Raw genomic sequence first — 54,252 nt, 5'->3', positions numbered from 1 at the left:
GCCGGCGTCACCGCCTTCGGGCTCGGCGCTCTCGCCGCACTCGCCTTCGCGCCCATCCACGCGCTGCCGGTTCTGCTGCTCGCCCTCCCGGGCCTCCTGCTGCTCGTCGAGCGGCGCCGGTCCTGGCGCGCCGCGGCAATCGGCTGGGGCTGGGGCCTCGGGCACCACGTCGTCGGCCTCTACTGGATCAGCCACGCGCTGCTGACGGAGGCCGAGCGTTTCGCCTGGCTCGTGCCGATCGCGGTGCCGGCGATCGCTGCCCTCCTCGCGGTGTTCATCGCCATCCCGGCCGGGCTTGCCGTGCGGTTCCCGGCGGGCTGGCCCCGCGTCCTGGGCTTCGCAGGGCTCTGGACACTGGGCGAGCTCGCGCGCGGCATCGTGCTCACGGGGTTTCCGTGGAACCTGCTCGGCTCCGCCTGGGCGTTCGGCTCGCTGCCGGTCCAGGGGGCGGCGTGGATCGGCACGCACGGGCTCTCGCTTGCCACCGTCATCCTCGCGCTACTGCCCCTCGTCTGGTCGGCGCGCACGGCAGCGATCGGCGCGGCGACGCTCGCTGGGTTCCTCGCCGTCGGCCTCGCCCGCCTTTGGCCAGAGGAGGCGCCGCCGGAGCCGGTCGCACTCCGTATCGTGCAGGGCAACATCGCGCAGGGGCACAAATGGCGTGACGATCTGCGCGCCGCGCATTTCCGGCACTATCTCGGGCTCACCAACGCCGTGCCGCCGCCAAGCCCGGAGGCGGGGGAAGGCCAGGTGGTGGTGATCTGGCCGGAAACGGCCTCGCCCTACCTGCTGGCGTCCGACGAGGTGGCGCGCGAGTTCGCCGCTCGCGCCTTGCCGCAGGGTGCCATCATGCTCGCCGGCACGCCGCGGCTCGAGCGCCAGCCCGAGGGCACGATGCCGCCGGTGCGGATCTGGAACAGCATGATCGGGCTCGACGGCGCGGGCAGCGTCATCGCCGTCTATGACAAGCACCACCTGGTGCCGTTCGGCGAGTATGTGCCGCTGCGCGGCGTGCTGCCGATCGAGACGATCGTTCCCGGCAATCTCGACTTCTCGCGCGGCCCCGGGCCACGGACGGTGACGCTTGCCGGCGCGCTGGCCGCCCGCGTGCCCGCCTTCTCGGCGCTGATCTGCTACGAGGTGATCTTCCCCGGCAACGTGACCGCCCCTGGAGAGCGCCCAAGCTGGATGCTCAACCTCACCAACGATGCGTGGTTCGGCGTCTCGTCCGGCCCCTACCAGCACCTCGCCGCCGCCAGGCTGCGCGCGGTGGAGGAGGGACTGCCGCTTGTGCGCGCGGCAAACACCGGAATCTCGGCCGTGTTCGACGCGCGCGGCCGCACGGTTGGCGCGATCGGGCTGGGCCAGACGGGTGTGCTCGCCGCGCCGCTGCCCGCTGCGCGCGCGCCGACGCCGTTCTCCTGGGGTGGGTTGTGGATCCCCCTTGGGTTGGCCATGCTGTCGCTGCTGGGCGGGATCGTTCTGCGCATACGGTTGCGCGATCAGAGAGGCGCCGTCTAAAAAGTTGCAGAACGTTCTCTTCACCAATTACGTCTATCGTCGCTTGGATCAGTCTTGACGCGCAGTGGTTGTATCGTTTACTCATTCTTCAGGGGTGCTAGGGGCAAGACCCGCAGCGTCGCCCAGAAGGGGGTGCCGTTCGCATGCATGACGGAAATGCTGGGTCGCTTGGCAGCAAGGGGGTTGCTTCCATGGCGGATGAGACTGTTGAGAAGCCTGATCGCGAGAGCCGGCCGAGCCCGATCGACGTTCATGTCGGGAGCCGCATCAGGCTGCGTCGCACGCTGCTTGGCATGAGCCAGGAGCGCCTTGGGGAGGCGCTTGGGCTCACCTTCCAGCAGGTGCAGAAATATGAGCGTGGCGTGAACCGCGTCGGCGCCTCACGGCTGTTCGACCTGGCACGCGTGCTCGATGTGCCGATCAGCTTCTTCTTCGACGACATGCCAGAGCCGCTGGCCCGCGAGTATGGCGGCAACGCGGTGCGCCGCGCCGTCGGCTTCTCGGAACCGCAGGAAGGCTTCGACGATGACACGCTGCATCGTCGCGAGACGCTCGAACTCGTGCGCGCCTACTACCGCATCACGGATCCTTCCGTACGTAAGCGCGTATTCGACCTGATCAAGTCGCTCGCACCGGTCGACACGCCAAGCGCCTGACTGCCGAGGCTCCGGGCGCCGCTCAGGGCGACGCAGGCGCACGCCACCGCGCCAGCGCCGCCTCGAGCGCGGTGACGAGCTCCGCCTGCTCGTCACGGGTCAGGAACGCGCCGATGGCCAGCGTGCGCCCGTGCGATGCAAGCTGCACATGCGCCGCGGCATCGCCCTCGGCGGGGCGGAGTGCTACGCGCAGCCACGCTGGCTGAAGCCGCCACGCGACGCGCCGCCCGGCGGCATCGACGCGCGTGACGGTCAACGCCTCGTCATCGAGCGTGAGCTCCTCGAGCCCGCGTCCCGCGCGCTGGTGCAGCCACAGCAGCAGCAGCGCGAGCCCGATCTCAACCCCGACGAAGCCCACGACGGGCCACGCGCCGAGCGCGAGGAACACCGCGCATGAGAGCGCGGCGAACGCGACCAGCACACCCGCCGCCCACGCGAAGCCACGCACGCCAAGGCTGCGCTGCGCCGTCAGCACCGCGTGGAACAGGGGCGCCTGGGTTCCCGCTTCTGCCATCATGACGACGATATGGCGCGGCCGCCCGCCTCGCCAAGCGCACAGCGTGTGGCCTTGCGCCCCCGCCAACGCCCGCGCATGTACGCGGCATGAGCGAGACGACGAAGAAACCCCGCACCCGCCCCACCAAGAGACCAGTGCGTCCGACCGCGCGCCGGATGGCAGCCGCCGACGTCGCCCCATTCATCGCGGCACTGGCCACCGCCAACCCGGCGCCGGAGACCGAGCTGGTCTACGCCGATGCGTTCCAGCTTCTCGTCGCCGTGGTTCTCTCGGCGCAGACGACGGATGCGGCGGTGAACAAGGCAACGCCCGCGCTGTTCAAGGCAGCCCCCACGCCGGCTGCCATGGCCGCCCTCGGCGAGGCCGGCATCGCGCCCTTCATCCGCTCCATCGGGCTCTGGCAGGCGAAGGCGAAGAATGTCGCGGCGCTGGCGGCACGCCTCGTCGCCGACCACGGCGGGGCAGTGCCTTCTGATCGCGCGGCGCTGGAAGCGCTACCGGGTGTCGGGCGGAAGACCGCGAACGTGGTGCTGAACGTCGCCTTCGGCGAGGCGACGATGGCGGTCGACACGCACATCTTCCGCCTCGGCAACCGCACCGGCCTCGCCCCGGGGCGGACGACGCGCGCGGTGGAGGATGGGCTCGTCGCGCGCATCCCGCCCCGGTACCTCCGCGACGCGCATCACTGGCTGATCCTGCACGGCCGCTACGTGTGCAAGGCGCGCACGCCGGAGTGCTGGCGCTGCGTGGCGCGGGAGTGGTGCCGCTACATCCGGAAAACTCCCGCGCCCGCCGAGAAGCCTCAGCCCCGCAACGGCAGGTAGACCGCGGTCAACCATTCCGGTGGCGGAAGTGTCTTGGGGTCGTTCAGGTAGTCCTCGAAGCAGGGGAAGTCGGCCGGCTCCTCGCCGCTCGCCGGCAGCCAGGTGCCGTAGAGCCAGCGATAGGCGCCTTCGAGTTCGGCATACGGCCCCTTGAAGGTGAACATCGCCGCCCGCGTGGCGGGGATGTCGAGCAGCGTGATGGGGCGCTCGACCGCCGTTCCCGCCGGGATGGTGAGGGCTGCGTCGGACCTCAGCTTCGACAGGGGAACGGCATCGGGCTCGTCGTGATAGACGCCGATGAACCGCGTCGCCTCCCCGATCAGCCCGCGCGCGCCGGCCCAGGCGGCGAGCCTGTCGAACACCGGGCCCATGTCCTGGTAGGCGCCGATGTGGCGCAGCGCAGCGCAATGCGCGCCGGGAAACCGGATGATGGAGACATCGTGCATCGTTCCGTCCTCGTTCGGTGTCACGTGGACCGGGGGGACGCCGATGCCGCCCGCGCGCCGATACGCTGCCGGACTGATCCCGTAGGCCGCCTTGAAGGCGCGGCCGAAGGCGGGAAGGCCAGCGTAGCCCGCCCGCTGCGCGATGCGCGCCAGCGGCAGCGCACCACGCACGAGCTCATGCGCGGCGCGGTGCAGCAGCAGCCGCCGCGTGGTGTCGGCGATGGTCTCGCCCATCGCGGCCGTCCAGATCCGGTGGAAGTGGAATGGCGAGAACGCGGCGACGGATGCGAGCGCCTCGAGGCCGGGTGGCGCATCGAGATTGTCGCCGAGATGGGCGAGCGCGCGCGAGAGACGCTCGGCGTGGCGCGTGGCGGTGGTTGCTGTGGTGACTGTGTCAGGCGGCATCGGTGTCCCTCCGGTGCCGCGCGTTATCGCGCGGGGCTTTGTGCTTGGGTTGCGGATGTGGGGCGAGATTTCTGTTGGCATCCTGCATCGTGTACCCGTGTACTTCGTCCATGGCCGACGATATCCGCAACCGCCCATCCCCATTGACGAGCCTGGACGCGGCCAAACAAGAAGCTGCGCGGGCGGTAATCGCAGCTGCGCCCCGCGAGCCCCATGCCCTCGACTTCGTCCTGAAGGGCGATCGCTTCGTTGTCGCCAAGGGCACCGCCGACGACATCGCCGCGGCGGCTGACCGACAGGTCATCGCCCGGCAGCAGACCGTTCGCGAAAAGCTTCATGACCTTGCGCAGGATATCGGCAACCGGCTGGACAACCAGGATGGTTGGAGGCCGCTACCGCGCCAGCTCCAACGCCTGCGCGAAGCCCTCGACGTTGCGGCAGACCAGCTGCCAGACCGCATTGGGCGCATCTACGACCTGTCGGCAAGCCTCGCGTCGTTCGTCGACCTCGACAACGACCTGACAGCCGATCCACTTGCGACGGAAAACCCGCTTCCACCCGACATCCGCAGAGCATTGCGCGATGCGGTGGCCACCCTCGCTGTCTGGGTGCGCAGCTTCCCCTCGGCCCGCGCGGCGGATGATGAGGCGGGCGCGTTCCTCAACCGGCCTGAGCGGTTCGAGACGGTGCGCGAGAACCTTCCCGCCACCCGCAAGATGATCGAGACGGCGCGGGACATCGGCGCCCTGTCGGATGATGACGCGGCGGATGCGTTGATCCCGGTCGAGACGGCGGAAAGCGCGCCGCGAGGCGGCGTTCAGGCAGAGAAGGCCGGGCACAGGGCGCTGGCGACCGGACGGAGCTTCCTCAAGGCATTCGCCGGTGCGGTGTTCGCCCTCAATCTCGGCGCGCTTGGCTCGGCGCTGGAGAGCCAGGTTCCTCTCTACGACCGCATCGTCGCGTTCGCCCTGCGCGTTCCCGACGAAACGGCGCGGATTGCTCGGACGATGCCGGCCGACCTGCGCGTCGCGGTGGAGGAAGGATTGCGGGGCGCGAGGGAGATTGCGGAGGGGGGCATGCTCCCCGTTCCGCTGACAGGGCCGTTGCCGAGACCGCCAGCAACACAACGCGCCGAACCGCCGCCGGACTTCGACCTCGACGAGGTGAAGCGCCTCATCGTCGCTGGCACGCCGCCGCCGAATGCGTGGGTGCCCTTCATCTTTGAGTTAGGTTTACGACACCCTCCTCTCACTGACCTCGCACCAGTCGCTGGGCTCGTCGCGCTCAGAAGGCTCGACCTTACCGGGAATGAGGTGAGCGACATCACACCGCTGACTCACCTCGCGGGCCTCCAGATACTTGGGCTTGGTGGAACACGGGTACGCGACATCGGAGCGTTAGCTCATCTCTCCGAGCTCCGAGAGCTCTGGCTCAACCAAACTCAGGCTGAAAACATCACGCCTCTAGCCCGGCTCTCTGCGCTAAGGACGCTGGACCTCTCTCTAACACTCGTCAGCGACATTGCGCCGCTCGCCGGACTTTCCGGCCTTCAAGCGCTACTCCTCGGCGGAACCCGGGTCAGCGATATCGCACCGCTCGCTGGCCTCGCCGCTCTTCAGTCGCTCAACCTGAGTGGGACCCAGGTCAGCGACATCGCACCGCTCGCTGGCCTCGCCAATCTCCGATCGCTCTCCCTGAGCGGAACCCAGGTCAGCGACTTTTCACCGCTTGCCAGCCTGAGCAAGCTCCTCAACCTCTTTGTCAGCGAGGTCGACGAGATCGCACTAGCGCCGCTTGCTCACCTGACCGAGCTTGAAATCAAACACATGGCTGAGCCCCCTCACCCACCCCCGATCCGCGCCTCGCGGCCGAGCCGGACGTAGAGCTCGTACTGCGCCTTCATGAACGCGGCCGTCTCGTCGCGGCCGAGCACACGGGGGATGTTGCCGATGCGCGCGTGGCCGGCGTTCCACTCGGCGTCGCCCTTCAATGCCGCGAGCGTCGTGTTCCATTTCGCGACCACATCATCCGGCAGGCCGGGGGGCCCGACCAGCGCGTTCCAGCCGACCAAATTCTCTAGAACCGGCATGCCCGCCTCGGCAGCCGTCTGCACGCCGGCGACACCGGGGAACGGGTCAGGCACCGTCACCATGATTGCGCGCATCGTGCCGGCACTCAGCCCGGGCGCGGCCTCGCTCATGTTGAAGGACGCGAATTGCACCTGGCCCGCGATCACCGCCGTCAACGTCTCGGCGCCGGAACGGAACGGGATCTCGACGGCTGCGTCCACCGGCAGGCCACCCGCCCAGAGGAACATCTTCGAGGCAAGCCCGATGAGCGAGAGAGGGCCCGAGGAGGAGTAGTTGAGGTGCCCCGGCCGCGCACGGATCGCGGCGAACAGGTCAGCCGCCGTCCGCCACGGCGCATCCGCCTTCACGCACACGCAGAGCGCATTCACGTCCGACAGGCCGACGATGCTGAACTCGTCCCACCGGTAGGGCGTGGTGCGCGGCTCGAGGGCGGGGCTGATCACAGCCGGCGCGCCGCGGCTCATCAGCATCGTATAGCCATCGGGCCGTGCGCGGCGGGCGAAATCGGTTCCCACCACGCCCGACCCGCCGACGCGGTTCTCCACCACGATGCTCTGGCCGAGATGCCTCGCCCCATGCGTGGCGAGAAGCCGCGCGCCAAGGTCAGTCGCCCCGCCGGCGCCGAAGCCGACGACGAGCGTGACGGGGCGTGACGGATAGGCCTGCGCATGGGCGCGCCCCGCGACAGGCGCGGCGGCGAGGCCGGCGAGTGCGGCGCGGCGGGTGATGATGGTCATCGTTGGTTCCTCCCGTGTTCGTTGCGGGAAGGATACGCAAGCCGGTCAGACGGGCGCCAGCGCCACGTGAGGGCCTTCCGGCAGCGTCACCGTGACGGCGTCGCCCGCGCGCACCACCCCGCCCGTCCGCACCACCGCCATCACGCCAGCCTTGCGGATGAGCGAGCCATCCGCCGCGCGGTCGAGCGTCGCTTCCATCAGCCCGTCAGCGAAACGGTCGAGCTGGTAACAGGGGTTGCGCAGGCCCGTGAGCTCCACCGTCGCGGCCTCGCCGAGGCGAAGCAGCGTGCCGGTGGGAAGGGCCAGCAGGTCGAGCCCGCGCGTGGTCACGTTCTCGCCGATGTCGCCAGGAGCCAGCGCGAAGCCCCTGGGCGCGAGCTCATCGAACAGCTCGGCGTGGATCAGGTGAACCTGGCGCAGGTTCGGCTGCGTCGGGTCGCGCGCGACGCGCGAGCGGTGCTTCACCGTCTCGCCCGCATGCGCGTCGCCGGCGACGCCCAGGCCAGCGACGAGCGTGATCTCGGTGGTTGGCCGCTTGCTGAAGCCGTGGCCGGGGGCTGCCGAAACCGCGAGGATGGTTCCGCCGCTCACCGCGTCTCGTCGGGCGACAGCACCTTGTACGTCACCCCCGCAAGCACGGCGCCGATCAGCGGGGCCACCCAGAACAGCCAGAGCTGCTGGATCGCCCAGCCGCCGACGAACAGCGCAGGGCCGGTCGAGCGCGCGGGGTTCACCGAGGTCTGCGTCACCGGGATGCTGATGAGGTGGATGAGGGTGAGGCAGAGGCCGATGGCGAGCGGCGCGAAGCCCGCCGGCGCCTTGCCGTGGGTGGCGCCGAGGATGACGAACAGGAAGAAGAACGTCATCACGATCTCGGTCACGAGGCCGGCGGTGAGGCTGTACTTGCCGATGCTGTGCTCGCCGAAGCCGTTGGCGCCGAAGCCGCGCGCGATCTCGAACCCTTCGCGGCCGGAGGCGATGACATAGAGGATGCCGGCCGCGGCGATCGCGCCGGCGACCTGGGCGACGATGTAGCCCGGCGCCTCCGACGCCTTGAACCGCCCGGCCACGACGAGGCCGACCGTGACGGCAGGGTTCAGGTGGCAGCCGGAGATGTGGCCGATCGCATAGGCCATGGTGATGACGGTGAGCCCGAAGGCGATCGAGACGCCGAGCAGCCCGATGCCAACGGTCGCGAACTGTGCGGCGATCACCGCGGAGCCGACGCCGCCGAGCACGAGCCAGAGCGTGCCGAGGAACTCGGCGGTGAGTTTGGCCTGCATGATGATGTCCCCCGTCACGCACCTGATGGGCCAACCCTAGTCCCGCGCGGCAGGGGTGATCAACAGGCCGACCCATGACCGTTCCGGGCGAGCAGGCATGCGTTCGAGGGCAGCGTCCGCGCAGCACCCTCGCCGGTCAGGGCGCGCTCGCCATGCCGCGCCACTCGGGCAGCAGGGTATCCTGGTGGAGGCGGAGCCTGCGGAACTCCAGCGCGGCAAAGACCTCTTCCGGGTCCGGATCGGTGCGTTTCGCGACGGGCAGGCTGGTGCGGACCTCCTCGGCGAAACGAACCCGCAGCGCGTCGTCGTTGCGGTAGGCGTCTGCCCACCAGTCGAGGATGGCGGAGCGTGCGGACGCCAGCGCGGGGGCGGTCACCAGCCTCTCGCGCTTGCTCTTCTGGTTCACAGCACGCGATGTCGGCAGCAGGTTCCAGAGGTCGTTGCACGACCAGGCCGACCAGGGGAGGCAATGGTCGATGTCGAGCGTCCCGGCGCTGAGCGCGCGGCCGCTCCAGACGCAGTGCACCGTGCCGCCCGCAGCAAGCCGCCGCAGCGTGAGGTCGCGGACAAGGCGCGTATCACGCTCCGGCTCGACCCAGCGCAGCGCGGCCATGACCTCGCCGGCGTTGATGCTTCGGCCGGCCTTCTCCGCGTAGCCGAGCGTGAGCCGCACCCATTCGGCGACGAGCATCGGCTCGATCCAGGCACTCATCCGCAGCAGCGCGTGCCAGACGGGAAGCGGCACGCGCGTCACGCCGTAGGTCCAGAGCGGCTCCTCGGTCACGGCAAAGGCAGCGCCACGCGCGGGGACGCCTCCAAATGCCGTCGGGAACACGGGCGTGTCGTTGGCGTAGGTGAGGTGTGTCGCCGGCATCTGGGCGATCGTGCGGGCGGCATCGGCGAGGGCGCGGCGCATCGCATCGCCGGCCTCGCCTGGGAACACGGCACCCGGACGAAGCTCGTACGCAGCAACCGGCCCCAGGGCGCGGAACGGCTCGCGCGCGGACGAGGGCGCGGCACCCGACCGCTCCGGCATCTGTGGCAGCCCTCGTTCCAGCAGCGGCTTGAACATCCTGAGCCAGTAGAGGGCGACGAGGCCGAGCGGCAGTTCGACGCAGTCATCGGCATCGCGCGCGACGTTGGGCGACACGTCGGCGATCCGCGCGATCGCGCGCAGCAACGCGAGCTTGTAGGTGGCCGCCTTCTCCTGCCGCAGGATCACGCCGCGGAGCAGGGGCAATGCGCTGCCTCCATCGTCCGGCAGGTCGAGGATGACGGTCTGCCAGCGCACGCCGGGCCGGCGCTGGAGGTCGTCACGACGCTCGGTCGCGACGCGGAGCGACAGGCCGAATTCGAGGCCGAGCCGTTCGACCTCGTGCGCGTCGACAGGCCACATCGGGCGATCATCCGGCGCTGGGCCGTGGCGCAGCGTGATCACCATGCGGCCGCCCGGCTTCAGCAGCGTCGCGAGCTTGCGCATCGCGCGCTGGCGGTCGTCCGGCGGCACGTGCATCCACACGCCGCTGAGCCAGACCACGTCGAAGGCGAGGCCGAGCCGGTGCACGGCCGACAACGCCGGCAGCCGGTCATCGAACCATCGGATCTGGCCGGAGGGGTGCAGCATCGCGCCGCCCTGCCGCATCGCGCCGGCAGGCTCGACGGCGATCACCTCGGCACCACGCTCGGCGAACCAGGCGGCATCGCGGCCGCTGCCGGCGCCGACGTCGAGAACGAGGCCGGGGCGCTCGGGCAGGAACGGAACGGCATCGGCATGGATCTGCGCGAAGCCGAAGGCCTCGTAGGCCTCGGTGAATTCGCGAAAGCCGCGATTGTAGGGGCCGACCGTATCCACCACAGGCGTGACTATACCCTGCGGCGTCCTTGGATGGTGATGCCCGTTCCTGCGCCTAGCCCATCCCCACCCGCGCCTCGATCGCATCCCAGATGTCGGCTTCGAGGTTCACGCCGTCGAAGCGCGCGATCTCCTGGAGCCCCGTGGGCGAGGTCACGTTGATTTCGGTCAGGTAATCACCGATCACGTCGATGCCGACGAAGATCATCCCGCGCTCCTTCAACGCCGGCCCGATCGCGCGGCAGATCTCGCGCTCGCGGTCGGTCAACGTCGTGGGCTCGGGGCGGCCGCCGACATGCATGTTGCTGCGGCTCTCGCCGGCCGCGGGAACGCGGTTCAGCGCGCCGAGCGCAACACCGTCGACCAGGATGATGCGCTTGTCGCCGGCCCGCACCTCGGGCACGTAGCGCTGGATCACCAGGGGCTCGCGCGATCGTTCCGTGAACAGTTCAAGCAGCGCGTTGAGGTTGGTGTCATCCGGCTTCACGTGGAACACGCCCGCCCCGCCATTGCCGAACAGCGGCTTGAGGATGATGTCGCCATGCTCGCGGCGGAAGGCGCTGATCTGCGCCGGGTCTGCCGTGATGAGGGTGGGGGGCATCAGCTCGGGGAAGTGCGTCACGAACAGCTTCTCGGGCGCGTTGCGCACCGAAGCGGGGTCGTTCACCACCAGCGTTCGCGGGTGGATGTGCTCGAGGATGTGGGTGGCCGTGATGTAGGCCATGTCGAAGGGCGGGTCCTGGCGCATCAGCACCACGTCCATCGTGCCGACGTCGATCTCCTCCCACGCCCCGAAGGTGTAGTGGTTGCCGTGCTCGCGGCGGAGCGTCATCGGCCGGGCGCGGGCGAGAACGCGGCCGCCCGACAGCGCGAGGTGCCGCGGCAGGTAATGCCATATCCGATGCCCGCGCGACTGTGCCTCGAGCCCGAGGACGAAGGAGCTGTCGGCGTCGATGTTGATGCTCTCGATCGGATCCATCTGGATCGCGACGGCGAGTGAACGGGCCATGGCTTCCCCCGGGCTCAATTGCGGCGGCGCGACCTTGGCCGCGCGCGGCGGCCCGCGCAAGCGGGAGGCCTCAGGCGCGAGGCCTCAGGCGGCGAGCAGCGCACCCTGCCGCGCACGCGGCGCGCCGCCGAGCTTGCCGAGCACGCGCGCGGCCGCCGCCTCGCCTGAGGCGATCGCGCCTTCGACGAAGCCGGGGAAGTCGGCCGCGAGGTCGGTGCCGGCAAACACGATGGGGCCGTCGAGCCGCGTCAACGCCGCCTCGGCGCCGGAGGGAGCGCCAGCGGCACGGTGCCCGGAGTAGCCGCCGCCGAGCGTCGGGTGGTCGAGCCAAAGCCGCTCATCGCAGGACAGCAGCGGCGGCGCGGCCACGCCGAACCCCTCGGCCGCCGCCGCGGCGATGCGGGAGATGCGTGCCTCCGCCGGCAGTGCTGCGAGTTCCCGCGCAAGCGGACCGCCGGCGAGCGCGGTGAGGGTCCCGCCTTCGCCGGTCGACGTGTCGCCGAACCAGAGGCCCGGCAGCGCGGCGGAGCGGAGGTTCCCCGCGAACCCGCCATAGCGCCAGAACGGCTCGGCGTAGCGGAGCGCGAGCTTGATCACTGCGCCCTCGCGGAACCCGGCCAGCGCCGCGCGGGCTTCTGCCGGCAGGCTTGGCGGGGCGAGGCGCGCGGCGCGCGCCATCGGCACGGCGAGCACCACTGCGGCGGCGACGAGCGTGCCGCGCGGCGTGTGCACCTGGACCGTGCCGGTCCCTTCGCCGAGGCCGAGCACGGGGGTGCCGAGGCGCGGCGCGCTCCGCAGCGACGCTGCCAGCGCCGCGGCGAGGCCACCGAAGCCTTCGCGGAGGAAGAATTCCACGTCGTCACGGTCGCTGCCGTATCGCGCGTCGCCCTCGGCCGCCCAGGCAGCCGACACGTCCTCCGGGGCAGCGCAGCAGAGTTCCGCGATGGCGGAACGGATGACGGAGCGACCGAGCGGAGAGAGGCGTTCCGCGCCGACGAGATCGGCGAGCGAGGCCGCGTCGTCGACGCGGCCGGCCCCGGCGATCACGGCAGCCTCGAACGCCTCAGCCTCGGCGAGGGCAAGCCGCACCTGCGCGTGGCCGGCCCCGGGGGCGTGCACCGCCGAGCGTCCGCCGACGGGAGCGGCGACGAGGCCGAGCCCGAAGCGCCTGGCCAGCCCAAGCACGCGCCGCATGTCGCCGTTGATGAACTGCGCGCCGGCATCCCAGGCGCTGCCGTCAGCCCCGATGACCGTTTCCGCCCGCCCCCCGGGCCGTTCGAGCGCCTCGAGAAGGGCTGTCCGGCAACCGGCGGCCTCGAGGGCCTGCGTCGCGGCCAGGCCGGCGAAACCGGCACCGACGACCACGACGTCGAGAGGGGCAGACACAGGGATCTCCATCAGGTTGATGTTCGAGAGATGCTATTGAACAACCGCTCAATTGAACATACGCTCAAATTGGGGACCGGGTCAATCGGAGAGGCGATGAGCGTGCGCAAGCCTGCCGGCGACAGGCGGGAGGAGATCCTGGAGGCGGCCTGCGCGGCCATCCTGCAGAACGGGCTGGAGGCCTGGACGACGCGGGACGTCACGACGCGCCTCGGCCTCTCCGTCGGCATCCTGTTTCACTATTTCCCGTCGGCCCGCGCGCTGCGCGCCGCCGCGTTCCTTCGGATCGCCGAGCGTGACCTCGCCTCGGCCTTCGTCATGGATGAGGGGATCGGCGCGGCGGAGACGCTGCGGCGCTTCCTGGCCGATGTGCTGACGGATGCGACCGACGATACCTGGCGCACCTGGTTCGATGCCTGGACGGTGGCGCGTGACGACCCTGCCATCGCCGAGGCGTGCGCGGCGCAGATGCTCGCCTGGCAGACGCGGCTGTCGGCGCTGGTCGCCCGCGGCGTCGCTGCGGGCGAGATGCGCTGCGCCGATCCCGCCGGCGCGGCGCGGCGGCTTTCGGCACTGATCGACGGGCTTGCGGGGCAGATGCTGCCGCCGTTCTCGCGCGTCACACCAGAGGATGCGACGGCCGACCTGTTCGCGCTCGCCGCCGCCGAGGGGCTGCTGCCGGCCGGCTGAGCGCGGCCGCGCCGGGGTGAGGGGCGGTACTGTGCCGCCGGACGCCGCCGCAGAAAAGCGAAGGGCGGCCCGAAGGCCGCCCTTTTCCGGCAGGCTGAAGGCGGATCGCGTCAGGCGCGGCGGCGGCGGGCAGCAGCGCCGAGGCCGAGCAGCCCCATGCCGAGCAGCGCGAGAGACGCAGGCTCGGGAACCGGAACGCCCGTCAGGAACTCGAAGGCTTCCTGGGTGGCGGTGAAGCGGATCGTGTCGAAGGCGGTGTCGCTGGTCAGCGTCACCGCGATGTTGGTCGTCCCGGGAACGACGGGCCCGCCAGGTGCCGCGCCACCGGCGGCCGCGATGATCTGGCTGCCGGTGACCGACTCGCCAAGCACGCTGATCGTGACGCGGTTGTAGGTGGCACCCGTGTCAGCCGAACCCCAGAGCAGGTTGAACGTCGTTACGGCGGTGGGGAGCTTCAGCTCGACATAGCCGCTGTTGGCGCGGGCATTGAAGTACCACTCGTTCGTCGCCGCGCCGCCAGCGCTGCGCAGCGGCGAGCGGGTGACGCCGCCGACATCACCGACATAGATGCCTGAGTTGCCCGTGAACGTCGCCACGACGCCGCTACCGGTGTTGAACGGGCTCGTCGCGCCCGCGACCTTGCCGGCGGTCCCGCCGGAGCCGAGGCTCTCGAGCGTGAAGGGCACGTTCGTGGCAGTCGGGTTCGGCACGATCGACGCGCTGATCGAGATCGCAGCGTTCGCCGCGAAAGAGACCGTCGTCGCGAAGGCGCCGGCCAGCGCAATGGTACGAATGAAGCTCATCAGGTGTCCCCCCAGTCACAATATGTTGGCACTCACCAACTCGTGTGGGCGCTGCACACTCCGTGCCAAACCTCAGTGCGTTGATTCGGCGTCAAATTCTTTGCAGGGGATCGCCGCTGTAAGGAAATCCGACAGGGTGCCACGGGGTTCGGTGGGAAGCAGCCCCGAAGCTGTCAGTGATTCCGACACGTCAGATCCGGACTCAGTTCATCTGGCGCCTGAGCCGCGCCAGGGCCTCGCCGGCTTCGGCACTGCCGAAGCCGCGCAGCCGCTCCCACGCATTGATGGCAGCGCGCTTCTGGCCCGCACGCTCCGCCAGCAGCGCCGCCTCGCGCCAAAGCGGCGCTGAATAGGGCGCCAGCAGCAGCATGTCCTCCGCCGCCGCAAGGGCCGTGTCGAGCGCGCCGGCGGCGACCCGCCGCAAACGGATGTTGTTCTGGAGCCTGAGCAGGACCTGGCGCGCCGTCATCGGCCGCAGATGGTCGGGCCCAAGCCTTGCGGCCGGCCCGGCCACGCGGGCGAGCAGGGCGGCGAGCTCATCCTCCTCCCGGATCGTACCGGAATCGAACACATCGATCACCACGCTTTCCCCATGGCCACTTTCCCCGTGGCCGCCGATGCCGAGGAGGAAGTGCCCGGGGAAGTCGATGCCCCAGGCATCGAAGCCGGCAGCCGCGGCCGTGTGCAGCCAGATGATTCCAAGGGCCACGGGCAGGCCACGGCGACGCTCGACCACGCTGATGAGGTTGGCATTGGCCGGGTCGTCATAGGTGTCGCGGTCGCCGGTATAGCCGTGGCCGCCGCAGACCAGTCCCCTCAGCGCGAGCGCGCGCTCCTCCGCCCCGCGATTGCCGGCGAGCGTTGCCCCAGCGCGGATGAGTTGGGCGAGGTGCGCGCGCACGGGGGCGATGGGTGCGTCGGGCCGGTCGATGATGGCGAAGGCCAGGGCTGCCTCGGCGATGTCGAGCCCATCGTCATCGGCCGTGCCAAGCCTGGCGAGCACGGCACGCGCGTCGTCCTTCGCGGCATCGCTCATCGCAGCGGCGGCAAAGGCTCGGCGGTCACGGCGGCGCCTACGGCCCTTGGCGCCGCGGCGGCGTAGCTGGTGGGCGCATGGCTGGTCGGGCCAGGGGTGGTGGAAGCAGGGGTTGTGGAAGCTGGGGGGAGGGCCGAGGGGGCCACGCTGCGGCGGGCGGCGTGCTTCGGGGGAAGCGGCTCGGTGCGCAGCCTGACGGCGGTGACGACATCGCGCACCCCGCCGGTGCGCTTCACGCGCGACACGACGCGGTCAAGCTCTGCCTGGTCGCGCGCGACGCCGGAAATGAACACCGTGCCGGCGATCGTGTCGAAGGCGTAGTTCACCGCGTTCACGTCGGAGGCGAAGGTGAGCTCCGCCCGCAGCTTCGTGGTGATCCAGCGGTCGGATGCAGCGGTGCCGAGGCCGGGCTCACGGTCGACGCGGATGTGATTGGTCACCGATCGCACGCCCTCGACGCCGGCGGCGATCGTCTCCGCCCGCTTGGCGGTCTCGCGATAGGTGACGCTGCCGGTCAGGACGACCATTCCGTCATGGATGGAGGTGCTCACCTTGCGGAAGATGGCCGGGTCGTCCTTCAGCCAGGCGTCGTTGATGCTGAGTGCGATCGAATTGTCCTCGATCCCGCCACCGAGGCCGCGTTCCTGCATCGCCATCGTCCCGCCCGTGGCGCCTGCGGTGAGTGCCACGCCGAGCGGCGTGATGAGCGGCGCACAGCCTGGGGCGGCGAGCGCGAGCAGCAGGAGCAGGGAGGCGGAACCGGCACGCATGCCGCACAGTCTGCCCAGCCTGGGTGTTGTTTATCAAGCAACTGCCCAGCCAGGCTCAACGCCTGCGCGAACACGTTGCCGTTTGGCCACAGGTCTGGTCGCCCCCAGATCTGATCGCCCCAGGTCTGGTCGCCCCAGATCTGGTCGCCCCAGCGACGGCGGATCCCGTTCACCCCTCCCCGCTCGGCACCATCCGCCCGAGCGGGCGGCCGCCGAACAGGTGCACATGGAAATGCGGCACTTCCTGGTGGCCATGCACGCCCATGTTGGTGAGCACGCGGTAGCCGGAGAGCTCGAGCGTCAGCTCCTTCGCCACCGACGCGACCAGGCGCCAGAACCCGGCGATCTCGGCGTCGGACGCCGTGGCGGCGAAATCGGCCAGCGAGACATAGGCGCGCTTCGGCACCACGAGCACGTGCACCGGCGCCTGGGGTGCGATGTCGTGGAAGGCAAGCGCGTGCTCGGTTTCCGCGACTTTCTTCGCGGGGATTTCACCGCGGAGGATGCGGGCGAAGATGTTGGCGGGGTCATAGGGCGGCAGGCCGGAGACGGGCATGGCAAACCTCTCGGGGCGAACCTCGGCGGTGGCGGATGCCGGAGTGTGCACCGCCCGGGTTCCAGAGAGGAAGATCGTCTACCAGAGCTTCGACGTGCGCACCGCCGGGCCGCGACGGGCGATGGCGCGGAGCTTCAGGGCGCGCGCGCGCGCCGCCTTCTCGGCGATGCCGCTGATCGCCTCGCGCCGCTCGAGCTCGGCCCACACTTCCTCGGGGCGGATGCCGGCATCAACCCAGACGACCATGAGGTGATAGAGCATATCGGCACTTTCGCCGATCAGCGCCGCGCGGTTGCCGAGGGTCGCCTCGATCACCGCCTCCACCGCCTCCTCGCCAAGCTTCTGCGCCACCTTCGCCGTGCCGCGCGAGAGCAGGCGGGCGGAATGCGACACATCCGGGTCGGCGTCGCGGCGGGACATGACGGTGGCCCAGAGCCTGTCGAGGATCAGACCATCAGGCCCGGGCATCGGCGGCGGCACCGGCGCCTTCACGGGAAGCTGGTTGGCCTGCGCCTTGGCGGCCTTCTTCGGTGGCTTCTTCGCGGAATTCTTCGACGGTTTCTTGGAGGATGCCTTCGAGGAATTCTTCTGGGCCTTGTTCGCCGGCTTCTTCGCCGGCTTCTTCACGGGCTTGGCCATCGCTCAGGCCACCTCGGCCACGTGGCGGACGGGAAGCCCGGCACGCGCCACCGCCGCCTTCGCATCGGCGATCGAGAACTGGCCGAAATGGAACACGCTCGCCGCGAGCAGCCCTGTCGCGCCGGCCTTGGCACCGTCGGCAAAATCCTCGACGCGGCCGACACCGCCCGAGGCGATCACCGGCACCGGCACCGCATCGGCCACCGAGCGGGTGAGGTCGAGGTCGAAGCCCTTGCCCGTTCCGTCACGATCCATCGAGGTGAGCAGGATCTCGCCCGCACCGAGATCGGCCACGCGCGCGGCCCATTCGACGGCGTCGATCCCCGTCGGCTTCCGCCCGCCATGGGTGTAGACCTCGAACCCGCGCCCATCCGCCCGGCGCCGCGCATCGATCGCGACGACGACGCACTGGCTGCCGCATTTGTCGGCGGCCTCGGCGATGAGCAGGGGGCGGGCGACGGCGGCGGAGTTCACGCTCACCTTGTCCGCCCCGGCGAGGAGCAGCGCGCGGAAATCCCCCACCTCGCGCACCCCGCCGCCGACGGTGAGCGGCATGAACACCTGCTCGGCCGTGCGCGAGACGATGTCGAGGATGGTGCCGCGGTTCTCGTGGCTCGCGGTGATGTCGAGGAAGCAGAGCTCGTCCGCCCCGGCGGCGTCGTAGAGGCGTGCCTGCTCGACCGGGTCGCCCGCATCGCGCAGATCGACGAAGTTGATGCCCTTGACGACGCGCCCGTCCTTCACGTCGAGGCAGGGAATGATCCGCACGGTCAACATTCTGCTGGCAACATCCCGCTGTCGCTTGCGTCTCCGGAGCCCGCGCAACACAGGGATGGTTGGGCGGGGCGGTTGCTATGCGCTGGCAGTGTCCGCGCCGCAAACGAAAAAACAGTAACAGTGGGATGCAGGGCGGTGCGGTCGTCCGGCTGTCACGACAAATTCGCGATACGTCCGGATGGCGCCGATGGGTGGAAGCAGCGGTCCTATGCCGCCGCGGCGATCGCCTCGTCCGGCGTGATGCGCCCGTCATAGAGCGCGCGGCCGAGGATCACACCCGCGATCCCGGCCGGCGAGGCACGCACCGCGCGCACATCGTCCACCGAGGCCAAGCCACCCGAGGCGATCACCGGGATCGGCACCGCGCGCGCCATCGCCTCGGTCGCTGCGATGTTGAGCCCGGCCAGCATCCCGTCCCGCCCGATATCGGTGAAGACGATCGCCGCGGCCCCCGCATCCCGGTACATCGCGGCAAGGTCCAGCGCCGAGACGCTGCCGGCCTCTGCCCAGCCCTCGGTCGCGACCATGCCGTCGCGCGCGTCGATGCCGAGCACGATGCGGCCGGGGAACAGTCGGCAGGCCTCGCGCGTCAGCCCAGGGTTCTTCGCCGCCGCCGAGCCGAGGATGACGCGCGCGACCCCCTCGCCCAGCCAGGCCTCGATGCCGGCGAGGTCGCGGATGCCGCCGCCCAACTGCACCGGGATCGTGACGGCGCCGAGGATGGCGCGGACCGCCCCGGTGTTGCGGCTCTCGCCCGCGAAGGCGCCATCAAGGTCCACCACATGCAGCCAGCCGAAGCCCGCTGCCTGCCAGGCCCGCGCCTGGGCGGCCGGGTCGTCGGCGTACACCGTCGCCTGGTCCATGTCGCCGCGCTTCAGCCGCACGCATTGCCCGCCCTTGAGGTCGATCGCGGGGAAGAGGGTGAGCGTCATCTGAAGGGGGGCATCAGCCGCGCGGCTTCCGGCCCGGCTTGGCTTCGAGCAGCTTGTGGTAGAAATGCCCGGCGATCACCGTCCCGCCCACATGCGCATAGGCCGGGTGGGTGCCCCAGCGCACGAAGCCCAGCCCCTCGAATAGCGCGATCGCGCCCGTCTGCGTCTCGCGCACGTCGAGGTTCAGGACCTTGTAGCCGAGTGCGCGGGCGCCTTCCTCGACGCGGCCGATCAGCATCCGCGCAAGCCCGAAGCCGCGGGCATAGGGGGCGATGAAGAAATGCATCAGGGTCGCGGCGAAGGCCTGCGCCTCGTTGTTCCGCGGCGGGCGCACGAGCTGGGCCGAGCCCACGATCGCGCCGTCGAGCCTGGCGACGAACAGCTCACGCTCGGGCACCAGGATCACGCCGCGCCAGTAGCGGGCCAGCACCTCGCGCGGCTGTGGCTTCACCCAGCCGAAGCCGCCGCCATCCATGATCGCGGCGGCGGAGGCCTCGCACAGCTCCGCCAGCGCCTCGTCCGTCAACGCCGTCAGGCGCTCGACAGCAAGCGTCGGCGTATGGGCGGGCGCGGCGACGGCCCGCTCCACGGCGCCCAATCGTTCGGCGCCCAATCGTTCGGCGCCCAGCCTTTCGGCGCCCAGCCTTTCGGCGCGCGGTATGTCCGCGTCCATGTTTCCTCCTCCTCGGCGCGCCCTGCTCCCGCGCTCCCCGCCGGCCCCCGGGCCGGTCACGGCGACCAGCGGAGGAAGTTGGCGAGGATGCGCAAGCCGACGGCCTGGCTCTTCTCCGGGTGGAACTGCACCCCAGCGACATTCGCCCGTGCCACCGCCGCGGTGACCGCCCCGCCATAGTCTGTCGTGGCGATCACGTCCTCGGCGCTGGCGGCACGCAGCGCGTACGAATGCACAAAGTACACATGGTCACCTTGCCGAAGCCCTTCCAGGAGGGGGTGGGCACGTCCTGACCAGGAAAGCCCGTTCCACCCCATCTGCGGGATCGGCAGGTGGCCCGGGTTGCCGCCCCAGAGTTCGTCGAGCCGCATCACGTCGCCGCCGATCCAGCCGAAGCCCTGGTGGGCGCCATGCTCCAGCCCGCGATCGGCCAGAAGCTGCATGCCGACGCAGATGCCAAGGAAGGGAACGCCGCGCCGCCGCACCGCATCGGCCAGCACCTCCAGCATGCCGGGAACGGCGGAAAGCCCCCGCATACACTCGGCGAAGGCCCCCTGGCCCGGCAGCACGATGCGGGCGGCCCGCGCCACCACGGCGGCATCGGACGTGACGACCACGTCGGTCGAGGCACCGCCAACAGCCGCCAGCGCCTTGGCCGCGCTGCGGAGGTTGCCGCTGCCGTAGTCGATCACCGCGACGGTCGGCACCGCCCTAGGCCGCCTTCACCCAGGCCAGAAGCTCGGGCCGGGCCGTGTAGAGGCGGGCAAGTGCGGCGTCCTCTCCCCCCTCGGTCGCGACGACGCCAATGGTCCGCCACCCGCGGCGGGCGAGCGTCCAGCGCCGGAGGTCGCGCGCGTGCCAGCCGATGAGGAGTTGGCCTGCCAGCACGATCGGCACCGTCACCGCTTCGGGCAGCGAGGCGGTCAGCACGCCGAAGATCGTCCAGAACGCCACGTAGAGGATGAGGACGAGCCACATCCTGTTCCACAGGAACCAGGGTGCCGCGAACAGGAAGGCCCAGAAGGAGAACCCCTCCTTCACCAGCAGCGGCGGCGAGACGCCCTTGGCATGCACGGTCCAGATTTTCATGGCCAGATTCTCACAGGACCCCCTTTGTGGAGGGAACCGCTCCCGCAAGCCTCTGGTCGATCGCCACGGCCATGCGAAGGGCGCGGGCGAGCGCCTTGAAGCAGGCCTCGGCAATGTGGTGGCTGTTCTCGCCCGCCTTCAGCGTCACGTGCAGGGTGATCCCGGCATTCGTCGCGAAGGCACGGAACCACTCGGGGAACAGCTCGGTGTCCATCTCGCCGACCTTCTGGGTCGGGAACGCGACCGACCACGCCAGGAACGGACGGCCCGAGATATCGATCGCGGCTTCGGCCAGCGCCTCGTCCATCGGCACCAGCGCCTGGCCGTAGCGGGCGATGCCCCGCTTCTCGCCGAGCGCCTTCGCCACCGCCTGGCCGAGGACGATGCCCACGTCCTCCGCCGTGTGGTGGAAGTCGATATGCAGGTCGCCCTCCGCCTTCAGCGCGATGTCGAGAAGCCCGTGGCGGGCAAGCGCGGTGAGCATGTGGTCGAGGAAGCCGATGCCGGTGGCGATCTCCGCCCGGCCGGACCCGTCGAGGTCCACCGTGGCGATGATGCGCGTCTCCGACGTCGCGCGGCTGATTTCGGCGCGGCGGGCGGGGGCAGGGGCGGATGAGGAGGATGGCATGGCGGTCATGCGCGCCTTCTACGCCTCAGCGGGGGGTGGGGGCAAATCCCCTGCGGGGGGCTGGGCAAACCCCCTTCCTTGCCGCAACCGCATCCCTGCGCCATCTAGAGGGCCATGGACGAACATCGGAGGCCGGGCGATCCCGGCTGGCACGGCACCACCATCCTCTGCGTGCGCAAGGACGGGACGGTCGCCATGGCGGGCGATGGCCAGGTAAGCCTTGGCCAGACCGTCGTGAAAGGAAACGCTCGCAAGGTGCGCCGCATCGGCGGCGGCGCGGTGCTCGCCGGCTTCGCCGGCGCGACGGCGGATGCGTTCACCCTGCTGGAACGCCTCGAAGCCAAGCTCGAACGCTTTCCCGGGCAGCTCGAACGCGCCTGCGTCGACCTCGCCAAGGACTGGCGGACGGACCGCTACCTCCGCCGCCTCGAAGCCATGATGGCGGTGGCCGACAAGGGACGCAGCTTCATCCTCACCGGCAACGGCGACGTGCTGGAACCCGAGCATGGCGTCATCGGCATCGGCTCGGGCGGGAACTACGCACTCGCGGCGGCCCGCGCGCTGGTCGACCAACCGGGGGTGGATGCCGAAACCGTGGTGCGGCGGGCCATGGCCATCGCAGGCGATATCTGCGTCTACACCAACGGACAGCTGACGATCGAAATCATCGAATAGATGGGGGAGGGCAGCGCCCTCCCCCATACCCCCAGGCACGAGGGTCGCCCTCCCGCTGGTCGGGCGACGCGGAGAGTTCAACCATGACCAACCTTTCTCCTCGCGAAACGGTCAGCGAGCTTGACCGCTTCATCGTCGGACAGAACGACGCCAAGCGCGCGGTGGCCATCGCACTCCGCAACCGCTGGCGGCGACAGCAGCTGCCGGAAGACCTGCGCGCGGAAGTGCTGCCGAAGAACATCCTGATGATCGGGCCGACAGGCTGCGGCAAGACCGAGATCGCCCGGCGGCTGGCACGGCTGGCACAGGCGCCGTTCCTCAAGGTGGAAGCGACCAAGTACACCGAGGTCGGCTATGTCGGGCGTGACGTCGAAAGCATGATCCGCGACCTCGTCGAGATCTCCTTCACCATGACGCGCGACCGGCTCCGCAAGGAAGTCGCGGCGAAGGCAGAGCTCGCGGCCGAGGAACGACTCGTCACCGCGTTGGTCGGCGAAGGTGCGTCGGCCGAGACGCGCATGAAGTTCCGCCGCCTGCTGCGCGAACAGAAGATCGAGGACAAGGAAATCGAGATCCAGGTGACGGAAGCCCCGCCTGGCATGCCGATCGGGCAGATGGACATCCCCGGCATGCCGCCAGGGCAGATGGGCAACATCGGCGAGATGATGTCGAAGATGTTCGGCAACCGGACCCGGCCCCGGCGGATGACGGTGGCCGAAGCCCGCGGCGTGCTCGCGCAGGACGAGAGCGACAGGCTGCTCGACGCCGAGCGCGTGAAGAACGAGGCGATCGCGGCCGTCGAGAACCAGGGCATCGTCTTCATCGACGAGATCGACAAGGTGTGCGCGCGGAGCGAAGGCGGCTTCAAGGGGGCGGACGTGTCACGCGAGGGCGTGCAGCGTGACCTCCTGCCGCTGATCGAGGGCACGACGGTCGCGACCAAGCACGGCCCGGTGAAGACCGACCATGTGCTGTTCATCGCCTCCGGCGCCTTCCACCTCGCCAAGCCATCCGACCTGCTGCCCGAGCTCCAGGGCCGCCTGCCGATCAGGGTCGAGCTGAAGCCGCTGTCGCGCGACGATCTCAAGCGCATCCTCACCGAGCCGGAGGCGTCGCTGCTCAAGCAGTACCGCGCGCTGATGGGGACCGAGGGCGTGGACCTCATCTTCGCCGAGGACGCGATCGACGCGCTGGCCGACCTTGCGGCCGACATCAATGACCGCGTGGAGAACATCGGCGCGCGGCGGCTGCACACCGTGCTCGAGAAGCTGCTCGAGGAGATCAGCTTCACCGCGGCCGACCGCCCGCACGAGACCATCACGGTCGACAGGGCATACGTGCATACGCGCGTGGCCCCGCTTGCGGCGAACGCCGACCTGTCGCGCTTCATCCTGTGACCGCGCTCTCTTGATTCCCTGCAGTCGCGGGTGCCGAATGGTGCCGCGATGGAGGGGGTGACGCGATGAGCTATTCACAGTCGATGCCGCGGTCGCTCGCCTCGGCGATCGTCAAGGTGGTCGTTGATGATTCGGAATGCCGACGGTTCATTCCGGAAGTGTCGCCCTACGCGATCGGCCAGAAAGCGGCGGGTTCGCTCCGCAACCTCACGAACATGACGGCCGAGGGCATGGCCTGGCTCGGCGTCAAGGCGGTCGAGATCGCGGGCGGCGAGCCGCATGCGACCAAGGTCGCGAAGGACTACTGGGAAAAGCAGGGCATGGACCAGGCCTGCACCAACATCGCCGACGTGACGGAACGCGCAATCAACACTGCCATCCGCCAGGGCCTGATCCCCTCATGGGCGACCAGCGCCTGGCATGCGAGCCGGATGCCGAACGCCGACAACAACGTCATCGCCTATCACAGCGCGACGGCGGTCCAGGTGCAGGACGGCAAGACCTACGTGTTCGACTGGCACGCCACGCTCTCGCTCCGCAACCCGCTGATCAGCCGCAGCCTGAAGGAATGGGAGCGGGGGAACGACAAGTACCGCGTGCTCTACAGCGTGTTCCAGGGCTGGGGCTGAGAGCAGGCTTCCATCGGCGATTGCGGCGGCGAGCGCTGCGCGGTCGATCCCGGCGAAATCGGCGATGAACTGCCAGCCCACGCGCGCCGTGTTGGCGGCAAGCAGCGCCCGCCCTCCCGCGCCGTGGCAGGCACGGAGCCGCCAGGTTATCGGCGCGCGTGCCGTCATCGGCGCGAAGAACCCGTTTCCGAACGCGAGCCTGTCGCGGCCCGGGCGGAAGCCGTAGATCGTATCGAACACGCAAGTTTCGGCGTCGAAGACGATGATGCCGCCATGCGCGATGCCGCCATGCGCGATGCCGGTGGTGCGATCCATGACGCGCTCTCCATCACAAGCAGGTCAATCGCGGCTTCCCCCTTCCCTCTCCCCCCGCGCTTGCGGGGGGAAAGGGAAGGGTGAGGGGGGTGGTGCCGCAGCGCACCGCTCTGGCGACAAGCCCGCTACGCTGCCCCCCACCCTCACCCCGGCCCCCTCCCGCCCAGGCGGGAGAGGGAGAAAGGCGCCGCCGCCGATCAGAAGAAGACGTCGCCAGGCCCGCCGCCGCCAACGCCGCCGAGCTGCGTCGCGAACAGCGAGCCGTCGTCGATGGCATCGCCGAGGGCAGCGCCGCCCACGCCCATGAAGCGGGCGATGAACTGCCACCCGGCATCGGCCGTGTTGGCGGCGAGGTAGCTGTTCGCGCCGTCGTTCCACGCGAGCAGGTTATCGTCAGCGCTGCCGGCGGCGAGGAAGCCGGACCCGAAGCTCAGCGTGTCGCTGCCCAGGCTGAACCCGTAGACGGTGTCCATCCCGAGATCGCCGTCGTTCCAGACGACCCTGTCCGTACCCGTGCCGAGATAGAGCACGTCGTCGCCAACGCCGCCGCGTACGATGTCGTCGCCCGCGCCGGCATGGACGACATCGTTGCCCGACCCGCCATGGATCGTGTCGTTGCCGTCATTGCCCTCGATGTAGTCGGCACCCGAGCCGCCGTCGATCGTGTCGTTGCCGGAACCGCCCTTGACCGTATCGTTGCCCGATCCGCCGAGCAGCGTGTCGTTGCCCGATCCGCCATCGATGTAGTCGTTGCCGGCCCCGCCATCGACATGGTCGTTGCCGGCACCTGTCTCGATGCGGTTGGCGACGTTGTTGCCGAATACCGTGTCCCCGCCCGCGCCGGTCGTGACATTCTCGATCGAGATCAGGATGTCGTTGCCGAGCGCACCCGCGGAGATGCCCAGGCCCAGGTTGACCTGCACATTGCCGTTCGTGGCGAAGACGGCGGTGTCGGTGCCCGACCCTCCGTCGAGCGTGTCGTTGCCGGCAGAGGCGTGCAGCGTGTCATTGCCCGCCCCGCCGTACATCGCGTCATCCCCGCTGCCGCCGTCGACTGTGTCGTTGCCGTCATTGCCCCAGAGGATGTCGTTGCCGGCATCGCCGAACACGTAGTCGTTGCCGGTGCCGCCCCAGATCTGGTCGTTGCCGTCGCCGCCGAAGAGATAGTCGTTGCCGCCGCGACCGAACATCAGGTCGTCGCCGCCGTTCCCCCAGAGCTTGTTGGAGCCGTCGTCCCCGCGCAGCGTGTCATGCCCCGGCGAGCCGATGACGTTCTCGATGCTGATCAGGATATCGGGCGTGACGAGCGATCCGGCCGCCCACTTGCGGTGGGCACTGCCCGCGGCGAGATCGACATCGACGCCGAGAGCGAAGATCCCACTCTGCCATTCCCAGGCCCCGTTGGCGTACGAGACCGTATCCTCGCCCGCGCCGCCGTCGAAGATGTCGGCGTTCGGATCCTCGAGGAACATCGTACCGTTGGCGACGATCGTGTCGTTGCCCGCACCCGCGATCACGTGCGTCCAGCCGAGCGTGTCGTCGAGGATGTTGCTACCGCTCGTGCCGTTGACCACGGTGAGCTTGCCTGTGCCGTTCTGGTTCATGACTGTGACTCCTTCCTAGTGTTTCAATTGTTTCCGCAGCCTGTTACGACTGACACATCCGTGTTTCATCTGTTTCAGGCTGGTTCACTTCGCCATTGCCGTTCTTTGCTTGGCGATGACTTGCGATCTTTCGTTCAAATCGACCCCGGAAGGGAACCCGCAGGAACGCATTCGCCGCTTGCGGATTTCCGGCTATAGGCTGTGCGCCATGTCACTCGCCGCTGCGCAACTGGACTGGGACGACCTGAAGATCCTGCTCGCGGTCTCGCGCTCGGGCTCGCTCAACGCCGCCGCGGTCCAGCTCGGGATCGACCAGGCAACGGTCTCGCGGCGCCTCGCCGCCCTCGAGGCCGCGCTCGGCGCCATCCTGTTCATCCGAGGCCGCGCGGGCCTCTCGCCCACCAGCGCAGGCGATGCGGCGATCGAACGCGCGATCGAGATCGAAGCGCGCGCCAATCGGCTCGCCGAGGAGGTGGGCAACGCCAACCAGGAGGCGTCAGGCCTCGTCCGCATCGTCGGCAATGCGTGGACGATGACGCGCCTTGCCGCCTGCGTCCTGCCCGGCCTGCTCGCACGGCACCCGAAGCTTGCCATCCGCACCATCGGCGGGCCGCTGCCGCGCAACCTTGCGGCCGGCGAGGCGGCCCTCGGCCTCTGGTTCGAGGTCCCGCCGGGAGACACCGCCTTCGCCATCAAGCTCGGCGAGGTGCCCTACGCGATCTACGGCCCGGCTGGGGCCGACCACGCGACGCTCGGCTGGGTGTCGTTCTGGGATGACCTTGCCCCCCGCCGCGCGCCGGCTCGCTGGATCGAGAAGACGCGCAAGCCGTCCGATACGCTTCGCCTGACGGCGACCGACAGTTCCGTGCTGCTCGCCGGAATCCGCGGCGGTGTCGGCAAGGGCCTGTTGCCGATGTGCCTGGCGGAGGGTGAGCCCGGCCTCGCCCGCGTCACCGAGGGCCCGCCCGATCTCGTGCGCACGCTGCACGTGCACGCCCACCCCGACACGATCCAGAGCGCGCGCATCCAGGCCGTGCTGACCTGTCTGCATGAGAATTTCAGCAGCGCCTTCACGCCCGCGGCGCCTGCGAAACGGCCGCAATAAACCTGAAATTCCATTGGCCGATCGTGTAGCCTCGCCCTGGTGGAAAGAGGAGGCATCGACCATGCAGCTGACGAATGACGAGATCGACCTTCTCCGCACGAGCTTCCGCCAGGTCGCAACCACGCCGGGAACGGCGGCCTCGCTCTTCTACGACAGGCTGTTCGCGAACATTCCCGCCGCGCGCGCGATGTTTCCGTCCGACATGGATGCGCAAGGCTCGAAGCTGATCTCGACGCTCGGTGTCGTCGTGTCGCAGCTGCACGCACTCGACAGGATGCAGCCCATGCTCGCGGCACTCGCCAAGCGCCATGTCGGCTACGGCGTGGTGCCTGACCATTACGCCCTGCTGTTCGAGCCGCTGGACTGGATGCTGCGCCAGTCGCTCGGCGATCGCTGCACGCCGGAGGTCGCGGCGGCGTGGACCAAGGCTTTCACCGGCCTCACCGCCGCGATGATCGCCGCGGCTTATCCACCAGATCGCCACGCAGGCGTATCGATCAACTGACGGTCGCGCCGCCCGGGCAGCATCCGCCGCAACAGCCCGTCCCGCAGCACGAGGTGATGGAACAGGGCGGCCGCGACATGGAGTGCGATGAGCACGAGCAGCAGGTTCGCCGTGATTTCGTGCACCTCGCCCCACGCCTTGCCGCCGGGAATGGTGAAGGGCGCATCGAGCGTGACGGCGCCCAGGAACACCGACACGCCGCGCCCGCGTGCCCAGCGGTCGGCCAGGCCCGCGAGGGGCACCGCCAGCATCACGGCGTAGAGCGCGAGGTGCATGCCGCGCGCGGCAAGCCCGGCCCAGCCGGAATCCTGCCCAGGCTTCGGATTGGCCGCGCGCCAGAGCAGCCGGGCGAGCACCGCGCCGACGAGAAGCAGCCCAAGCGTCGCGTGCAGGTCGAGGCCTGCCGCGCGGGCGGACCCGCGCGGCAGCTCTTCCATCGTGACACCAAGCGTCCAGGCGGCGGCGATGAGCAGCGCCGAGCCCCAGTGCAGTGCCTGGGAGACGCCGCCGTAGCGGTTCGCCGTATCCCTGATCGCCATGGTCACTCACTCCCCTCGGGGCGGTTTGCGGATCAGCGGCCAGACTTGCGCACGATCGCGCCCGACGTCGCGTCGACGCGCAGGTCGACGCGCGCGCCGGCGGCGTCGAACGCCTCGATCTCCCAGGTGCCACGCTCCCACTCCAGCTCGTGGATGCCGCGGTAGCCCGCCGCCTCGACGATGCGCACGGCATCGGCAGCGGCGACCTTCGCGGCGAGCACGGCCTGGGCGCGGCTGGCACGCCGCTCCGAGCGGCCATCGCGGTCGGTCGTGCTGCGCGCGGCACTGGGGGCATCGGCACCCTGGTCGCGCGGCTGGGCGATCGCCGGGGCCGCGGCGAGCATTGCGACGAGTGCGGCGGCGGCGATGGGAAGGACTGCACGTCGTGAAGCTGTCATGATGTCGGCTCTCTCTCTCTCGGGGTCCGCGGCCGCCACCATGGCGTGCCGCTTCGACAGGACGGACCATCGCCGATGCCGCCTGAACCCACGCTGAGCTGCCCGTTCAGCCTGCGTTCAGCCGCTGCCGCGCAGAACGGAACGATGCTCCTTCGCCGCCATCTCCTCGCACTCGCACTCGCGCTCGCCGCCATGCCCGTCGCCGCACAGCCGCGACGTGAGCGCGATCATGACCGGGCGCGCCGCGCGCTCGAGAACGGCGAGATCAGGCCCCTCTCGGAACTCCTGGCCGCGATCGAGGCGCGCTATGATGGCCGCGTGATCGAGACGGAGCTCGAGCGTGACCACGGCCGCTGGATCTACGAGTTCAGGCTGCTCCCGCCTTCCGGGCGGCTCTTCCAGCTCGAGGTCGATGCCGCCACCGGCGAGGTGATCGCGACCAAGGGGCCGGTGCGGCTCCGCCCCCGCTGAGGCCGTCGATGCGCATCCTGCTCGTCGAGGATCATGATGCGCTGGCGGGCCAGGTTTCCGCCGCGCTGGCCGAGGCGCTGTTCGCGGTCGACCGTGCCGCCGATGGCGAGGAGGCGCAGCATCTCGGCGAGACCGGCGCGTACGATGCCGTGGTGCTCGACCTCGGGCTGCCTGTCGTCGACGGCCTCACCGTGCTGCGCCGCTGGCGCGCCGGGGGCCGCACCATGCCGGTGCTGATCCTGACGGCGCGCGACGGCTGGGCCGAGAAGGTCGAGGGGCTGAACGCCGGCGCCGACGACTACCTCGCCAAGCCCTTCGCGATGGGCGAGCTCGTCGCCCGCCTCAAGGCGCTGATCCGCCGCAGCCACGGCCACGCCCACCCCGAGCTCGCCTTCGGCGACCTTCGCATCGATACCGCGGCGGCACGCGTGACGGTCGCGGGCCAGGGCGTGAAGCTCACCGCACTCGAGTTCCGCCTGCTCGCCGTGCTCGCGCATCGCGCGGGCGAGGTCGTCTCGAAAACGGAACTGACCGAGCATCTCTACGCGCAGGATTTCGACCGTGACAGCAATACGCTCGAGGTCATCGTCGGGCGGCTCAGGCGCAAGCTCGGCGATGGCGTGATCGAGACCGTGCGCGGGCAGGGCTATCGCCTCGCCGCCGGGGGCTGACGCGGGGTGCGCTCTCTCGCGCTCCGGCTCGCGGTGGCCACCGCGCTGCTGCTCGCGCTCGGCCTCGGCGCCGCTGGGTGGTTCGTGACCGTGACGGTAACGCAACAGATCGAGGCGGCGTTCGATGCGCGCCTCGCGTCGCTGCTCGATGCCGCCGTCGCCGGCACGGCGCGCGATGAGGCGGGCGCGCCCGCGATGCAGCGCGGCCCCGCGCTGCCTGAGCTCGAACAGCCCTTCTCCGGCATCTACTGGCAGATCACCGGCACTGATGGGCGGATCGAAACCTCACGCTCGCTGTGGGACCAGCGCCTGCCAGCACCCATGCCCGAGCAGGGGGCCGCGTTCCGCGACGCTGCCGGCCCGCGTGGCCAGATGCTCCGTCTCGCCGCGCGCAGCGTCGTGCCGCCGGGTGCGGACGCGCCGCTGCTGGTCGCCGCGGCGATTGACCGCACCGCGACGGATGCCGAAATCGCGCGCGTGCGCCGCATCGTCATCGCGCTGTTCGTCGTGCTGGGCGCTGGGCTGACCGCAGCGGTGGTGGGCCAGCTCGTCGCCGGCCTCGCCCCGCTCCGCCGCGCCCGCAGCGCGCTGGCCGATGTCCGCGCCGGCCGGCGCGATGCGCTCGGCCTCGACGCGCCGGCCGAGATCGCGCCACTCGTCGCCGAGATCGATGCGCTGATCGTGCAGAACCGCGCGACGGTGGCGCATGCGCGCGCCCATGTCGGCAATCTCGCGCACGCGCTCAAGACACCCGTCGCCGTGCTGCGCAACGCGCTCGCCGCCACGCCGCCCGACATCGCCGCCGCACGCACCGAGACGGCGCGGCTCGAGCACCTGGTGCAGCACCACCTCGCCCGCGCGCGCGCTGTCGCGACCGGGGATACCGCGGCATTGCCGCCCGTCGCCGTCGCGGCGGTGGCAGAGGAGATCGCGGGCGCGCTGCGCCGCCTCCACGCCGGCCGCGGCATCACGCTCACGGTTGCCGGCGACGCCGATATCCGCGTGCGCGTCGACCGCCAGGACCTGGCCGAGATGCTTGGCAACCTCGCGGAGAATGCCTGCGAGTGGGCGGCGGGCGCAGTCACGCTCACCGCTGCCCGCGCGGGTGCTGCGGTCATCGTCACGGTCGCGGATGACGGGCCCGGCCTCGCGCCTGAGGATGCCGCAACGGCGCTCGCCCGCGGCGGCAGGCTGGACGAGGGCGCGCCCGGCACCGGCCTCGGACTTGCCATCGTGGCGGAGCTTTCCGCGCTCTATCGCGGCGGGCTTGCGCTCGACCGTTCCGCCTCGGGCGGGCTTGCCGCGCGGCTCACCCTGCCGGCCGCGTAAGCCGCCACATCGCGCCGGCGCCGAGAACGGGGCCGATCGCCAGCGCCGCGAGTGCCAGTGGCCAGCCGATCAGGGAAGCGACCGCCGGCAGCGCCTGCACCGTCACGGCGGAGAGCGCGAACCCCAGGGCGGTCTGCAGTGCCATCAGGCTGCCGGCACTTTCGGGTGGGGCGGCATCGGCCACCAGGCTGGAGAATTGCGCCGAATCGGCAACGATCGCGCTGCCCCAGACGATCAGCAGCAGTGCCACCAGCCAGGGTGCCGCGCCGAACCCTGCCGCCGCCGCGAGCCCGGCGGCGGCGCTGATCGCCATCGCGCCCCCCGCCACCCAGGCGCGGCCGAACCTGTCGGCGAGCCAGCCGGCAGGAATGCAGAGAAGACCGCCGAGCGCGATTGCCGCGAAGGCGACAACGGCACCGAAACGAACTGGCTCGGCAACGATGGCGGCGGCCGATGCGGCAGCGATCGCCGCCACCCATGCCCAGAAGGCATAGAGCTCCCACATGTGGCCGAAATACCCGGCGAAGGCGAGGCGGATGCGCCTGTCGGACCAGGCGAGCGCGAGGGCAGCGATGCGCAGCCGCGCCGCGCGCCGATGGAACGGCCCGAGCCCGATGCCGAGGGTGAGGGAAGCCGCCACGATCGCGGCGAGCGAGGTGGCAACGATGGTCATGCGCCAGTCCGGCCCGCCCGTCAGCACGACGAGGTGCGGCAACGCCGAGCCGAGCGTCAGCGCACCGACCAGCAGCCCCGTGATCAGCCCGCGCCGCGCCTCCGACCAGCCCACGGCGATCTTGAGCCCGACGGGATAGACACCCGCGAGCCCCGCGCCGACGACAGCGCGCGAGACCAGCGCCGCAGCGCTGTCGGGCCGCACCACGAGCAGCGCGGCGTTCGCCAGGGCAGCGAGAACGGCGGAGGCAGCGAACACCACGCGGGGATCGCGCCTGTCAGGCAGGCCGGTGGCGGCGAGGGTGAGCGCACCGGCGACGAAGCCCACCTGCGTCGCCGTCGTCAGCCCCGCGAGTGACGCAAGGGTGAGGCCATGCGCCGCCGCGAGGCCGGGCAGCACGGCGGCGGCGGAGAACCAGACGCTGAGCGCCAGCACCACCGCCGCGACGAGCAGGGTGACGGAGCGGCTCACCCAGCGTGGTCGCGCAGCTGCTCGAGGCGATAGACGCCGCGCGCGACCGGACCCTCGGCGCCGGACGCGGCGAGCGCGGCGTCGTCAGGTGCCGCGGCGAGCGCGGCGATGTCGGTCGCCTCGATGATCGCGAACCACGCAGGCGGGCGGGCGAGCGTGGTGCGCCCCTCCTTCTCGCGCGTGACGATGCCCGATGCGGCCATGTCGGTGCGGCAGAGATGCGCCCCGATGCGGCGGGGAAACGGCTGGGCGAGACACGCTGCGAGTGCCGCGCGCGCGCGCTCCTCGCCCTCGAAGCCGAGCGTCAGCACGGCACCGCCGACACCCTCGCCACCGGTTGCCGCGACCGCGGCGAGCGCGCGCACGGTGTTGCGGAAGTTCGGGATGTTCGCCTCCGTCGCCGGCGTCGGCGCGTTCAGCCGCGCGGTGTAGGCAGCACCCGTCAGCACCGCGAGCGTCTCGACCTCGTAGAGGGTGAAGAAGGCAGGCGTCGTTGCGGCATCGGCCGCGACGTAGCGCCGGCCGCGGCGGAAGCCGGGGATGGCCACGCGCTCGGCCATGTGTTCGGCGATGTGCCATGCATGGAAGGCCGCCAGCCCCTCCGGCACCACGTCGTTCCAGAGCGCGACGACGCCCAACCCGCGCAACATGCCGCCTTCCCGCCCCCTCGCGATCAGCCGCAGGACGCGGCTCGAAAGACAGGCTAGTCTCGTGGTGAGCCCGAGGGAACGCCCATGCACCCGGCCACGCGCACCATCGCCTTCGTCAACGCCGCGCACACGCTCACCCACTACGCGCTGCTGATCCTGCCGACAGCCGTGCTCGGCATGGACGGCGCCTTCGGCGGCCTCGACTACGGCGCCATCGTCACGCTCGGCACCGCGATGTTCGCGATCTACGGCTTCGGCTCGCTGCCCGTGGGCTGGCTCGCCGGCCGCTACGGCCAGGCGCAGATGATGGCAGCCTGCTACATCGGCGGTGGGCTCTCGCTCGCGGCCTGCGGGCTCGCAGTCACGCCGATCACCTTCGCGCTCGGGCTCGGCCTCGCCGGCGCGTTCTTCGCGATCTACCACCCGGTCGGCACGGCGATGATCGTCGAGGCGGCCGGCGACCGCGTCGGTCGCACGATCGGCCTGAACGGCGTGTTCGGCAACCTCGGCGTCTCGCTGGCACCGCTGGTCACGGCGGCGCTCACGGCGGGCTTCGGCTGGCGCATGGCGTTCATCGTGCCGGGGGTCGTGTGCACACTGATCGGGCTGCTCTACGTGCTCGGGCCGAAGGGCGACGCGACGGCCGTGGCGCGGCCGCAGGCAAGCTTCCCCGACATCCCGCGCAGCACCGCGATCCGTGCCTTCCTGGTGCTGACGCTGATCGCGGTGACGAACGGGCTGATGTTCAACGCCGTCACCATCCTCCTGCCGAAGCTGCTCGATGAGCGCCTGGCCGGCGAGGCGGGCGCGCTCGGGCTGATCGGACTCGTCGCGTTCGGCGTGTCGATCTGTGGCGCGGTGACGCAGTTCTCGGTCGGGCGGCTGGCCGATCGCGTCAGCCTGCGCGCGCTGTTCCTCGGCCTCGCAGCGCTGCAACTGCCGCTGATCCTGATGGTGATCGGGGCGCGCGGCTGGGCGACCGTTCCGGTCACGGCATTGCTGATCGCCTCGGTGTTCGGCCAGGTGACGGTGAATGACGCGATGCTCGCCCGCACCGTGCCGCCGGCGCTGCGGGCCAAGGCCTATGCGGTGCGGTTCTTCGTCGGCTTCGTCGGTGCCGCGGCGGCTTCGCCGATCGTGGGCCTGCTGCATGCGCGGACGGGCGACATGCAGGCAGCGCTCTGGGTGCTGGCGGCCACCGGCGCGCTGACGGCACTGTTCGCGATGGGGTTCCCGCGCCTGACCACCGCCTCGTCCCCCCGGCCAGCGCCGGCGGAGTAGCGCGTCACTCGCCCGGCACGGCCTCGTGGTTGAGCATGTCGGCGAGCGCGGCAAGCAGCGCCTCGCGCGCGTAGGGCTTGTGCAGCACGCGTGCACCTTCCGGCAGGTTGGCGTCCGCCGCGAAGCCGGAGGCGAACAGCACCGGCAGGCCGGGCAGCCGCCGCTCCGCCACGGCCGCGAGCGCCACGCCATCGGGGCCTGGGCCGAGATTGATGTCGGTGAACAGCAGATCGGGCACGAAGCCTGCCTCGAGCCGGCCAAGCGCCTCTGCCGCGTTCGCCGCCGTCGCGACCGAGAGCCCCGCGCCCTGGCACATGGCCACCACCGCGGCACGCAGCTCAGGCTCATCCTCGACAACGAGAATGCTCGCCCCGCCCGGCACCGCGCCCGCGCGCCCGTGTGCCGCCCGTGCGGGGGCCGCCGCCTCAGGCAGGGTGAAGCGCACGATCGTGCCTGCGCCAGGCTCGCTCTCGATCGTGATCGTGCCCTGTGACTGCGTAACGAAGCCATACACCTGGCTGAGGCCGAGCCCGGTTCCCTTGCCGGAAGGCTTGGTGGTGAAGAACGGCTCGAACGCCCGCGCGGCGACCTCCTTCGGCATCCCGGTGCCATTGTCGGCCACCGCGAAGGCGACCGCGCCGCCGCCCTTTGCCGGGGCGGCGGAGATGCAGATCGTTCCGCCCGCGGGCATCGCGTCGCGTGCGTTGATGGCGAGGTTGAGCAGCGCCGAGCGAAGCTGCGCCGCATCGGCCAGCACGGGTGCCGTTCCGGGCGCTGCCTCCAGCACGGCCGTCACCCCGCCTCCGAGGCTGTGGGCGAGCATCGGGCGAAGCTCGTCGAACAGCAGGGCGACATCCACCGCCTCGGGGCTGAGCGGCTGGCGCCGGGCGAAGGCGAGCAGCTGCGCGGTCAGCGCTGCGCCGCCACCGGCGGCATGCCGTGCCGCCTCCAGCGCCTCCCCCGCGAGTGTTCCGGGAGCGACATCATCGGCCAGGAGGTCGAGGTTGAGCGAGACGACGGTGAGCATGTTGTTCACGTCATGCGCGATGCCGCCGGTGAGCTGGCCGAGCGCTGCCATGCGGCTCGTGTGCGCCCGCTCGGCCGCCGCCTCGCGCCGCTCGGTGATGTCCTGGCAGACGCCGACGATCGCCACCAGCCTGCCGCCGGGATCGCACTCGCGCCCGGCGCGGGCCCAGCGCAGGCGTATCGTGCCGTCGGGGCGGCGAAGCCGATACTCGAACTCCACCGTCTCGCCGGTATCGTGCACGCGGCGGAACGCATCATCCAGCACCCGCCTGTCGTCGGGCAGGATCAGCGCCATCATGTTGGGGGCTGTCGGGTCGAACGTGTCGCGGTCGAGGCCGCATTGCTCGAAGATCGTGTCGGTGAAGGTGAAGCGCTGCGTGGCGAGGTCGAACCGCCACCGGCCCATGCCGGAGATGCGCAGCGCCTCGGCGAGTTCCGCCTCGCTGCGGGCGAGGCGGTCCTGCGTTTCCTTCCGTGCCGTCACGTCCTCGACCATGCCGACGATGCCGCCACCGGCTGCCTCGCGCGAGCGGCTGTCGACCCAGCGCACGGCACCGTCGGCCCTGATGATGCGGTAGGTCTGCCGGCAACCGACGGCGAGGTCCGCCCCGTCGAACGTCGCGCTGACGCGCGCGAGGTCGTCGGGGTGTACGATGACCTCGCGCCAGAAGCGGGGCCGCGAGACGAGCGCGGCCTGGCTGTAGCCCGTGATCGTTTCGGCGCCGAGGCTGTGATGGAGCGGGGTCGCGGTCTTGTTGTCCGCGCTCCACAGCAGCAGGCCGAGCGCATCGGCCGCCATCGTCGAGCGCTCCTCGGAACGGTTGAGGGCCAGCGTCGCGCGGCTCGCCCGCCAGGCCAGCGCGGCAACGGCGATCAGCGCGATGACGAGGCCGGCAACCGTCTTGAGCATGCCGGTGCGCCAGCGGGCCAGGATCGCCGCCCGGTCGCGCTTGACGACGATGACGAGCCCGTATTCCGGCAGGCTGCGATAGGCCGAGATCGCCTCCCCGGCGCCGAGCAGGACATCAGCCGTCGAACCGCCGGACGGTGCCGCGGGGAGCAGCCTGGTGAACAGCGGCGCGTCGTCGAAGCGCGGGACGGGCAGCGGCGCCGGGCCTGGCCAGCGTGCGACGCCCTGCCCGTCCTGCCGGATCAGCCAGACCCAACTCCCCTCGCCAAGGTCAGTCGCCGGCAGGAGCGTGGTGCCGATGTCGAGCGGCACGATCGCCTGCACCCAGCCGCCGCTGGGCAGGGCGCGGGAGATCGCGACGACGGGGCGGCCGGCGATATGCGCGGCCGCGGCCGCGAAGGGTGCGCTGATGGCGAGACCGGAGGGGGAGCGCGGTCCGAGCGTCGCGACGCTCGGCCAGGCGAGATGATTCATCTGCGCGCCCGGCGTGACGACGCCGCGGGCCGTCGCGACAAGCCTGCCATCGGGCGCGAGCGCGAGGAAACCGATGCCGTCCGCACCAGCCCCCGTCAGCCGCCCCAGCGCCGCGTGCACGTCGTCGTCGACCGCCCCCGAGGCGAGCACGGGACCGTCGATCCAGCTGGGCAGCCCATCCAGCGCATAGCGCAGCGCCTGCAGCCGCCGCTCCGTCGCCGCGGCAACGATGTCGGCCTGGGTGGTGATCTCGCGCTCGGCCTCGGCGAGGGTCCTGTCCCGCAGCAGCGCGCCGGCCCAGAGCGGCAGGGCGAGGGTGACGGCGGCGAGCGCGGCAAGCAGGGGAGTGGCGCGGCCGGCGAGGCGGCGGCGCGGGGCGGGCGCGATGGGGGATCGTCGGCTGACATGTCCGGAACCGGAACCCCCGGCAGGGCTCGCGGCTGTCTCCCCGCGCGGCGGTTCAGCCGGCACAGTGTTCCGCATCGGTCACGGCGGTGCCGAGGAACGCGGTCACGGCCGCGCGCGACACGGGCTTGGCGGCCATCGCCACGCGGGTGAGGCCGAGGATCGCGCCGAGGTCGCGTGCCATGCGCGCCCACACCTCGCCATGGCCGGTCACGAGCAGGACCGGCGTCGCGGGGGCAGCGGTGGCGATGTCGCGGAGCAGCTCGATCCCGTCCTGGTCGGGCATCATCACGTCGAGGATGACGGCGGCCGGGGCGAGGGCGCGGAACGTCGCGGCGAAATGCCGGCTGTCGGTCAGCACCGTCGGCGCATAGCCGACCGTTCCGGCCACCCGCGCCAGCGCCGCGGCGGCATCGGGATTGTCGTCCATCACAAGGACTGTCCGAGCCAGCGACATGTTTCTTCCCCGTACTTGGGCAAGGCTTGGCAGGTGATGGAGCGTTGACCACCATTCCTGCGTAGGTAGGAATACTAAATCACTTTCCCCTTATAGGCGAAAGTTTGTCGAGGAATACACGTTTACATCAATTCCGGTCATGTCGCACCCGCAGACTTCCCCTACCGGATGAGCATGCTGTGCCTGCACACGTGGCGGGGACCCTGCCCCGATGGCGGCCGGCAGCACGAAGCGGACGGTCGTGCCGCGCCCTGGCGCGCTCTCGATCGCGATCTCGCCGCGTGACTGGGCGACGAAGCCATAGGCCTGGCTGAGGCCGAGCCCGGTGCCCTGGCCTGCCGGCTTGGTGGTGAAGAATGGCTCGAAGGCCCGCGCGGCGACCTCTGGCGTCATGCCGACGCCCTCGTCCTGCACCGCGAACGCCACCCGGCCCGGCTGCTCCTGGCTGACGGTGATGGCGAGCCTGCCGGCGCCGTCCATCGCTTCGCGGGCATTGCTGGCGAGGTTGAGCAGCGCGGTGCGCAGTTGCGTCGGGTCGGCGTGGACCGGGGGGGTACCGGGGGCGACCGTGCAGTCGATCGCGATGCGGGGGCCGAGCACGCGCGCGAGCATCGGCTGCAGCCCGGCGAGCAGTTCTGCCGGGTCGACGGACGCGGGTTGCAGCCGCTGCCGGCCGGCGAAGGCGAGCAGCTGCGCGGTCAGCCGTGCTGCCGTCTCTGCCGCTCGTATCGCCGGGTCGACCGCCGCCGCGGCGACGCTGCCAGGAAGTGCTGTGTCGGCGATCCGCTCGAGATTCAGCAGCACCACGGTGAGCAGGTTGTTGAAGTCATGCGCCACCCCGCCGGTGAGATGGCCGAGCGCCGTCATCTGCTGCGCCTTGGCGAGCGCGTGTTCGGCCGCGCGGCGCTCGGTGACATCCTGGCAGGCGGCGACGATCGCACCCTCGTCGCGCCCCGCCTCGCTCCCGGCCTCTCGCCGCGCCCGCGCCCAGACCTGGCGGATGGAACCGTCGCCGATGCGCACGGCGAATTCGAGGTCGGCCGCCTCGCCGGTGCGGCGGACGGCGGCGAACGCGTCGAGCGTTCCGCCGCGCGTCTCCGGTGTCAGCATCGCGGCGAATCGCGCGGCTGACAGAAGCCGCGTGCCTTGCGGCAGCGCCCATTGCACGACGAGCTCTGGCGACGGCTCGACCACCTCCGACGAGGGCGGCAGGCGAAGCGCGCCGATCCTGGCGATGCGCAGCACCTCGGCCAGCTCCTCCTCGCGCCGCGCCAGCGCGGCCTGTGCGAGCGTCAGCGCCGTCACGTCGTGCAGCACGCCGACGGAGGCGCCGTTGCCGAGGCGCCGGGTGCGCGAATGCACCCAGCGCACGGCGCCGTCAGCGCGGACGATGCGGAGGGTTGCGTGGTGGTCGGAGGGCTTCTCGCCGCGCGCATCGGCCGCATCGGCGGCGGCACGGGCGGCGCGCAGCGCAGGGCGGTCCTCGGGGTGCTGCACCACGTCGGCCCACATCCCCGGGCGGGTTTCGAGGAAGGGCCTGTCATACCCCGTCAGCCGCTGCACGCTGTCACCGAAGAAGCGCGTGATGCCGCCGGGCGTCGGGCGGAACCAGATGGCGACGTCGAGCGCATCGGCGACCAGCGCGGCGCGCGCCTCCGAGAGGCTGAGCGCCGCGTCGGACGCCAGCGCCCTGGCCCTCGCCCGCGCCGCCGCCGTGCCATAGGCGCCGGCGACGAGCAGCATGATCACGAGCGCGCCGATCACCGCCCTGATCCCGCGCGTCCAGGGCAGCAGCACGACCGCGGTCTCGCGCGAGGCGACGACGAGGAGGCCGTGGTCAGGCAGCAGGCGCCAGGCGAGCAGGCGCGCCGGCATGGCCCCGCCAGCCTCGGCGGCGATGATGCCGGTGACGCCGTAGGCATCCGGCAGCCCATAGGCCTCCGGGTCCGGCACCGGGGCAGCGGGCAGGCGGGCGAGCAGGGTGCCATCCTCGGCGAAGAGGGCGATCGCGCCGCCCTGGCCGAGATCGAGCCCGGGGAGGAGGTCGCCGAAGCTCTCGGCTGCAAGACCATCCCTGCCGCGGCCGACGAGCCTCACCGCCACGGTCTCGGCTGCCAGCGCCACCTGGATCTCGAGAGTGTGGCGGGCCGCCTCGACCACGTGGGCGCGAAGCGCAAGACCTCCCATGGCGAGCGCGACGACGACGGCGAGCACAGCGACCAGGAGGGTCGGGTTGAGCGCCGCCCGTGACGCCTTGGAGAGAAGGGCACGGCCGGGCGGGAGCCTGGCGGAGAGCGTGGCCCAGTGTGGCCGGGGTGGCATCGTCCGTGTCCCGTTTTCTCTCGTGGGTGCGTTGCTGGCGAGACGCGTGGCACAGTCGGAGTGTGTCTTTATTCCTAACATAATGTGACGGAATTCCGCAAGCCCGACGGTCCTCCGCTCGCGCTGGCGTGACCGCGCCCGCGCCGCCCGTCGCGGCCGATCGTGCCGCGGCACCGGCGGTGCATGCGGTGCCGTGCCACGGCACCGGCGGGGCATGCGGTGCAGAGAGGCGTTTCCGGCCCAGCGGAAACCCTTCTAGAATGCGCGCATGCGACACACCCCCCCGCGCGTTGCCCTATTCGCCACCTGCCTGGTCGATCTCTATCGGCCGACCGTGGGCTTTGCCGCCATCAAGCTGCTGAAGGAGGCAGGCTGCACCGTCGTCGTGCCGGAGGGGCAGACCTGCTGCGGCCAGCCCGCCTACAACAGCGGCGACAAGGCAGACGCGCAGGACATCGCGCGGTCGGTCATCGCGCTGCTGGAGCCGTATGACTATGTCGTCGTGCCCTCCGGGTCCTGTGGCGGCATGATCCGCGAGCAGTACGCCGCGCTGTTCGCCGCCGACCCGGAGTGGAAGCTCAGGGCCGAGCGCCTCGGCGCGCGCACCTTCGAGCTCGTGAGCTTCCTCGTCGACGTGATGGGCATGACGGGGGTGGAAGCACGCTACGAGGGGATGGCGACATACCACGACAGCTGCTCGGGCCTGCGCGAGCTCGGCATCAAGGGCCAGCCGCGGGCGCTGCTGGCCACTGTCGCTGGCCTGACGCTGGCCGAGATGGAGGATGCCGAGGTGTGCTGCGGCTTCGGCGGCACGTTCTGCGTGAAGTACCCCGACATTTCCGTGCGCATGGTGTCGGACAAGGTCGAGCGCATCCGCGCGACGGGGGCCGATACGCTGCTGGCCGGTGACCTCGGCTGCCTGCTGAACATGGCCGGGCGCTTGCAGCGGCTCGGACACACAGTCCGTGTCCGGCACGTGGCCGAGGTGCTCGCCGGCATGACCGATGCCGTGCCGCCGATCGGCGAAGGCCAGGCGCGGCAGGGTGGGGCGAGATAGGGGCGAAACGATGCTGACGACATCTCCTGCCTTCAAGCAGAACGCCACCACGGCACTCGCCGACGCAGGCCTGCAGAAGGCGCTCGCCAACGCCAAGGCGGGCTTCATGCAGAAGCGCGCCCGCGCCGTCGCCGCCCTGCCCGAGTTCGAGGCGCTGCGCGACCTTGGCCGCGACATCAAGAACCACACGATCGCCCATCTCGATTTCTACCTCGACACCTACGCACGGAATGTCGAGGCGGAAGGCGGCAAGGTGCACTGGTGCGAGACGGCCGATGACGCGCGCCGCGCCGTCGTCGAGATCTGCCGCTCGGTCGGTGCGCGCACCGTCACCAAGGGCAAGTCGATGATCGGCGAGGAGCTCGGCATCAACGAGCACCTGGAAGCCGCGGGCATCGAGCCGATCGAGACCGATCTCGGCGAATACATCATCCAGCTGCGGAAGGAACCGCCGAGCCACATCATCGCGCCCGCCTTCCACCTCAACCGCGAGGACTGGATCGAGGCGTTCCGCGAGAAGCATACCGAGCTTGCCCCGGGCCGCGTGCTCGATGAGCGCAAGACGCTGATCGACGAGGCGCGCACCATCCTGCGCTCGCGCTTCCTTGCCGCCGATGTCGGCATCACCGGGGCCAACATGCTGATCGCCGAGACGGGAAGTTCCGTCATCGTCACGAACGAGGGCAACGGCGACCTGACGCAGACGCTGCCCAAAGTGCACATCGTGCTGGCCTCGATCGAGAAGGTGGTGCCGACGCTCGAGGATGCCTGCACCATCCTCCGCCTGCTCGCCCGCTCCGCCACCGGCCAGGATTTCTCGACCTACACGACGTTCAGCACCGGCCCGCGGCGCGCACCCGATCTCGATGGCCCCGCCGAGTACCATGTCATCCTGCTCGACAACGGGCGGACGAGCATGATCGGCACCGAGTTCCAGGAGATGCTCCGCTGCATCCGCTGTGCCGCGTGCATGAACCACTGCCCGGTCTATGGCGCGGTCGGCGGGCATGCCTATGGCTGGGTGTATCCGGGGCCGATGGGATCGGTGCTGACGCCCTCGCTCATTGGCGTCGACAAGGCAGGGCACCTGCCGAACGCGTCCACCTTCTGCGGCAAGTGCGAAAGCGTCTGCCCGATGAAGATCCCACTGCCCAAGATGATGCGGCACTGGCGCGAGCGTGAGTTCGAACGCCACCTCTCGCCCTCGGCCGCGCGCTTCGGCCTCGGCGTCTGGGCCTGGTTCGCGCGCAGGCCCTGGGCGTATCGCCTCGCGACGCGGATCGGGGCCGGAACGCTCGGGTTCGCGGGGCGGAAGCGCGGGCGGTTCGGCTCGCTGCCGCTTGCCGGCGGCTGGACGGGCGGGCGCGACATGCCGGCACCCGAAGGCGAAACGTTCCAGGCGCGTTACGCGCGGCTCAGGAAGCAGGGCCTGGTCTGATGGCGGCCCTCGAACAGGATGCGCGCGGCCGCATGCTCGGCCGCATCCGCCGCGGCCTCAGGCGCGGCGAACTGCCAGAAAGCGTCGCCTCCGGGCTGGTCGAGCGGCTGAAGGCGCACCCGCGAAACCTCATCCCTGCGCGGTCGAAGCTGCCGCGGGCGGAGCAGGTGGCGCTGTGGAAGGCGAACATCGAGAAGGAGTACGGCACGGTCGCGCTCGCCGCATCCGAGGCCGAGATCCCGGGCCTCGTCGCTGACTATCTGGCCAGCCAGAACATTCCGGCCGTGGTTCGTCTCGCACCTGATCCGTCCATCACGTCGCTGCCCTGGCATGACCGCCCGCTGCTGTCGGTCGCCGCAGGGCGGGCGGAGGGAACCGACGTCGTCTCCGTGACCCCCTGCTTCGCCGCGGTGGCAGAGACGGGAACGATGTTCTTCCCGTCAGGTCCACACCACCCGACGACGCTGAACATCGTGCCCGAGACGCAGGTCGTCGTGCTGCGGCAGAGCCGCATCGTCGGCGCCTACGAGGAAGCCTGGGACATGCTGCGCCGCGAGCACGGCACGGTTGGCGACGGGCCGACCGGCACGCGCTTCATGCCGCGCAACGTGATGCTCGTGACGGGCCCGAGCCGCACCGCCGACATCGAGCAGACGATCGAGCTTGGCGCGCATGGTCCGCGCCGGGTTCATGTCATCCTCCTCCAGGATGAACAGCCATGAACCCCACGCGGACCATCTTCATAAAGCCTGCCGCTCCGCGGCATGGTCCGCGCCGGGTTCACGTCATCCTCCTCCAGGATGAACCATCCTGAACGCTGCGCGCCCGCCGCGCGGGCGCGTCCCGCCAGCCCGGCGCCGCCGGGCCCTGACGGCGGAGGAAGCGCAGCTCTGGAACGGTTTCGTCACCGCAACGGGCATCGTGCCGCTGCGCCCGTCCGATGTCGCGGCCACCCCACCCATATCCGAGCCGGCACTCACCACGGCGCAGGCAGCGCCATCGCCGCCGCCGCCACCGCAACGCCCCGTGCACCCAGGCGAACTCGCCATCGGCACCGCGCCTGGCGGGCTCGACCGGAAGCGGTGGGACGCACTCCGCCGCGGTCGCCTTGCCCCCGAACGCACCCTCGACCTGCACGGGCGGCGGGCGGAGGAGGCGCATCGAGCCGTCATTGCCTTCATCGCCACCTGCCACATCCAGGGCGTGCGCTGTGCCGCCATCGTCACGGGCAAGGGCACGGGCGAGACGGGTGGCGTGCTGAGGCGTGAATTGCCGCACTGGCTCAATGCACCGTCATTGCGGCAGATGATCCTTGCCCTCGCGCACCCGCACAGCGCGAATACGGGGGCGGTGCACGTGCTGCTGCGGCGGAAGAAGTAGCGATCCGGGGGGATCCCCGGGCCCCCTGCGGAGTTGGGGAAGAGATGCGCATCACGGCGGGGCTTTGGCAGGCGCTGCGGCTCGGGCTCACCTCCCCGCGGCTTTCTCTCGGCGCGGCAGGCTGCGCGTTCTACGCGATGCTCGCGTTGTTCCCGTCGCTGTCGCTGCTCGTCACCATCTACGGCTCGCTGCTGGACCCGACGACGGTCGAGCCGCAACTCGCCACGCTCGCACGGCTGCTGCCGGTGGATGCCTACGCGCTGATCGCGGCACGGCTGGTGACGCTGGCCGAGGCACCGCGCCCCGTGCTCGGCATCGATTCCGCCATCACCTTCGCGATCGCTGCCTGGAGCGGCAGCGCGGGCATCGGCGCGATGCTCTCGGCGTTGACGCTGCTGCGCGGCAGGCAGGACACGCGGAGCCTGATCGGCTTCTACGCAACGGCGCTCGGCATGACGATCGTGGTCGTGATCGCGGGTGCCGCGGCCATCGCCGGCCTTGTCGCGCTGCTGCCCGTGTTCGCGCTGCTCGGCGTGCCGGAGAGCCAGGTCGTGGTGCTGCGCAGTGGCGCCGTGATTCCCGCCCTCGTCCTCGTCTGCGCGGCCACGGCGGCGCTCTACCGTTTCGGCCCCGCCGGCCCGCGCGCGCCGTGGCGGTCTGTCCTGCCCGGCGCCGTGCTGTCGACGCTGATGTGGGCCGTGGTGTCGGTGCTGTTCTCGCTCTATGTCGGCCGCTGGGCCAATTACGACCGCATCTATGGGTCCCTCGGCGCCGCGATGGCGCTGCTCATGTGGTTCTTCCTCGGCACCTACGCCGTCCTCCTCGGCATGCAGTGGACCGTGATCCGTGACGACCATGCCTCGCGCGGCGGAGAGGACGGCCACCCGGATGCCAGCGGGAACGAGCGGTGACCCCCTTCGGGCAACGCCTGCGTGCCCTGCGCGCCAGCCGCGACATGACGCAGGCTGCGATGGCGGAGGCGTTGCAGGTCTCCGCGGCCTATCTCTCCGCGCTCGAGCATGGCCGGCGCGGCCGCCCGACGACGGGGCTGATCCACCAGATCTGCGATCTGTTCGGCCTGATCTGGGACGATGCCGAGGCGCTGGCCCAACTCGCCCGCCTCTCGCATCCCCGCGTGGTGGTCGACACCGCGGGGCTGGATGCGGCGCGGACGGAGCTGGCGAACAGGCTGGCGCGCGACATCCATCGCCTGCCGGACGAGACGGTGCGCACGATGATCGCCGCCCTCGATGCCGCGACGCCGCGGCGCCGGGTTCGGGTCCGCGCGAAAAGCTAAAGCGAGGCCGGCAGCAAAAGCCACCATGCGCCGCGTGAGCGCATCCGCCCCGCCGGCTCGCCCGCAGCGTCGCCCGTTCCCCAGAACACGTCGCCGCGCACGGGGCCGCGGATCGCGCCGCCGATATCCTGCGCCATCAACATGCGTCGCCACGGCGCGTTCGTCGTCGGGTGGGTGATGTCGACGAACACGGGGACGCCGAGCGGAATGTGCGTCCGGTCCACCGCGATCGACCGTTCCGCCGTCAGCGGCACGCCGAACGCGCCGGGCGGGCCTTCCTCGGGGCGAAGGCCCTGGATCTCGCGGAAGAAGATGTAGGAGGGGTTCTGGTCCATCACCCCACGCGCCTCGGTCGGGTTGGCGGCGAGCCAGGCGCGGATCGACTGCATCGACACCTGGTCCTGCGTCATCACGCCACGGTCGACCAGAACGCGGCCGATCGGCACATAGGTGTGGCCGTTCTGCGCCGCGAACCCGACGCGCGCGACACCGCCCTCGGCGAGCCTGACGCGGCCGCTGCCCTGGATGTGCAGGAAGAAGGCATCGACCGGATCGTCGACCCAGAGCAGCTCGAGGCGGCGGCCGTCGAGCGCGCCACGGTCGATCTGCGCGCGGGTGGCATAGGGAACGAGGCGGCCCTGCTCGACCCGCCCGGCGGTGCGGCGGCCGCGCAGGTCATCGGAGAACTCGCCGAGTTCGACCTGGACCAGGTCCGTCGGGCGCGACAGAAGCGGCGTCGCGCCCGGGCGGCGGCGGCGGGTGCCGGAGAGCTCAGGCTCGTAGTAGCCGGTGAAGAGGCCGAACGGGTCGGGCCGCTCACCCGCGACGTTGGTGGCGAGCCAGGGGCGGAAGCGCGCCTCGAAGAACTGCCGCGCCGCGGCATCGTCGCCCCGCGGCAGGGTTGCTGCCTCGGCGCAGAGGGGAAGCCAATCCGAGACGCGGCCTGCGCGCGGGGCCGCGGCCTCGCCCCCGCCGAGCGGGCGATCGGGTGGCAGGGCGGCGAGACGCCGGCAGGTTTCGGAGAAGGCGGGCAGCGCCTCGGCGTGCCGCTCCTGCGCCCAACCGGGCAGGACGGCGAAGCTCGCGGGGCTCAGCGCCAGCTTGTCGGGCGGCGCCGCGGGTTGCGGCACCGGCACGGCGACACAGCCGGCAGCGAGGAAGCCGGCAGCCAACAGCGAGAATCGCACGATGCTGCGCCGCCGTTCCGCCAGCCAGGGTTGCAGCCCCTGTCGCACGCGTGATGCGGAACGGCCTGGGTGCGGACCTACGCCCGCCACGACCACGCCATCCCTACTCCGACCGCGTACCGACGAGCAGCCAGGTCGGGTCGGCGGCGGCGAGATCGCGCACGAACGACCAGATGTCGATCGTCTCCGTCACCGCCTCGGAGCCAGCGACGAGAATGCCGTTCTGCCCCGTGGTGATGTTGATCTGGTCGGTCACGAAGCGCACCCCGATCGTGGCGAAGGTGCCGCGCAGGTCGGCTTCCAGGAGGGTGCTTTCGCGGAAGGTGACGACCTCGGTGCGCTGCGTCTCGCCGGCCTGTTCACGCGCCGTCACGGCGGCTTCGAAATCGGCGTAGACGTCCGGCGCGAGGAGGCCCTTCAGCGTCTCGCGGTCGCCCGACGCGAACGAGGTGACGATCATCCGGAAGGCACCCTCGGCGCCATCGAGGAACGCTGCCGGGTCGAACCCGGGGTCGACCTGCACGATGCGGGAGAGCGCCTGGCCGGCCGGGCTCGCCGGCGTGGGCAGCGCGCGCGAGGGCGCCGGAAGGGCGCGGCCATCGGGTGCGTCCTCGGCCGTCGTGTCGATCGTACGCTGGGCCTCGCCCGGTGCCGGCTGGTCGAGCGGCGCTGGCGGCCGTTCATAGCCCGTGCGACGCCCGAGGATGCCGCGCAGGCGCAGCACCAGGAAGGCCGCGACCATGGCAAAGAGGATCAGGTCAACTGGAAAACCACCGGTCATCCTCAAGACATAGGGGAGGGGCGGGGAGGGCACAAGGATAAGCTGTGCGGCGCGTGGCCTTGCTGCATGACCCGTTGCCCCAGAACCCCTTGTCCCAGAACCCCTTCACGCCGGGCCCCTTGCCTCGACACCACGGCTTCGCTAGTTCCCTTGGCATGATCCTGCTCCGCCACGGCCAGTCCGAATTCAACGCCGCCTTCTCCGTCACCCGCGTCGATCCGGGCATCGCCGATCCGCGCATCACCGACCTCGGCCGCACCCAGGCCGAGGCCGCCGCCGAGGCGCTGGCCGGCGAGCGCATCGCGCGGATCATCGTCTCGCCCTTCACCCGCGCGCTGCAGACGGCCGCGATCGTGGCCGGGCGGCTCGACGTGCCGGTCGTGGTGAACCCGATCGTGCGTGAGCGCTGCGCCTTCCATTGCGATATCGGCACGCCCGCCTCGTCGCTGGCCCGCGCGTGGCCCGACCTCGACTTCTCCCATGTCGACGAGCAGTGGTGGCCGACGCTGGAGGAAAGCGAGGCGGAGACCGAGGCGCGCGCGGCCGCCTTCCGCGCCGAGATGTCGGCGCTGCCCGACTGGAACGACACGCTCGTCGTCACCCACTGGGGGTTCATCCTCTGCATGACGGGCGAGCGCGTGCAGAACTGCGAATGGCGCCGCTGCGACCCGACGACGCCCGGCCCCGCCGAGATCCCCTGGCTGAGGGCGTGATCCCGCCGGCCTAGCCGGGGAAACCGGCGGCGCGGAGGCCGTCGAGGTAGCGGGCCCTCAATTCGCCCGACAGGGCGGAGCGGGCCGCCACCTCGCCGAGCCGTTCGCCGGGCAGGAGCGCGCTTGCCGTCCGCGCGACCACCGCTGCCTCCTCCGGCCGCCCTGCGTGCCAGAGCGATGATGCGCGCAGCAGGTGGCCGGGACCGTAGCCTGGCCTGAGGCTCGTGGCGCGGCCGAGCCAGTCGGCGGCAACCGCATGGTCGCCGCCGACGAAGCAGGCAACACCCATGATGGCGAAGAAGTCATGCAGGAACGGATCGGTCGGGCTCAGCGCCATTGCCCGCCCGACACGCGCGATCGCCTCACGCCACGCCCCTGCGTAGAGCGAGACCCAGGCTGCGTGGTGCAGCACCGTCGGCGAGTTCGGCGCCAGCGCGAGCGCACGGTCGGCCTCCGCCTGCGCCGCCGCCACATCACGCCCGGCGAAGGCGAGGACGTAGGCAGCCGAGGCGAGCGCCGGCGGGTCCGCGTCGCTGCCACGGCCGGTCGCCGCGCGGGCGAGTTGCACCGCCTCGGCCACGTCGTCGTCTCCCGACCAGCGCTGGGCGATGCGGCGGGCAATGGCCCCGGCCAGCGCCCCCCTGGCGGGGGCGAAACCGGGGTCGGCGATGATGGCACGGCGCAGCATCGCCACCGCGTCGCGGGTATTGTCGTCGGTGTCGAACTGGCAGAGCGGCTGCGCACGGAGATACAGGTCGTAGGCGCCGCAGGCATCGTCAGGGAGGGCCACGGCACGCTCGATCTCCACCTGCCGCAGCGCCGGCTCGAGCGCGCCGGCGAGGTCCGCCGCGATGCCGTCGAGAACGCCGTAGCCACCGCCACGCCCCTGGTCGGGGCGATCGAAGCGCCTGGCCCAGACCTGGCGGCCCGAGGCGGCCTCGAGCAGCCGCGCCGCGAGCCGCACCACCCCGCCCTCGCGCCGGAGGCTCGCGGCGAGCAGGTAGCGTGCCTGCTGCGCCGCCGCGGCATCTAGCACCGTCACCCAGCGATGCTGGCCGATCGCGGCGGCGACCTCCTCGCCCAGCGCCTGCGCCGGCTCGGCGAGGCGGGCGGGGGCCTCGACGGCGAGCACCGCCAGCGCCGGCTGCCAGCGCGCGGGCGCCTGCGGCCGCGCATCCTGCAGCACGACCAGGCGATAGCCGCGCCCCTGGTCGGTGCGGATCGACACGCCGGCATCGGCGCCGAGGGCGCGACGCAGGCCGGCCACCTGGGCCTGGAGGGTATTGTCCCCCACCAGCGTTCCGGGCCAGCCGCGGCGCATCAGCGTCTGCTTCGGAACGAGGGCGCCTTCGGCCTCGGCCAGCGCGAGCAGGAGCTCGAAGCCGCGGCCGCCGACGCGCACCTCCTCCCCCTCATTGAACACTTGGCGCGCCACCGGCAACACCCTGAGCCGGCCGATCCTGCGCTCGGGCCCGATCATTCCGATTTCATCCCAACCCCCACGGAGTTCGGAAGGTTTCACAGAAATTCAGGCCGGCGCCAGGGATTTTTCAGGTTGCTTCCGCGCCGCCTGCGAGGAGATGTGGCAGCGCCACGCGGCGGGAGAGCCGCCGCGCGGCTTCGCCGTGGCACCGCCCTGACCCGCGCTGCGGAACCTCAGAAATATTCAGGTTCTTTCAGGTTGGCACGGGGGATTTTTCAGGTCGCGCATTGCATTCTGCCGGCACACGATCAAGGACCCCTGTCATGCGCACGATGTTCGCCCTGCCACTTGCGGCCGCCACGCTGGCCGCCATCCTCGCCGGCCCCGCCGCCGCCGCGGCGATCACCTTCGTCGAGGGCGTCGACGGCGCACTGGACAACGGCAACATCGGCACGCTGGACATCGGGGCCAACACCGTCACCGGCAGGCGAACCGACACGGCCTCCGACCGGTTCTTCGTGACCCTCCCTACCGCCCTGCGGCTGACCGACGTCTCGATCGCCGTCAGCAACCTCACGCGGTTCAGCACGAGCTTCATCCAGCCTTCGTTCGGCGGGTTGGATCTGAGCGGAGGGACCAGCGCTTCTGTCAGCTTCACCACCAACGGCACGTTCAACGTGTTCTCGGGCACCCTCGACGGTCAGACGGACATCCGGGCGTTTCTGATCAACGCGACCCGCGGGCAGGGGAACTTCGGTGCCAACTACGACTACACGATCACGTTCACCGTGATCGCGACGCCGCCGGTGGAACCGATCCCCGAGCCTGCCACGCTCGCGCTGTTCGGCCTCGGCCTCGCCGGCCTCGCCGCTGCGCGCCGCCGCAAGGGACCCGCCGCGGCCTGAGCAACCCCAGCCGCAGCGCCGTGCGGCTGGAGACGGCGAGGTGCGCGCGGCGTGCGGCCGCGGGCACGCCCCCGCCCGCTCCAGCATCCCGAAGTGATCGGAAGGATACGGGGGCGGTCGGCCCGCCGCTCAGGGTCGATCCTGAAACCGCATCCCGCCTGTCCCGCCTCAGATCATTTCAGAACTCTTCAGGAATCCTCCTGGGACTTTTCAGGTCGCGCCCGCCACTTTGACAGCACACGATCAAGGACCCCTGTCATGCGCACGACCCTCGCCATGCCGCTCGCGGCCGCCGCACTCGCCGCCGTTCTCGCCGGTCCCGCCGCTGCCGCGCCGCTCATCTACAACGAGAGCGTCGATGGCGCGATGGCGTTCGGCCAGGCGCTGGGCGACCTCGATGTCGGCACCAACACCGTTATCGGCCAACGGAGCTTCCTCGAGAGGTTCAGCGTCGTCCTGCCGGAGACGCTGCGGTTGACGAACATTTCCGTGACCGTGATCGACCTCTTCCTGCAACGACCGGATCCAGGCCTCTTCCAGTCGCAGGCTGTGCTCAGGGTGCGCGACGACGTGGTGGTGAATCAGATCAGTGGGCAGGCGACCGTCACCACGAACGGCACCTTCACCTTGTTCTCCGGCGCCTTCGACGGAGAGACGACGCTGATCATGGAACTGCTGGGCTTCACCCCAGGCTTAGGCAATACCGGCGTCAGCTACGGCTACACGGTCAACTTCAGCGTCGTCCAAGGGCCGCTGCCGGTGCCCGAGCCCTTCAGCCTCGCCCTGTTCGGCGCCGGCCTCGTCGGCCTCGTCGCGGCGCGACGCCGCAAGGTGTGCTGAAGCGGCTGCCTCGCGCGGGCTGTCGCCCGCTGCCGGCGGCGACCTGAGGACGGCGCGGCCCGAAGGCGGGCTCAGCCCAGCGGGCCTGTCGCTGCCTCGAGCGCGGCCCACGCCTCCTCGCCGAAGCGGGCGCGCCAGCGAGCATAGAACCCGTCTCGCGCCAGCGCGGCGCGGAAGGTCTCCGCGTCCGCCTGGTTCACGATCATGCCGCGGGCGGAGAGCTCATCCACCATCCTGTCGTTCAGCGCCTTGGTGTGCGCGCGCTGCGCCTCGGCCGCCGCGCGCGCGTGCCGCCGCACCACCGCCTGGATCGTCGGCGGCAGGCGCACCCAGAACGGCAGGTGGCCAATCAGGTTGAAGCCTGACCACATGTGTCCGGTGAGCGAGAGGAAGCGGCTCACCTCATAGAGCCGGTTCACCTGCATCACGACGAGCGCATTCTCCTGCACCGCCGCGCGGCCGGTGGCGAGCGCCTGGTAGAGCTCGCGGATGTTCACCGTGACCGGCTCGGCGGCCAGCGCGCGGACGAAGTCGCGGAACATCTCGCCATCGGGAACGCGCACGTTGCGGCCGGCGAGGTCGGCCGCCGCCGTCACCGGCCCGAAGCTCGCGCCGAAATGGCGGAACCCGTTCTCGAACGTCGCCTCCGGCAGCATCAGGATGCCCGAGCGCGCGCACGCCTCGGCGAGGTACCTGCCGAACGGCCCGTCCATCGCCGCGAACACGTGCGCATGGTCGCGGAAGGCGAAGGGCAGGCCCTGCATCTCCGTCACCGCCACGGCCTTGCCGAGGATGCCGCCCATGAGCGTGTGGAACTCGAGCCGCCCGTCCTGCACCATCCGCAGCGCCTCCGGGTCGGACCCCGGGATGTCGCCGCAGCGCGCGTGCACGGTGACGTCGAGCAGCCCGCCCGTGTCACGCCGCACGCCATCCCACAGCCGCACGAGGAAGCCGTGGATGTGACTCTCCTCCGGCTGGTTGTGGAACTGCTGGGCGCGAAAAAGCGGCGCCTCGCGCGGGCCTTCGCCCGCTGCCGGCGCGGGACCTGCCGCGGACGGCGTGGCGGGGGCCGCGCCGATGGGAACGCCCCCCGCCGCGCCCATCATTCCGCCGCCTTGGCAGCGCTCGCGGCCGGCGCGTAGGTCACCTTCACCTCGCCGATGCCGTCGATCCAGCCCTCGAGGACGTCGCCGGGGCCAACCGCCGCAACACCCGCCGGCGTGCCCGTCATGATGATGTCGCCCGGTGCCAGCGCCACGAGCCGCGAGAGATAGGCGATCGTTTCCTGCACGTTCCAGATCTGCTGCGCGAGGTCGCCCTGCTGGCGCACCTGGCCGTTCACCTTCAGGCCGATCGTCCCCTTCGCCGGGTGGCCGATCTTCGACGCTGGAACGAGAGTGCCCATCGGGCAGGACTGGTCGAAGCCCTTGCCCATCTCCCAGGGGCGCTGGAGCTTCTTGGCCTCGCCCTGCAGGTCGCGCCGCGTCATGTCGAGGCCGACGGCGTAGCCCCACACGTGGTTCAGCGCATCCGCCTCGGCGATGTTCACGCCACCCGTGCCGATCGCGACGACGAGCTCGATCTCGTGGTGCAGGTCCTTGGTCATCGGCGGATAGGCAATGGTGCTGCCCGACGGCACCAGCGTGTCGGCCGGCTTGGCGAAGAAGAACGGCGGCTCGCGGTTCGGGTCATGCCCCATTTCGCGCGCGTGGTCGGCGTAGTTGCGGCCGACGCACCAGATGCGGCGGACCGGAAAGAGGGCCGCCTCGCGCGCGCCAGGCGCGCTGCCGGCGGCGTCGGCAACCGGGATCGACGCCTGCGGCGGCTGCGGGATCACGTAGTTCACCATCGTCTCGTTCCTTTCTCGTGACGAAAACCGGGCTAGTCCGCCTTGATGTCGGCGGTGCGCACCACCTGCTGCCAGCGCGCGAAATCGGCCCGCATGGTGGCGGCAAGGGCTGCGTGGTCGAGCGGCCAGATCTGGTTGCCCGCCCGCGCCAGGCGATCCTCCACCCCCGGTGCGGCAAGCGCCTTGGCAGCCGAGGCGCGCAGGCGCGCGACGATGGCATCGGGTGTCCCCTTCGGCGCGAACAGCGCGATCCAGGAGGAGTAGTCGTAGCCCGCGACACCTTGCTCGGCGACGGTCGGGATATCGGGCATTGCCTTCGAGCGCTCGGGGCCGGCGAAGCCGATCAGCCGCACCTTGTTGCCGTCGAGGAACGGCAGCGCAAGCGTGTGCGCGATGAACATCACGTCGACATGGCCGGCGGCGAGGTCGGCCGCTGCCTGCGTGGCACCGCGATAGGGAACATGCGTCATGCGCACGCCGCTCATCGCCATGAACATCTCGGTCGCCAGGTGCTGCGGGCTGCCGGCCCCGCCCGAGGCATAGTTCGCCTCGCCGTTGCGGCTTCGCGCCCAGGCCAGGAACTCCGGCACGGTGCGCGCCGGCACGGCGGGGTTGACGCCGAGATAGGTCGGGATCGTCGCGATGCCGCTGACCGGGATGAAATCCGCAAAGGGGTCGAACCCGACGCGGCCCTGGCGGATCAGCGGCAGGATGGTGAGGATGGAGTTGTTCAGCGCCGCAAGCGTGTAGCCATCGGCCCGGGCGCGGGCGGCACGCTCGGCCCCGATCTGCCCGGCAGCACCCAGCACGTTCTCGACCGCGAAGCGCTGGCCGAGATCGGCCTCCATCACCTCGAGCAGGATGCGCGCCGCCGCATCGGAGGCGGAACCGGCCTGCAGCGGCAGGATCACGCCGACAGGCCGCGTCGGGTACCCCTCCTGCGCGCGGACAGGCAGACCGAGCGGGGCGGCGAGCATCGCGAAACCAAGGGTCCGGCGGAAAAGGCGAGGGGGACTGGGCTGCATCAACGAACCTCCCAAGCCGGCGCACGCTTCGTCGCGGCGTGCGTCTAAACCAAAGTCTGGATTGGTTCTAGGCCCCGCTCCGCATCACCGTCAAGCACGCTCCCCCTTCACGTCATATGTCTACGGGGTATAATGATTGGTGGGAGAGGCAGGGCAAGCATGCTGGACGGCACGACCAATCACGAGAATGGTTCCGACAGCGGCGACGACGCGACGATCCTCACGCTGCTCCAGGCCTATCTCGCCACCACCACGCTGCCGCCCGACGGGCGCCTCCCGCCCGAGCGCGAGCTGGCCGCCACGCTCGGCACCAGCCGCGCCGGCCTCCGCAAGGCGCTCGCCGCAATCGAGGCCGAGGGCCAGCTCTGGCGCCACGTCGGCAAGGGAACCTTCCTCGGGCCCCGCCCGATCGGGGTGATCGGCGACGTGGCGGCGCTGGCGGCCCGCCTGGGCCCCACGGCGGTGATGCAGGCGCGGCTCGTCCTCGAACCCGCCCTCGCCCGGCTTGCCGCCCTGAACGCCGGGGCGGCGCAGATCGCCGCGATCACCGCTCTCGCCGCCTCGTGCGAGCGCGCACCCACCTGGCGGCACTACGAGGGGCAGGATGCCGCGCTGCACCGCGCCATCGCCGAGGCTGCCGGCAACCCGCTGCTGCTGCACCTGTTCGACCAGGCCGCCGCCGTGCGCCGCGCCGTCACCTGGGCGCGGCAGCGCGGCCCCGGCGAGCGCCC

At 70.8% G+C, this 54,252-nt stretch carries 57 protein-coding genes (1 of these 57 only partly in view); 24 read left to right on the top strand and 33 right to left on the bottom strand.

The features are described from left to right. Both lnt and Q0C38_RS19455 read left to right on the top strand, forming a co-directional pair. Positions 1-1,521: the 3' portion of an apolipoprotein N-acyltransferase gene (lnt, locus tag Q0C38_RS19460; protein WP_291298788.1), read on the top strand. It extends 63 nt beyond the left edge of the window; only the last 1,521 of its 1,584 coding nucleotides appear in the window; its start codon lies beyond the left edge, outside the window; the stop codon is at positions 1,519-1,521. A 191-nt stretch (positions 1,522-1,712) separates the two neighbouring features. Continuing rightward, positions 1,713-2,177, top strand: a complete 465-nt coding sequence (locus tag Q0C38_RS19455) for a helix-turn-helix domain-containing protein (RefSeq protein ID WP_291298787.1) — start codon at positions 1,713-1,715, stop codon at positions 2,175-2,177. Positions 2,178-2,199: 22 nt separating this feature from the next. Here the strand turns inward: Q0C38_RS19455 and Q0C38_RS19450 are convergent, their stop codons facing one another. Continuing rightward, a complete protein-coding gene (locus tag Q0C38_RS19450) occupies positions 2,200-2,691 on the bottom strand; it encodes a DUF2244 domain-containing protein (RefSeq protein WP_291298786.1) in 492 nt (163 codons plus the stop codon). 158 nt (positions 2,692-2,849) lie between these two features. On the opposite strand from Q0C38_RS19450, the gene nth reads away from it, so the two are divergent. Further along, positions 2,850-3,518 carry an endonuclease III gene (gene nth / locus Q0C38_RS19445; RefSeq protein WP_291298793.1) on the top strand — a complete coding sequence of 223 codons (669 nt, stop codon included), beginning with the start codon at positions 2,850-2,852 and terminating at the stop codon, positions 3,516-3,518. Here nth and Q0C38_RS19440 read toward each other — a convergent pair. Beyond that, positions 3,497-4,369, bottom strand: a complete 873-nt coding sequence (locus Q0C38_RS19440; RefSeq protein WP_291298785.1) for a GyrI-like domain-containing protein — start codon at positions 4,367-4,369, stop codon at positions 3,497-3,499. The genes nth and Q0C38_RS19440 overlap by 22 nt on opposite strands. A 110-nt stretch (positions 4,370-4,479) precedes the next feature. Here Q0C38_RS19440 and Q0C38_RS19435 point away from each other — a divergent pair, with 110 nt between their 5' ends. Further along, positions 4,480-6,252 carry a leucine-rich repeat domain-containing protein gene (locus tag Q0C38_RS19435; RefSeq protein ID WP_291298784.1) on the top strand — a complete coding sequence of 591 codons (1,773 nt, stop codon included), beginning with the start codon at positions 4,480-4,482 and terminating at the stop codon, positions 6,250-6,252. Here Q0C38_RS19435 and Q0C38_RS19430 read toward each other — a convergent pair. From Q0C38_RS19430 to Q0C38_RS19405, 6 genes are all read right to left on the bottom strand, one after another. Continuing rightward, a complete protein-coding gene (locus Q0C38_RS19430; protein WP_291298783.1) occupies positions 6,210-7,196 on the bottom strand; it encodes a tripartite tricarboxylate transporter substrate binding protein in 987 nt (328 codons plus the stop codon). The genes Q0C38_RS19435 and Q0C38_RS19430 overlap by 43 nt on opposite strands. A 45-nt stretch (positions 7,197-7,241) precedes the next feature. Further along, complete coding sequence (locus tag Q0C38_RS19425; protein WP_291298782.1) at positions 7,242-7,787, bottom strand: MOSC domain-containing protein; 546 nt, start codon at positions 7,785-7,787, stop codon at positions 7,242-7,244. After that, positions 7,784-8,497, bottom strand: coding sequence for an aquaporin Z (gene aqpZ, locus Q0C38_RS19420; protein ID WP_291298781.1), 714 nt, complete (start codon positions 8,495-8,497; stop codon positions 7,784-7,786). The genes Q0C38_RS19425 and aqpZ overlap by 4 nt, the downstream gene beginning before the upstream one ends. A 118-nt stretch (positions 8,498-8,615) precedes the next feature. Continuing rightward, a complete protein-coding gene (locus Q0C38_RS19415; RefSeq protein ID WP_291298780.1) occupies positions 8,616-10,331 on the bottom strand; it encodes a methyltransferase domain-containing protein in 1,716 nt (571 codons plus the stop codon). Positions 10,332-10,386: 55 nt separating this feature from the next. Continuing rightward, positions 10,387-11,340 (bottom strand): glutathione synthase, encoded by a 954-nt coding sequence (gene gshB, locus Q0C38_RS19410; RefSeq protein WP_291298779.1) that lies wholly within the window; start codon positions 11,338-11,340, stop codon positions 10,387-10,389. An 84-nt stretch (positions 11,341-11,424) separates the two neighbouring features. Beyond that, positions 11,425-12,738, bottom strand: coding sequence for an FAD-dependent oxidoreductase (locus Q0C38_RS19405; protein WP_291298778.1), 1,314 nt, complete (start codon positions 12,736-12,738; stop codon positions 11,425-11,427). Between the two features lie 84 nt (positions 12,739-12,822). On the opposite strand from Q0C38_RS19405, the gene Q0C38_RS19400 reads away from it, so the two are divergent. Then, positions 12,823-13,416, top strand: a complete 594-nt coding sequence (locus Q0C38_RS19400) for a TetR/AcrR family transcriptional regulator (RefSeq protein WP_291298777.1) — start codon at positions 12,823-12,825, stop codon at positions 13,414-13,416. Positions 13,417-13,526: 110 nt separating this feature from the next. Here the strand turns inward: Q0C38_RS19400 and Q0C38_RS19395 are convergent, their stop codons facing one another. The 11 genes from Q0C38_RS19395 to hisB form a co-directional block, all read right to left on the bottom strand. Further along, positions 13,527-14,219: a PEP-CTERM sorting domain-containing protein gene (locus Q0C38_RS19395; RefSeq protein WP_291298776.1), complete on the bottom strand. Its 693-nt coding sequence runs from the start codon at positions 14,217-14,219 to the stop codon at positions 13,527-13,529. Between the two features lie 202 nt (positions 14,220-14,421). After that, a complete protein-coding gene (locus Q0C38_RS19390) occupies positions 14,422-15,255 on the bottom strand; it encodes a SirB1 family protein (RefSeq protein WP_291298775.1) in 834 nt (277 codons plus the stop codon). Then, complete coding sequence (locus Q0C38_RS19385) at positions 15,252-16,025, bottom strand: BON domain-containing protein (RefSeq protein WP_291298774.1); 774 nt, start codon at positions 16,023-16,025, stop codon at positions 15,252-15,254. Before Q0C38_RS19385 ends, Q0C38_RS19390 begins: the two co-directional genes overlap by 4 nt. A 169-nt stretch (positions 16,026-16,194) precedes the next feature. Further along, complete coding sequence (locus Q0C38_RS19380; RefSeq protein ID WP_291298773.1) at positions 16,195-16,581, bottom strand: histidine triad nucleotide-binding protein; 387 nt, start codon at positions 16,579-16,581, stop codon at positions 16,195-16,197. Positions 16,582-16,659: 78 nt separating this feature from the next. After that, positions 16,660-17,220, bottom strand: coding sequence for a phosphoribosyl-ATP diphosphatase (locus Q0C38_RS19375; protein ID WP_291298772.1), 561 nt, complete (start codon positions 17,218-17,220; stop codon positions 16,660-16,662). Positions 17,221-17,223: 3 nt separating this feature from the next. After that, complete coding sequence (gene hisF, locus Q0C38_RS19370) at positions 17,224-17,997, bottom strand: imidazole glycerol phosphate synthase subunit HisF (protein ID WP_291298771.1); 774 nt, start codon at positions 17,995-17,997, stop codon at positions 17,224-17,226. A gap of 206 nt (positions 17,998-18,203) precedes the next feature. Further along, positions 18,204-18,929, bottom strand: coding sequence for a 1-(5-phosphoribosyl)-5-[(5-phosphoribosylamino)methylideneamino]imidazole-4-carboxamide isomerase (gene hisA, locus Q0C38_RS19365; RefSeq protein ID WP_291298770.1), 726 nt, complete (start codon positions 18,927-18,929; stop codon positions 18,204-18,206). Between the two features lie 13 nt (positions 18,930-18,942). Beyond that, positions 18,943-19,518 carry a GNAT family N-acetyltransferase gene (locus Q0C38_RS19360; protein WP_291298769.1) on the bottom strand — a complete coding sequence of 192 codons (576 nt, stop codon included), beginning with the start codon at positions 19,516-19,518 and terminating at the stop codon, positions 18,943-18,945. A 140-nt stretch (positions 19,519-19,658) separates the two neighbouring features. Then, positions 19,659-20,309, bottom strand: coding sequence for an imidazole glycerol phosphate synthase subunit HisH (hisH, locus tag Q0C38_RS19355; protein WP_291298768.1), 651 nt, complete (start codon positions 20,307-20,309; stop codon positions 19,659-19,661). 4 nt (positions 20,310-20,313) lie between these two features. Further along, positions 20,314-20,691, bottom strand: a complete 378-nt coding sequence (locus Q0C38_RS19350) for a DUF2628 domain-containing protein (RefSeq protein ID WP_291298767.1) — start codon at positions 20,689-20,691, stop codon at positions 20,314-20,316. A gap of 10 nt (positions 20,692-20,701) precedes the next feature. Further along, on the bottom strand, positions 20,702-21,319 hold the full coding sequence (gene hisB / locus Q0C38_RS19345; RefSeq protein WP_291298792.1) for an imidazoleglycerol-phosphate dehydratase HisB: 618 nt from the start codon (positions 21,317-21,319) through the stop codon (positions 20,702-20,704). Positions 21,320-21,433: 114 nt separating this feature from the next. Here hisB and hslV point away from each other — a divergent pair, with 114 nt between their 5' ends. From hslV to Q0C38_RS19330, 3 genes are all read left to right on the top strand, one after another. Continuing rightward, a complete protein-coding gene (gene hslV, locus Q0C38_RS19340) occupies positions 21,434-21,994 on the top strand; it encodes an ATP-dependent protease subunit HslV (RefSeq protein WP_291298766.1) in 561 nt (186 codons plus the stop codon). Between the two features lie 83 nt (positions 21,995-22,077). After that, positions 22,078-23,391, top strand: coding sequence for an ATP-dependent protease ATPase subunit HslU (gene hslU / locus Q0C38_RS19335; RefSeq protein ID WP_291298765.1), 1,314 nt, complete (start codon positions 22,078-22,080; stop codon positions 23,389-23,391). 65 nt (positions 23,392-23,456) lie between these two features. After that, positions 23,457-24,020 carry a hypothetical protein gene (locus tag Q0C38_RS19330; protein ID WP_291298764.1) on the top strand — a complete coding sequence of 188 codons (564 nt, stop codon included), beginning with the start codon at positions 23,457-23,459 and terminating at the stop codon, positions 24,018-24,020. Between the two features lie 512 nt (positions 24,021-24,532). Here Q0C38_RS19330 and Q0C38_RS19325 read toward each other — a convergent pair. After that, the gene (locus tag Q0C38_RS19325; RefSeq protein WP_291298763.1) at positions 24,533-25,939 is read right to left on the bottom strand and encodes a calcium-binding protein; all 1,407 of its coding nucleotides are present in this window, start codon (positions 25,937-25,939) and stop codon (positions 24,533-24,535) included. A 208-nt stretch (positions 25,940-26,147) separates the two neighbouring features. On the opposite strand from Q0C38_RS19325, the gene Q0C38_RS19320 reads away from it, so the two are divergent. Together Q0C38_RS19320 and Q0C38_RS19315 are read left to right on the top strand one after the other, a co-directional pair. After that, positions 26,148-27,044 (top strand): LysR family transcriptional regulator, encoded by an 897-nt coding sequence (locus tag Q0C38_RS19320; protein WP_291298762.1) that lies wholly within the window; start codon positions 26,148-26,150, stop codon positions 27,042-27,044. Positions 27,045-27,105: 61 nt separating this feature from the next. Beyond that, on the top strand, positions 27,106-27,549 hold the full coding sequence (locus Q0C38_RS19315; protein WP_291298761.1) for a globin domain-containing protein: 444 nt from the start codon (positions 27,106-27,108) through the stop codon (positions 27,547-27,549). Here the strand turns inward: Q0C38_RS19315 and Q0C38_RS19310 are convergent. Together Q0C38_RS19310 and Q0C38_RS19305 are read right to left on the bottom strand one after the other, a co-directional pair. Then, a complete protein-coding gene (locus Q0C38_RS19310) occupies positions 27,510-28,088 on the bottom strand; it encodes a cytochrome b (RefSeq protein ID WP_291298760.1) in 579 nt (192 codons plus the stop codon). The two genes, Q0C38_RS19315 and Q0C38_RS19310, sit on opposite strands and share 40 nt — an antisense overlap. Before the next feature lie 32 nt (positions 28,089-28,120). Then, the gene (locus Q0C38_RS19305; protein WP_291298759.1) at positions 28,121-28,486 is read right to left on the bottom strand and encodes a PepSY domain-containing protein; all 366 of its coding nucleotides are present in this window, start codon (positions 28,484-28,486) and stop codon (positions 28,121-28,123) included. A gap of 75 nt (positions 28,487-28,561) precedes the next feature. Here Q0C38_RS19305 and Q0C38_RS19300 point away from each other — a divergent pair, with 75 nt between their 5' ends. Genes Q0C38_RS19300 through Q0C38_RS19290 form a run of 3 tightly spaced genes read left to right on the top strand, consistent with a single transcriptional unit; the run spans position 28,562 to position 30,957 of the window. Continuing rightward, a complete protein-coding gene (locus Q0C38_RS19300; RefSeq protein WP_291298758.1) occupies positions 28,562-28,957 on the top strand; it encodes a PepSY domain-containing protein in 396 nt (131 codons plus the stop codon). Positions 28,958-28,965: 8 nt separating this feature from the next. Further along, entirely contained in the window at positions 28,966-29,628 is a 663-nt protein-coding gene (locus Q0C38_RS19295) for a response regulator transcription factor (RefSeq protein ID WP_291298757.1), read from the top strand. A 6-nt stretch (positions 29,629-29,634) separates the two neighbouring features. Further along, positions 29,635-30,957 carry a sensor histidine kinase gene (locus Q0C38_RS19290; protein WP_291298756.1) on the top strand — a complete coding sequence of 441 codons (1,323 nt, stop codon included), beginning with the start codon at positions 29,635-29,637 and terminating at the stop codon, positions 30,955-30,957. On the opposite strand, the gene Q0C38_RS19285 is transcribed toward Q0C38_RS19290, so the two are convergent. Both Q0C38_RS19285 and Q0C38_RS19280 read right to left on the bottom strand, forming a co-directional pair. After that, positions 30,938-32,101: an MFS transporter gene (locus Q0C38_RS19285; protein ID WP_291298755.1), complete on the bottom strand. Its 1,164-nt coding sequence runs from the start codon at positions 32,099-32,101 to the stop codon at positions 30,938-30,940. The two genes, Q0C38_RS19290 and Q0C38_RS19285, sit on opposite strands and share 20 nt — an antisense overlap. Next, a complete protein-coding gene (locus Q0C38_RS19280) occupies positions 32,098-32,751 on the bottom strand; it encodes a hypothetical protein (RefSeq protein WP_291298754.1) in 654 nt (217 codons plus the stop codon). The genes Q0C38_RS19285 and Q0C38_RS19280 overlap by 4 nt, the downstream gene beginning before the upstream one ends. Before the next feature lie 84 nt (positions 32,752-32,835). Between Q0C38_RS19280 and Q0C38_RS19275 the strand changes: the two genes are divergently transcribed. Continuing rightward, complete coding sequence (locus tag Q0C38_RS19275) at positions 32,836-34,032, top strand: MFS transporter (protein ID WP_291298753.1); 1,197 nt, start codon at positions 32,836-32,838, stop codon at positions 34,030-34,032. A gap of 4 nt (positions 34,033-34,036) precedes the next feature. Here Q0C38_RS19275 and Q0C38_RS19270 read toward each other — a convergent pair whose 3' ends face one another. The 3 genes from Q0C38_RS19270 to Q0C38_RS19260 form a co-directional block, all read right to left on the bottom strand. Further along, positions 34,037-36,925, bottom strand: a complete 2,889-nt coding sequence (locus tag Q0C38_RS19270; RefSeq protein WP_291298752.1) for an ATP-binding protein — start codon at positions 36,923-36,925, stop codon at positions 34,037-34,039. Further along, positions 36,903-37,277, bottom strand: coding sequence for a response regulator (locus Q0C38_RS19265; RefSeq protein WP_291298751.1), 375 nt, complete (start codon positions 37,275-37,277; stop codon positions 36,903-36,905). The genes Q0C38_RS19270 and Q0C38_RS19265 overlap by 23 nt, the downstream gene beginning before the upstream one ends. Before the next feature lie 117 nt (positions 37,278-37,394). After that, a complete protein-coding gene (locus Q0C38_RS19260; RefSeq protein WP_291298750.1) occupies positions 37,395-39,626 on the bottom strand; it encodes an ATP-binding protein in 2,232 nt (743 codons plus the stop codon). A 268-nt stretch (positions 39,627-39,894) separates the two neighbouring features. Here Q0C38_RS19260 and Q0C38_RS19255 point away from each other — a divergent pair, with 268 nt between their 5' ends. The 6 genes from Q0C38_RS19255 to Q0C38_RS19230 all read left to right on the top strand — a co-directional run bounded on the left by Q0C38_RS19255 (position 39,895) and on the right by Q0C38_RS19230 (position 44,798). Then, entirely contained in the window at positions 39,895-40,683 is a 789-nt protein-coding gene (locus tag Q0C38_RS19255) for a (Fe-S)-binding protein (RefSeq protein WP_291298749.1), read from the top strand. A gap of 10 nt (positions 40,684-40,693) precedes the next feature. Then, on the top strand, positions 40,694-42,121 hold the full coding sequence (locus Q0C38_RS19250) for a lactate utilization protein B (RefSeq protein WP_291298748.1): 1,428 nt from the start codon (positions 40,694-40,696) through the stop codon (positions 42,119-42,121). Beyond that, complete coding sequence (locus Q0C38_RS19245; RefSeq protein WP_291298747.1) at positions 42,121-42,843, top strand: lactate utilization protein; 723 nt, start codon at positions 42,121-42,123, stop codon at positions 42,841-42,843. The genes Q0C38_RS19250 and Q0C38_RS19245 overlap by 1 nt, the downstream gene beginning before the upstream one ends. A 199-nt stretch (positions 42,844-43,042) precedes the next feature. Continuing rightward, positions 43,043-43,501: a Smr/MutS family protein gene (locus Q0C38_RS19240; protein ID WP_291298746.1), complete on the top strand. Its 459-nt coding sequence runs from the start codon at positions 43,043-43,045 to the stop codon at positions 43,499-43,501. A 44-nt stretch (positions 43,502-43,545) separates the two neighbouring features. After that, positions 43,546-44,412, top strand: coding sequence for a YihY/virulence factor BrkB family protein (locus Q0C38_RS19235; protein ID WP_291298745.1), 867 nt, complete (start codon positions 43,546-43,548; stop codon positions 44,410-44,412). Continuing rightward, positions 44,409-44,798, top strand: a complete 390-nt coding sequence (locus tag Q0C38_RS19230; RefSeq protein WP_291298744.1) for a helix-turn-helix transcriptional regulator — start codon at positions 44,409-44,411, stop codon at positions 44,796-44,798. The genes Q0C38_RS19235 and Q0C38_RS19230 overlap by 4 nt, the downstream gene beginning before the upstream one ends. Here the strand turns inward: Q0C38_RS19230 and Q0C38_RS19225 are convergent. Together Q0C38_RS19225 and Q0C38_RS19220 are read right to left on the bottom strand one after the other, a co-directional pair. Continuing rightward, complete coding sequence (locus tag Q0C38_RS19225; protein ID WP_291298743.1) at positions 44,795-45,985, bottom strand: murein transglycosylase A; 1,191 nt, start codon at positions 45,983-45,985, stop codon at positions 44,795-44,797. The genes Q0C38_RS19230 and Q0C38_RS19225 overlap by 4 nt on opposite strands. Positions 45,986-46,088: 103 nt before the next feature. Then, positions 46,089-46,766, bottom strand: a complete 678-nt coding sequence (locus tag Q0C38_RS19220) for a Tim44/TimA family putative adaptor protein (protein ID WP_291298742.1) — start codon at positions 46,764-46,766, stop codon at positions 46,089-46,091. 155 nt (positions 46,767-46,921) lie between these two features. Here Q0C38_RS19220 and Q0C38_RS19215 point away from each other — a divergent pair, with 155 nt between their 5' ends. Further along, positions 46,922-47,479, top strand: coding sequence for a histidine phosphatase family protein (locus Q0C38_RS19215; RefSeq protein ID WP_291298741.1), 558 nt, complete (start codon positions 46,922-46,924; stop codon positions 47,477-47,479). 10 nt (positions 47,480-47,489) lie between these two features. Here Q0C38_RS19215 and Q0C38_RS19210 read toward each other — a convergent pair whose 3' ends face one another. Beyond that, a complete protein-coding gene (locus Q0C38_RS19210) occupies positions 47,490-48,959 on the bottom strand; it encodes a winged helix-turn-helix domain-containing protein (RefSeq protein ID WP_291298740.1) in 1,470 nt (489 codons plus the stop codon). A gap of 266 nt (positions 48,960-49,225) precedes the next feature. On the opposite strand from Q0C38_RS19210, the gene Q0C38_RS19205 reads away from it, so the two are divergent. Together Q0C38_RS19205 and Q0C38_RS19200 are read left to right on the top strand one after the other, a co-directional pair. Continuing rightward, on the top strand, positions 49,226-49,807 hold the full coding sequence (locus Q0C38_RS19205; protein WP_291298739.1) for a PEP-CTERM sorting domain-containing protein: 582 nt from the start codon (positions 49,226-49,228) through the stop codon (positions 49,805-49,807). 258 nt (positions 49,808-50,065) lie between these two features. Then, positions 50,066-50,647: a PEP-CTERM sorting domain-containing protein gene (locus Q0C38_RS19200; protein WP_291298738.1), complete on the top strand. Its 582-nt coding sequence runs from the start codon at positions 50,066-50,068 to the stop codon at positions 50,645-50,647. A gap of 71 nt (positions 50,648-50,718) precedes the next feature. On the opposite strand, the gene Q0C38_RS19195 is transcribed toward Q0C38_RS19200, so the two are convergent. Genes Q0C38_RS19195 through Q0C38_RS19185 form a run of 3 tightly spaced genes read right to left on the bottom strand, consistent with a single transcriptional unit; the run spans position 50,719 to position 53,521 of the window. Then, a complete protein-coding gene (locus Q0C38_RS19195) occupies positions 50,719-51,750 on the bottom strand; it encodes a TRAP transporter substrate-binding protein (protein WP_291298737.1) in 1,032 nt (343 codons plus the stop codon). Then, the gene (locus Q0C38_RS19190; protein ID WP_291298736.1) at positions 51,750-52,496 is read right to left on the bottom strand and encodes a fumarylacetoacetate hydrolase family protein; all 747 of its coding nucleotides are present in this window, start codon (positions 52,494-52,496) and stop codon (positions 51,750-51,752) included. The genes Q0C38_RS19195 and Q0C38_RS19190 overlap by 1 nt, the downstream gene beginning before the upstream one ends. Before the next feature lie 32 nt (positions 52,497-52,528). Then, positions 52,529-53,521 (bottom strand): tripartite tricarboxylate transporter substrate binding protein, encoded by a 993-nt coding sequence (locus Q0C38_RS19185; protein WP_291298735.1) that lies wholly within the window; start codon positions 53,519-53,521, stop codon positions 52,529-52,531. Positions 53,522-53,680: 159 nt separating this feature from the next. Here Q0C38_RS19185 and Q0C38_RS19180 point away from each other — a divergent pair. Further along, positions 53,681-54,252 (top strand): FadR/GntR family transcriptional regulator (locus Q0C38_RS19180; RefSeq protein WP_291298734.1); only part of this gene is annotated, 572 nt, incomplete at its 3' end.

Source organism: Elioraea sp., from assembly GCF_022842375.1.
Lineage (GTDB): Bacteria > Pseudomonadota > Alphaproteobacteria > Acetobacterales > Acetobacteraceae > Elioraea_A.
The sequence above is the reverse complement of the archived record's forward strand: the minus strand, read 5'-3'. Positions and strand labels throughout refer to the sequence as shown.

Coding starts and splice junctions, on each gene's coding strand:
- Q0C38_RS19455 (WP_291298787.1), top strand. CDS start 1,713: ATGGCGGATGAGACTGTTGAGAAGCCTGATCGCGAGAGCCGGCCGAGC.
- Q0C38_RS19450 (WP_291298786.1), bottom strand. CDS start 2,691: ATGGCAGAAGCGGGAACCCAGGCGCCCCTGTTCCACGCGGTGCTGACG.
- nth (WP_291298793.1), top strand. CDS start 2,850: ATGGCAGCCGCCGACGTCGCCCCATTCATCGCGGCACTGGCCACCGCC.
- Q0C38_RS19440 (WP_291298785.1), bottom strand. CDS start 4,369: ATGCCGCCTGACACAGTCACCACAGCAACCACCGCCACGCGCCACGCC.
- Q0C38_RS19435 (WP_291298784.1), top strand. CDS start 4,480: ATGGCCGACGATATCCGCAACCGCCCATCCCCATTGACGAGCCTGGAC.
- Q0C38_RS19430 (WP_291298783.1), bottom strand. CDS start 7,196: ATGACCATCATCACCCGCCGCGCCGCACTCGCCGGCCTCGCCGCCGCG.
- gshB (WP_291298779.1), bottom strand. CDS start 11,340: ATGGCCCGTTCACTCGCCGTCGCGATCCAGATGGATCCGATCGAGAGC.
- Q0C38_RS19405 (WP_291298778.1), bottom strand. CDS start 12,738: ATGGAGATCCCTGTGTCTGCCCCTCTCGACGTCGTGGTCGTCGGTGCC.
- Q0C38_RS19400 (WP_291298777.1), top strand. CDS start 12,823: ATGAGCGTGCGCAAGCCTGCCGGCGACAGGCGGGAGGAGATCCTGGAG.
- Q0C38_RS19395 (WP_291298776.1), bottom strand. CDS start 14,219: ATGAGCTTCATTCGTACCATTGCGCTGGCCGGCGCCTTCGCGACGACG.
- Q0C38_RS19390 (WP_291298775.1), bottom strand. CDS start 15,255: ATGAGCGATGCCGCGAAGGACGACGCGCGTGCCGTGCTCGCCAGGCTT.
- Q0C38_RS19385 (WP_291298774.1), bottom strand. CDS start 16,025: ATGCGTGCCGGTTCCGCCTCCCTGCTCCTGCTGCTCGCGCTCGCCGCC.
- Q0C38_RS19380 (WP_291298773.1), bottom strand. CDS start 16,581: ATGCCCGTCTCCGGCCTGCCGCCCTATGACCCCGCCAACATCTTCGCC.
- Q0C38_RS19375 (WP_291298772.1), bottom strand. CDS start 17,220: ATGGCCAAGCCCGTGAAGAAGCCGGCGAAGAAGCCGGCGAACAAGGCC.
- hisF (WP_291298771.1), bottom strand. CDS start 17,997: ATGTTGACCGTGCGGATCATTCCCTGCCTCGACGTGAAGGACGGGCGC.
- hisA (WP_291298770.1), bottom strand. CDS start 18,929: ATGACGCTCACCCTCTTCCCCGCGATCGACCTCAAGGGCGGGCAATGC.
- Q0C38_RS19350 (WP_291298767.1), bottom strand. CDS start 20,691: ATGAAAATCTGGACCGTGCATGCCAAGGGCGTCTCGCCGCCGCTGCTG.
- hisB (WP_291298792.1), bottom strand. CDS start 21,319: ATGCCATCCTCCTCATCCGCCCCTGCCCCCGCCCGCCGCGCCGAAATC.
- hslV (WP_291298766.1), top strand. CDS start 21,434: ATGGACGAACATCGGAGGCCGGGCGATCCCGGCTGGCACGGCACCACC.
- hslU (WP_291298765.1), top strand. CDS start 22,078: ATGACCAACCTTTCTCCTCGCGAAACGGTCAGCGAGCTTGACCGCTTC.
- Q0C38_RS19330 (WP_291298764.1), top strand. CDS start 23,457: ATGAGCTATTCACAGTCGATGCCGCGGTCGCTCGCCTCGGCGATCGTC.
- Q0C38_RS19325 (WP_291298763.1), bottom strand. CDS start 25,939: ATGAACCAGAACGGCACAGGCAAGCTCACCGTGGTCAACGGCACGAGC.
- Q0C38_RS19320 (WP_291298762.1), top strand. CDS start 26,148: ATGTCACTCGCCGCTGCGCAACTGGACTGGGACGACCTGAAGATCCTG.
- Q0C38_RS19315 (WP_291298761.1), top strand. CDS start 27,106: ATGCAGCTGACGAATGACGAGATCGACCTTCTCCGCACGAGCTTCCGC.
- Q0C38_RS19310 (WP_291298760.1), bottom strand. CDS start 28,088: ATGGCGATCAGGGATACGGCGAACCGCTACGGCGGCGTCTCCCAGGCA.
- Q0C38_RS19305 (WP_291298759.1), bottom strand. CDS start 28,486: ATGACAGCTTCACGACGTGCAGTCCTTCCCATCGCCGCCGCCGCACTC.
- Q0C38_RS19300 (WP_291298758.1), top strand. CDS start 28,562: ATGCCGCCTGAACCCACGCTGAGCTGCCCGTTCAGCCTGCGTTCAGCC.
- Q0C38_RS19295 (WP_291298757.1), top strand. CDS start 28,966: ATGCGCATCCTGCTCGTCGAGGATCATGATGCGCTGGCGGGCCAGGTT.
- Q0C38_RS19280 (WP_291298754.1), bottom strand. CDS start 32,751: ATGTTGCGCGGGTTGGGCGTCGTCGCGCTCTGGAACGACGTGGTGCCG.
- Q0C38_RS19275 (WP_291298753.1), top strand. CDS start 32,836: ATGCACCCGGCCACGCGCACCATCGCCTTCGTCAACGCCGCGCACACG.
- Q0C38_RS19270 (WP_291298752.1), bottom strand. CDS start 36,925: ATGCGGAACACTGTGCCGGCTGAACCGCCGCGCGGGGAGACAGCCGCG.
- Q0C38_RS19265 (WP_291298751.1), bottom strand. CDS start 37,277: ATGGACGACAATCCCGATGCCGCCGCGGCGCTGGCGCGGGTGGCCGGA.
- Q0C38_RS19260 (WP_291298750.1), bottom strand. CDS start 39,626: ATGCCACCCCGGCCACACTGGGCCACGCTCTCCGCCAGGCTCCCGCCC.
- Q0C38_RS19255 (WP_291298749.1), top strand. CDS start 39,895: ATGCGACACACCCCCCCGCGCGTTGCCCTATTCGCCACCTGCCTGGTC.
- Q0C38_RS19250 (WP_291298748.1), top strand. CDS start 40,694: ATGCTGACGACATCTCCTGCCTTCAAGCAGAACGCCACCACGGCACTC.
- Q0C38_RS19245 (WP_291298747.1), top strand. CDS start 42,121: ATGGCGGCCCTCGAACAGGATGCGCGCGGCCGCATGCTCGGCCGCATC.
- Q0C38_RS19235 (WP_291298745.1), top strand. CDS start 43,546: ATGCGCATCACGGCGGGGCTTTGGCAGGCGCTGCGGCTCGGGCTCACC.
- Q0C38_RS19220 (WP_291298742.1), bottom strand. CDS start 46,766: ATGACCGGTGGTTTTCCAGTTGACCTGATCCTCTTTGCCATGGTCGCG.
- Q0C38_RS19215 (WP_291298741.1), top strand. CDS start 46,922: ATGATCCTGCTCCGCCACGGCCAGTCCGAATTCAACGCCGCCTTCTCC.
- Q0C38_RS19210 (WP_291298740.1), bottom strand. CDS start 48,959: ATGATCGGGCCCGAGCGCAGGATCGGCCGGCTCAGGGTGTTGCCGGTG.
- Q0C38_RS19205 (WP_291298739.1), top strand. CDS start 49,226: ATGCGCACGATGTTCGCCCTGCCACTTGCGGCCGCCACGCTGGCCGCC.
- Q0C38_RS19200 (WP_291298738.1), top strand. CDS start 50,066: ATGCGCACGACCCTCGCCATGCCGCTCGCGGCCGCCGCACTCGCCGCC.
- Q0C38_RS19195 (WP_291298737.1), bottom strand. CDS start 51,750: ATGGGCGCGGCGGGGGGCGTTCCCATCGGCGCGGCCCCCGCCACGCCG.
- Q0C38_RS19190 (WP_291298736.1), bottom strand. CDS start 52,496: ATGGTGAACTACGTGATCCCGCAGCCGCCGCAGGCGTCGATCCCGGTT.
- Q0C38_RS19185 (WP_291298735.1), bottom strand. CDS start 53,521: ATGCAGCCCAGTCCCCCTCGCCTTTTCCGCCGGACCCTTGGTTTCGCG.